At 70.2% G+C, this 56,778-nt stretch carries 50 protein-coding genes (1 of these 50 only partly in view); 33 read left to right on the top strand and 17 right to left on the bottom strand.

Translation table 11 applies throughout. The annotated features are described in order from the left end of the window. Positions 1-167 precede the first annotated feature (167 nt). Positions 168-3,581, top strand: coding sequence for a DEAD/DEAH box helicase (locus tag ACWGLC_RS10840; protein WP_452099920.1), 3,414 nt, complete (start codon positions 168-170; stop codon positions 3,579-3,581). Positions 3,582-3,618: 37 nt separating this feature from the next. Here ACWGLC_RS10840 and ACWGLC_RS10835 read toward each other — a convergent pair whose 3' ends face one another. Then, entirely contained in the window at positions 3,619-4,410 is a 792-nt protein-coding gene (locus ACWGLC_RS10835; RefSeq protein WP_452099919.1) for an ROK family protein, read from the bottom strand. Positions 4,411-4,710: 300 nt separating this feature from the next. Between ACWGLC_RS10835 and ACWGLC_RS10830 the strand changes: the two genes are divergently transcribed. Beyond that, the gene (locus ACWGLC_RS10830; protein WP_452099918.1) at positions 4,711-5,343 is read left to right on the top strand and encodes a hypothetical protein; all 633 of its coding nucleotides are present in this window, start codon (positions 4,711-4,713) and stop codon (positions 5,341-5,343) included. A 30-nt stretch (positions 5,344-5,373) separates the two neighbouring features. Here ACWGLC_RS10830 and ACWGLC_RS10825 read toward each other — a convergent pair whose 3' ends face one another. After that, positions 5,374-6,615, bottom strand: a complete 1,242-nt coding sequence (locus ACWGLC_RS10825) for a polysaccharide deacetylase family protein (RefSeq protein WP_452099917.1) — start codon at positions 6,613-6,615, stop codon at positions 5,374-5,376. 138 nt (positions 6,616-6,753) lie between these two features. Beyond that, on the bottom strand, positions 6,754-7,584 hold the full coding sequence (locus ACWGLC_RS10820; protein WP_452099916.1) for a hypothetical protein: 831 nt from the start codon (positions 7,582-7,584) through the stop codon (positions 6,754-6,756). Between the two features lie 278 nt (positions 7,585-7,862). Here ACWGLC_RS10820 and clpB point away from each other — a divergent pair, with 278 nt between their 5' ends. The 7 genes from clpB to ACWGLC_RS10785 all read left to right on the top strand — a co-directional run bounded on the left by clpB (position 7,863) and on the right by ACWGLC_RS10785 (position 16,841). Further along, positions 7,863-10,415: an ATP-dependent chaperone ClpB gene (gene clpB, locus ACWGLC_RS10815; protein ID WP_452099915.1), complete on the top strand. Its 2,553-nt coding sequence runs from the start codon at positions 7,863-7,865 to the stop codon at positions 10,413-10,415. Positions 10,416-10,566: 151 nt separating this feature from the next. Continuing rightward, positions 10,567-11,451: a sulfurtransferase gene (locus ACWGLC_RS10810; RefSeq protein ID WP_452099914.1), complete on the top strand. Its 885-nt coding sequence runs from the start codon at positions 10,567-10,569 to the stop codon at positions 11,449-11,451. A gap of 60 nt (positions 11,452-11,511) precedes the next feature. Continuing rightward, complete coding sequence (locus ACWGLC_RS10805) at positions 11,512-13,680, top strand: hypothetical protein (protein ID WP_452099913.1); 2,169 nt, start codon at positions 11,512-11,514, stop codon at positions 13,678-13,680. A 142-nt stretch (positions 13,681-13,822) separates the two neighbouring features. Then, the gene (pyrE, locus tag ACWGLC_RS10800; RefSeq protein ID WP_452099912.1) at positions 13,823-14,380 is read left to right on the top strand and encodes an orotate phosphoribosyltransferase; all 558 of its coding nucleotides are present in this window, start codon (positions 13,823-13,825) and stop codon (positions 14,378-14,380) included. 2 nt (positions 14,381-14,382) lie between these two features. Then, positions 14,383-15,141 carry a lysoplasmalogenase family protein gene (locus ACWGLC_RS10795; protein WP_452099911.1) on the top strand — a complete coding sequence of 253 codons (759 nt, stop codon included), beginning with the start codon at positions 14,383-14,385 and terminating at the stop codon, positions 15,139-15,141. Further along, positions 15,138-15,827, top strand: a complete 690-nt coding sequence (locus ACWGLC_RS10790) for a TrmH family RNA methyltransferase (RefSeq protein WP_452099910.1) — start codon at positions 15,138-15,140, stop codon at positions 15,825-15,827. The genes ACWGLC_RS10795 and ACWGLC_RS10790 overlap by 4 nt, the downstream gene beginning before the upstream one ends. An 18-nt stretch (positions 15,828-15,845) precedes the next feature. Further along, positions 15,846-16,841 carry an MsnO8 family LLM class oxidoreductase gene (locus ACWGLC_RS10785; protein ID WP_452099909.1) on the top strand — a complete coding sequence of 332 codons (996 nt, stop codon included), beginning with the start codon at positions 15,846-15,848 and terminating at the stop codon, positions 16,839-16,841. Here the strand turns inward: ACWGLC_RS10785 and ACWGLC_RS10780 are convergent. Continuing rightward, positions 16,827-17,477, bottom strand: a complete 651-nt coding sequence (locus ACWGLC_RS10780) for a DedA family protein (protein WP_452099937.1) — start codon at positions 17,475-17,477, stop codon at positions 16,827-16,829. The two genes, ACWGLC_RS10785 and ACWGLC_RS10780, sit on opposite strands and share 15 nt — an antisense overlap. Before the next feature lie 190 nt (positions 17,478-17,667). On the opposite strand from ACWGLC_RS10780, the gene fbaA reads away from it, so the two are divergent. After that, a complete protein-coding gene (gene fbaA, locus ACWGLC_RS10775) occupies positions 17,668-18,711 on the top strand; it encodes a class II fructose-bisphosphate aldolase (protein ID WP_452099908.1) in 1,044 nt (347 codons plus the stop codon). 240 nt (positions 18,712-18,951) lie between these two features. On the opposite strand, the gene ACWGLC_RS10770 is transcribed toward fbaA, so the two are convergent. Then, positions 18,952-19,539 carry an Rv0361 family membrane protein gene (locus tag ACWGLC_RS10770; RefSeq protein WP_452099907.1) on the bottom strand — a complete coding sequence of 196 codons (588 nt, stop codon included), beginning with the start codon at positions 19,537-19,539 and terminating at the stop codon, positions 18,952-18,954. Between the two features lie 181 nt (positions 19,540-19,720). On the opposite strand from ACWGLC_RS10770, the gene ACWGLC_RS10765 reads away from it, so the two are divergent. Then, positions 19,721-21,112, top strand: a complete 1,392-nt coding sequence (locus ACWGLC_RS10765) for an outer membrane protein assembly factor BamB family protein (RefSeq protein WP_452099906.1) — start codon at positions 19,721-19,723, stop codon at positions 21,110-21,112. A 180-nt stretch (positions 21,113-21,292) separates the two neighbouring features. On the opposite strand, the gene ACWGLC_RS10760 is transcribed toward ACWGLC_RS10765, so the two are convergent. Together ACWGLC_RS10760 and ACWGLC_RS10755 are read right to left on the bottom strand one after the other, a co-directional pair. Beyond that, complete coding sequence (locus ACWGLC_RS10760) at positions 21,293-23,023, bottom strand: alkaline phosphatase D family protein (RefSeq protein WP_452099905.1); 1,731 nt, start codon at positions 23,021-23,023, stop codon at positions 21,293-21,295. A 52-nt stretch (positions 23,024-23,075) separates the two neighbouring features. Further along, entirely contained in the window at positions 23,076-24,530 is a 1,455-nt protein-coding gene (locus ACWGLC_RS10755; protein WP_452099904.1) for an NAD(P)-binding domain-containing protein, read from the bottom strand. Positions 24,531-24,874: 344 nt separating this feature from the next. On the opposite strand from ACWGLC_RS10755, the gene ACWGLC_RS10750 reads away from it, so the two are divergent. Both ACWGLC_RS10750 and ACWGLC_RS10745 read left to right on the top strand, forming a co-directional pair. Next, a complete protein-coding gene (locus ACWGLC_RS10750) occupies positions 24,875-25,291 on the top strand; it encodes a DUF3151 domain-containing protein (protein WP_452099903.1) in 417 nt (138 codons plus the stop codon). Continuing rightward, complete coding sequence (locus ACWGLC_RS10745; RefSeq protein ID WP_452099902.1) at positions 25,248-26,537, top strand: FUSC family protein; 1,290 nt, start codon at positions 25,248-25,250, stop codon at positions 26,535-26,537. Before ACWGLC_RS10750 ends, ACWGLC_RS10745 begins: the two co-directional genes overlap by 44 nt. On the opposite strand, the gene ACWGLC_RS10740 is transcribed toward ACWGLC_RS10745, so the two are convergent. Next, positions 26,482-27,138 (bottom strand): hypothetical protein, encoded by a 657-nt coding sequence (locus tag ACWGLC_RS10740; protein WP_344993639.1) that lies wholly within the window; start codon positions 27,136-27,138, stop codon positions 26,482-26,484. The genes ACWGLC_RS10745 and ACWGLC_RS10740 overlap by 56 nt on opposite strands. Before the next feature lie 131 nt (positions 27,139-27,269). Between ACWGLC_RS10740 and ACWGLC_RS10735 the strand changes: the two genes are divergently transcribed. From ACWGLC_RS10735 to ACWGLC_RS10720, 4 genes are all read left to right on the top strand, one after another. After that, positions 27,270-28,097 carry a LamB/YcsF family protein gene (locus tag ACWGLC_RS10735; RefSeq protein WP_452099901.1) on the top strand — a complete coding sequence of 276 codons (828 nt, stop codon included), beginning with the start codon at positions 27,270-27,272 and terminating at the stop codon, positions 28,095-28,097. A gap of 12 nt (positions 28,098-28,109) precedes the next feature. Continuing rightward, positions 28,110-28,895, top strand: coding sequence for a 5-oxoprolinase subunit B family protein (locus tag ACWGLC_RS10730; protein ID WP_452099900.1), 786 nt, complete (start codon positions 28,110-28,112; stop codon positions 28,893-28,895). After that, positions 28,892-29,794, top strand: a complete 903-nt coding sequence (locus ACWGLC_RS10725) for a 5-oxoprolinase subunit C family protein (protein ID WP_452099899.1) — start codon at positions 28,892-28,894, stop codon at positions 29,792-29,794. Before ACWGLC_RS10730 ends, ACWGLC_RS10725 begins: the two co-directional genes overlap by 4 nt. A gap of 111 nt (positions 29,795-29,905) precedes the next feature. Further along, on the top strand, positions 29,906-31,192 hold the full coding sequence (locus ACWGLC_RS10720) for an adenylosuccinate synthase (protein ID WP_452099898.1): 1,287 nt from the start codon (positions 29,906-29,908) through the stop codon (positions 31,190-31,192). Between the two features lie 82 nt (positions 31,193-31,274). On the opposite strand, the gene ACWGLC_RS10715 is transcribed toward ACWGLC_RS10720, so the two are convergent. From ACWGLC_RS10715 to ACWGLC_RS10705, 3 genes are all read right to left on the bottom strand, one after another. Continuing rightward, positions 31,275-31,562, bottom strand: a complete 288-nt coding sequence (locus ACWGLC_RS10715; RefSeq protein ID WP_452099897.1) for a hypothetical protein — start codon at positions 31,560-31,562, stop codon at positions 31,275-31,277. A 220-nt stretch (positions 31,563-31,782) separates the two neighbouring features. Next, positions 31,783-32,178, bottom strand: coding sequence for a GntR family transcriptional regulator (locus tag ACWGLC_RS10710; RefSeq protein ID WP_230928570.1), 396 nt, complete (start codon positions 32,176-32,178; stop codon positions 31,783-31,785). 2 nt (positions 32,179-32,180) lie between these two features. Then, positions 32,181-33,278: a CaiB/BaiF CoA transferase family protein gene (locus ACWGLC_RS10705; RefSeq protein WP_230928569.1), complete on the bottom strand. Its 1,098-nt coding sequence runs from the start codon at positions 33,276-33,278 to the stop codon at positions 32,181-32,183. Positions 33,279-33,520: 242 nt separating this feature from the next. Here ACWGLC_RS10705 and ACWGLC_RS10700 point away from each other — a divergent pair, with 242 nt between their 5' ends. The 6 genes from ACWGLC_RS10700 (at position 33,521) to ACWGLC_RS10675 (ending at position 39,342) form a co-directional block, all read left to right on the top strand. Next, positions 33,521-34,264, top strand: coding sequence for a hypothetical protein (locus ACWGLC_RS10700; protein ID WP_452099896.1), 744 nt, complete (start codon positions 33,521-33,523; stop codon positions 34,262-34,264). Positions 34,265-34,751: 487 nt separating this feature from the next. Beyond that, positions 34,752-35,297, top strand: a complete 546-nt coding sequence (locus tag ACWGLC_RS10695; protein ID WP_452099895.1) for a hypothetical protein — start codon at positions 34,752-34,754, stop codon at positions 35,295-35,297. 123 nt (positions 35,298-35,420) lie between these two features. Further along, positions 35,421-36,656, top strand: a complete 1,236-nt coding sequence (purT, locus tag ACWGLC_RS10690; protein ID WP_452099894.1) for a formate-dependent phosphoribosylglycinamide formyltransferase — start codon at positions 35,421-35,423, stop codon at positions 36,654-36,656. A gap of 53 nt (positions 36,657-36,709) precedes the next feature. Further along, the gene (locus tag ACWGLC_RS10685; RefSeq protein ID WP_452099893.1) at positions 36,710-37,273 is read left to right on the top strand and encodes a DUF1648 domain-containing protein; all 564 of its coding nucleotides are present in this window, start codon (positions 36,710-36,712) and stop codon (positions 37,271-37,273) included. A 205-nt stretch (positions 37,274-37,478) separates the two neighbouring features. Beyond that, positions 37,479-37,883, top strand: a complete 405-nt coding sequence (locus ACWGLC_RS10680; RefSeq protein WP_452099892.1) for a hypothetical protein — start codon at positions 37,479-37,481, stop codon at positions 37,881-37,883. Then, positions 37,861-39,342 (top strand): alpha/beta hydrolase, encoded by a 1,482-nt coding sequence (locus ACWGLC_RS10675; protein WP_452099891.1) that lies wholly within the window; start codon positions 37,861-37,863, stop codon positions 39,340-39,342. Before ACWGLC_RS10680 ends, ACWGLC_RS10675 begins: the two co-directional genes overlap by 23 nt. Before the next feature lie 77 nt (positions 39,343-39,419). On the opposite strand, the gene ACWGLC_RS10670 is transcribed toward ACWGLC_RS10675, so the two are convergent. Then, positions 39,420-40,859, bottom strand: coding sequence for an FAD-dependent oxidoreductase (locus tag ACWGLC_RS10670; RefSeq protein WP_452099890.1), 1,440 nt, complete (start codon positions 40,857-40,859; stop codon positions 39,420-39,422). Between the two features lie 170 nt (positions 40,860-41,029). On the opposite strand from ACWGLC_RS10670, the gene ACWGLC_RS10665 reads away from it, so the two are divergent. Together ACWGLC_RS10665 and ACWGLC_RS10660 are read left to right on the top strand one after the other, a co-directional pair. Further along, positions 41,030-41,446, top strand: a complete 417-nt coding sequence (locus ACWGLC_RS10665) for a rhodanese-like domain-containing protein (protein ID WP_452099889.1) — start codon at positions 41,030-41,032, stop codon at positions 41,444-41,446. A gap of 71 nt (positions 41,447-41,517) precedes the next feature. Then, positions 41,518-42,723, top strand: coding sequence for an O-succinylhomoserine sulfhydrylase (locus ACWGLC_RS10660; RefSeq protein ID WP_452099888.1), 1,206 nt, complete (start codon positions 41,518-41,520; stop codon positions 42,721-42,723). A 30-nt stretch (positions 42,724-42,753) separates the two neighbouring features. On the opposite strand, the gene ACWGLC_RS10655 is transcribed toward ACWGLC_RS10660, so the two are convergent. The 5 genes from ACWGLC_RS10655 to ACWGLC_RS10635 form a co-directional block, all read right to left on the bottom strand. After that, entirely contained in the window at positions 42,754-43,395 is a 642-nt protein-coding gene (locus ACWGLC_RS10655; RefSeq protein WP_452099887.1) for a hypothetical protein, read from the bottom strand. A gap of 194 nt (positions 43,396-43,589) precedes the next feature. Then, complete coding sequence (locus ACWGLC_RS10650; protein WP_452099886.1) at positions 43,590-45,164, bottom strand: hypothetical protein; 1,575 nt, start codon at positions 45,162-45,164, stop codon at positions 43,590-43,592. Then, positions 45,161-45,724 carry a signal peptidase I gene (locus ACWGLC_RS10645; protein ID WP_452099885.1) on the bottom strand — a complete coding sequence of 188 codons (564 nt, stop codon included), beginning with the start codon at positions 45,722-45,724 and terminating at the stop codon, positions 45,161-45,163. The genes ACWGLC_RS10650 and ACWGLC_RS10645 overlap by 4 nt, the downstream gene beginning before the upstream one ends. Further along, the gene (locus ACWGLC_RS10640) at positions 45,721-46,362 is read right to left on the bottom strand and encodes a SipW-dependent-type signal peptide-containing protein (RefSeq protein ID WP_452099884.1); all 642 of its coding nucleotides are present in this window, start codon (positions 46,360-46,362) and stop codon (positions 45,721-45,723) included. The genes ACWGLC_RS10645 and ACWGLC_RS10640 overlap by 4 nt, the downstream gene beginning before the upstream one ends. 107 nt (positions 46,363-46,469) lie before the next feature. Next, positions 46,470-47,150, bottom strand: coding sequence for a SipW-dependent-type signal peptide-containing protein (locus ACWGLC_RS10635; protein WP_452099883.1), 681 nt, complete (start codon positions 47,148-47,150; stop codon positions 46,470-46,472). A 395-nt stretch (positions 47,151-47,545) separates the two neighbouring features. Between ACWGLC_RS10635 and fgd the strand changes: the two genes are divergently transcribed. The 8 genes from fgd to pta form a co-directional block, all read left to right on the top strand. Beyond that, positions 47,546-48,565: a glucose-6-phosphate dehydrogenase (coenzyme-F420) gene (fgd, locus tag ACWGLC_RS10630; RefSeq protein WP_452099882.1), complete on the top strand. Its 1,020-nt coding sequence runs from the start codon at positions 47,546-47,548 to the stop codon at positions 48,563-48,565. Next, entirely contained in the window at positions 48,562-49,200 is a 639-nt protein-coding gene (locus tag ACWGLC_RS10625) for a suppressor of fused domain protein (protein WP_452099881.1), read from the top strand. Before fgd ends, ACWGLC_RS10625 begins: the two co-directional genes overlap by 4 nt. A gap of 13 nt (positions 49,201-49,213) precedes the next feature. Next, positions 49,214-49,759: a methylated-DNA--[protein]-cysteine S-methyltransferase gene (locus ACWGLC_RS10620; protein ID WP_452099880.1), complete on the top strand. Its 546-nt coding sequence runs from the start codon at positions 49,214-49,216 to the stop codon at positions 49,757-49,759. A 156-nt stretch (positions 49,760-49,915) separates the two neighbouring features. Further along, a complete protein-coding gene (gene egtB / locus ACWGLC_RS10615; RefSeq protein WP_452099879.1) occupies positions 49,916-51,271 on the top strand; it encodes an ergothioneine biosynthesis protein EgtB in 1,356 nt (451 codons plus the stop codon). A gap of 23 nt (positions 51,272-51,294) precedes the next feature. Continuing rightward, on the top strand, positions 51,295-52,257 hold the full coding sequence (gene egtD, locus ACWGLC_RS10610) for an L-histidine N(alpha)-methyltransferase (RefSeq protein ID WP_452099878.1): 963 nt from the start codon (positions 51,295-51,297) through the stop codon (positions 52,255-52,257). A gap of 223 nt (positions 52,258-52,480) precedes the next feature. Beyond that, positions 52,481-53,263 (top strand): hypothetical protein, encoded by a 783-nt coding sequence (locus ACWGLC_RS10605; protein WP_452099877.1) that lies wholly within the window; start codon positions 52,481-52,483, stop codon positions 53,261-53,263. Positions 53,264-53,322: 59 nt separating this feature from the next. Beyond that, the gene (locus ACWGLC_RS10600) at positions 53,323-54,603 is read left to right on the top strand and encodes a DUF222 domain-containing protein (RefSeq protein WP_452099876.1); all 1,281 of its coding nucleotides are present in this window, start codon (positions 53,323-53,325) and stop codon (positions 54,601-54,603) included. A 194-nt stretch (positions 54,604-54,797) separates the two neighbouring features. Next, positions 54,798-56,778, top strand: partial view of a phosphate acetyltransferase gene (pta, locus tag ACWGLC_RS10595; RefSeq protein WP_452099936.1) — the 5' portion only. It continues 377 nt past the right edge of the window; 1,981 of the gene's 2,358 nt are visible here — the first part of the coding sequence; its start codon is at positions 54,798-54,800; its stop codon lies off the right edge, out of view.

Raw genomic sequence — 56,778 nt, 5'->3', positions numbered from 1 at the left:
GTGCGTCGAGCATGGTGGATCACGATCGATCGGGTGTCGACACAGTAGCGCCGCAGTCCGACAGGCCGCAGCCCCCGGCCATCCACAGCCTTGTCCGTCTCCACAGGGACGGGCCCCCGGGCCGAGCGGCGGGCCGCGTTGTCGTCGTCGTCCTCTAGCCTGGCGGCGTGCTCCAGTCCGACGTGTGGGTCCCCGAGTCCGAGATCGAGTCCTTCGTGGGCTCGGCCGCGCTGGGGCGCGCTCGCGGTTACGCGAACGCGGGCAGGCTCCGGCGCGTCACCTACCACTCGGACGACCGTCGGTTCACCGCCGAGGTCCGGGGCAGCGGCTCCCGGTGGTACTCCACGGCCGTCCACCTCACGGCGCCGGACCCGGACGGTTCGGCCCGGCCCACCCGCTCGATCTGCTCGTGTCCGGTCGCGCTGAACTGCAAGCACGCCGCGGCGCTCTTGCTGTTCGTGGGCGAGCAGAGGCGCCACCACGCGGCCATCCCGGAGTGGCGCAGGCTGGCGGAGGAGTCCGTGAAGTCGCTCGAGATGCACCGCGCGCACGTTGTCGAGGCTCCGGTGATCGGACTCCAGTTGTCGCTGGTGGCGGACGATTCCGAGCTCGAGCACGGCTCGGGTGGCATCCAGCCAGGGCTGGGCAACCGGCTCAAGGCGCGGATCGTGGTGCCGGGTAAGGGCGGCCGCTGGAAGTCGGCGGGTGTGGAGTGGGATCGGCTGCGCTACGGCTGGGACGGCGGGATGTCGCACGCGCAGTCCGGGTGGTTCCGGGCCGTCGACGCCCTCGCGCGCAGTCATCGTCAGGCGCGTGTGTGGCTCGATCTGTGCGACGCCGAGGTGCCCGCGCTCTGGCCCCTGTTCGCCACGGCGGCGGAGGCGGACGTGGAGATCGTGCCCGGTGACGGGTTGCTCGACGTCCGGCCCGGCCCGCCGCGCCGCGTGGGATTGACCACCTGGAGTCCGGACGGGTCGGAGCTGGTCGTGGTCGCCGCGGCAGAGGTACCGCGGGACGGTGCCGGCGGCCCGGATGGAGGTGACGACGACGACGACCACGGCGACCTCGATGACCATGACGACGACCGTGACGACGACGAGTTCGGACGCCCCCTGCCCGGCGCTCTCGTGGGTGAGCGCGGGGACATGGTCGCGGTGATCAGCGGCCGGGTGTTGGAGCTCTGCCCGGTGGGGCGGCTGGAGCCCGGGGTGGCCGAGCGGCTGCGCAGGTGGCGCTCACTGAGCATCCCCGACGAGGCGGTCGCCGAGTTCTGTGCGGAGTTCCTGCCCGAGCTGGTCGAGCGCTTCCCGGTGATCGACCGCGTGGGGCGGCTTGAGCTGCCCGAGTTCGACCATGTGGAGTTGGAGCTGACCATCCGCCCCTCCACAGTCCGCGATTCCGGGCCGGGTCGGCGGCGGATCGACTCCGGTCTGGACCTGGTGGCGCAGTGGTACCACGTCATGGTGCTGCGAATGTCCGACGGGACGCACACGCGGCGGAGCAGTCCGTTGACCGAGGCGGACCTGGGGCTCACCGGGCCGCACGAGGCGGACCCGCGCGCGATCGAGTTGATGAACGCGGTCGCGGAGGCCGGGTGGGAATGGCTGGTCGACGTCGGTGGGTTCCGGGTTGGCGGAGCGGACGCCGGGGCGTTGCTCGTTGAGGGCGTGGGCGAGCTCAACGCGCTGGAGGACATCAGCGTGACCGTCTCGGACGAGGTGCCCGAGATCCGACGGGCCGCCGAAGGGCTGCGGGTCTCGGTGGAGACCGAGGAGGACACCTCGGGGATCGACTGGCTGGGCCTGTCGGTGGCGGTGAGTGTGGAGGGGCGGCCGGTGCCGTTCGCCGCGGTCTTCGAGGCGGTGGTCCGGGGGCAAGAGGAATTCGTCACGGCCGACGGCGTGCTGGTGACGGTGGATCTGGAGCGGTTCGGGGAGCTGCGGGTACTGCTGGAGGAGGCGATCGCGGCCTCTGCCGACAAGGCCGGACGGACCCCCGACGGCACCGGGATGCGGATCGGCCTGGGACAGGCGGGACTGCTTGCGGACCTGGCCGAACTGGCCGACGACCTGGCCCCGCCCACGGGCCGTGCCAAGGCACTGCTCGAGCTGGCCTCCGACACGCCCGATCCCGTCCCGGTGCCCGTGATGCTGGAGGCCGAGCTGAGGCCGTATCAGCAGCAGGGGCTCGATTGGCTGGCCATGCTGTGGCGGCACCGGATCGGCGGGATCCTCGCCGATGACATGGGCCTGGGAAAGACCATCCAGTCGTTGGCGCTCATCGCCCACGCCCACGAGTCCTATGCACATTCGGAGGGCGTGGGCTCGACCACGGAGGCGTCCCCGGGGCCGTTCCTCGTGGTGGCACCGTCCTCGGTCGTCCCGAACTGGGAGGCGGAGGCGCGCAAGTTCGTCCCCTCCTTACGGGTCGCCCGCCGGTCGGCGACGGAGGCCAAGTCCGCCACCACGGTCGCCGATGACGCGGCCACGGCAGACATCGTGGTGACCTCCGCGACCGTCCTGCGCCTGGACGCCGAGTCGTACGCGGACGTGCCGTGGGCGGGAGTGTTCCTCGACGAGGCGCAGCAGGCCAAGAACCCGTCGTCCAAGCTCTTCGCCGCGCTCGCCGGGCTGCGGGCGGACTTCCTGCTGGCGGTCACCGGAACGCCCATGGAGAACAACCTCACCGAGCTCTGGGCGGTGGCAGCACTGTCCTGCCGGGGCGTGCTGCCCGATGCCAAGGAGTTCCGGGCGCTCTACCGCACCCCCATCGAGAAGAACGGCGACGCCGAGGCGCTGCAGCGCCTGCGCCGCAGACTGCGGCCGTTCCTGCTCCGCCGTCGGAAGGAGTTGGTGGCCGGGGAGCTGCCACCGCGCTCCGATGCGGTGATGGAGGTCGACCTCTCGGCCGCGCACCGCCGGATCTACGACCGCGAGCTCGCCCGGCAGCGGGCCTCACTGTTGGCGTTGCTGGACGACTTCGACGCCAACCGCATCTCGATACTCGCCGGCCTCACCGTGCTGAGGCGGCTCTGCCTGGACGCGTCGCTGATCGATCCGGACCACGCGCACATCCCGTCCGCCAAGACGGACGAGCTGGTGGCCTCGCTGCGTGAGGTGGTGGCCGAGGGGCATCGTGCGCTGGTGTTCAGTCAGTTCACCACCTACCTCGACACCGTCGTGGACCGGCTGCGGGCCGAGGGGATCACGGTGGCGCACCTCGATGGCAAGACCACCGACCGCGCCGGGGCCGTGGGGCAGTTCACCGAAGGCGGGGCGCAGGTGTTCTGCCTGAGCCTCAAGGCCGGCGGAGTGGGTTTGAACCTCGTGGGCGCCGACTACGTGTTCCTGCTGGACCCGTGGTGGAACCCGGCGACCGAGGCGCAGGCCGTGGACCGGGCTCACCGCATCGGCCAGACCCGCCCGGTGCTGGTCTACCGGATGGTCGCCCGCGACACCATCGAGGAGCGCGTGGTGGAACTCCAGCAGCGCAAGGCCGAACTCTTCGCCTCCGTACTGGACAGTGGCGAGCACTTCTCCGCCGCCCTGACCGCCGACGACCTGCGGGGGCTGCTCGAATAGCGACGCTGCGGGCCGGCGGTGACCGCTCGCGCCGGTCCTAGCGCATCTCCGGCAATGCGAGCCCCGCCGCCACCGCCGCCCCGAACAGGGCGGTGTCGCGGGAGGGCGAGTACACGACCCGGGGCGTCGGCACGGAGATCGGCAGGGTGTTGAGCTGCTCGGCGACGGGGCCGTGCAGCGCCTCGCCCAGGCCCACCACGATCCCGCCGGTGAGCAGCACCGTCTGTGGCCGGAACATCTGCACGGTGTCCACGAGGAACGAGGCAAGTCGGTACGCGTAGAGCTCCGCCGCGTCGTCACCGTGCTCGCGCTCGAGGTCGTAGAGGCCGTGGCCGCCGAGTGCCCACCACGCCTCGGTGTTGGTGTGGTCGTCCACGATCCGCCAGTGCCCCATGTCCCACCCGGTGACACCGCAGGGATGGATGAGCGCGCCGTGGCTGTTGAGGGCGCCGAATGCCAGGGATGCGCCGAGGGAGATCGCGATGCCGCCGTGGCGGACTTTCGGCAGGCGGGTCATGGCCAGGGCGTGGGCGTCCCCATCTCCGATCACCGAGACCGGGGCCTCGATCCGGGCGACGAGTTCCGTGCGTAGGTCGCCCTCGGCCCAGGCCGCTGCCCGCGAGGCCAGGACCCGGCCCCGGTCCGCGTCGACACTGCCGCTGAGGGAGACGCCCACGCCGGCGGGGGCGGGGTCCACGGCGAGGACGGCCGCCGCGAGATCCTCCGCGGTGGCGACATGGGCACTGTGCACCCGTACGACGTGGCCGTCCACGACCGCACCGATCCGCGTTCCGCTGCCGCCCATGTCCACGACGACGCCGTCTCTCATCTGCACACCTCCGTTTGCTGCGCACCATTGTCCTCTCAATTCGGCGCGGGCGTGGGAGTAGATGGATCGGGGGCGTCCATAGTCCCGGACGCGCCCGGACGCGAATGCGGATACGGGGCGAAGGGTCGCGAGGAGTGCGATGATCGAGGTTCCAGGGGCGCGGGCCTGTCGGATCCAGGGCGCCGTGCTCGAGTACTCGTCGAGGAGGCGTGCATGGGTGACAGGCGCGGTGAACCGATTTCGGCCGCTATGGCCGGTGGCCGTGACGAACCTCGCGGACGTGGGCCGTCGAAGGGACCGATGCTCCTGCTCGTCGGCGTATTGGCGGGCGCCCTGATCGCGCTCGTGGTGTTCCTGGTGGTCGATCGTGACTCCGAGGACGGCACTCCGGTCGCAGCGGAACAGCCGGCGGCCGCCGAGACCACCGCGCCGACCGATGACGAGCGTGACGGGGCGGAACAGGACGGCGCCGCCACTGCCGGCGACCCCGTCGCGACCCGCGCGCCGGGTGAGCCGACCGCGCCGGGCGAACCGGCCGCGCCCGGTGAGCCGGCCGCACCAGGTGAGTCTGCCGAACCCGGCCAGCCGACCACATCGCCGCAGCCAGGGGAGAACATGATCGCCCCGGCGGCCGGCAACTACGGTGGCCAACTGGTCCAGCGCGGGCCGGGCCAGTCTGACTACGCGGTCGACGTGCGGATGAGCTTCTCCTCCGCCGGGTCCGGCGTGAGCTACCCGAACTCGGGATGTCGGGGCGCTCTTATCCCGATGGGAGACCAGGGCGGGGCGCGCGTCTACCGGGAAGAGATCTACTCCGGCGCCTGTGACCCCACCGGCACCTGGCTCATCACCCGGGGATCCGATACGGGGATCAGTGCCGAGTACCAGCCGCCCACCGGCGAGTACATGGTCGAGGGGCGGCTGACCAGGTAGGCGCCCTGCCCGCTACCGCCACCGCTGCTACTAGTTGGCGGGCAGGACCGGTGACGGGGTGGCGGCCAGTGGCGCGGGAAGCGGGGCCGCCATTCCCGGGCCGGGCGCCGGAGGTGCGCAGTAGAACTCGACGGGACAGTTGGGCCGTGCCTCGAACAGGTCGTCAAGGGTGACGAAGGTGTACCCGCGGCCGTGCAACGAATCGATGATCCCCGGGACAGCGTCGACCGAGGACCGGTGGATGTCGTGCAGCAGGATCACGTCACCGGGGGCGACCTGACCTTCCACGTGCTGCACGACGGTCGCCGAGTTACGGTACAACCAATCCTGCGGATCGACTTCCCACAGCACTGGACGCATCCCGTGGGTCGGGGTGTAGCCGGGCGTCCACGCACCGTACGGGGGCCGCATGTAGCGGGGTGTGTACCCGAGCACCCGGGACAACTCCTGGTTGGTCCGGGCCAGTTGGTCGGTCACGCCGGCGGGGGAGAGCATGGTCAGGTCGGGATGATCCCAGGTGTGGTTCTCCACGCCCATCCCCAGCCGCTGCATGCGGAGGACGATGTCCTCGTTACCCGCGATGAGCGTGCCCAGCACGAAGAAGTTGGCCGGAACTCCGCGGGATTCGAGGACGTCCAGCAGTGCGGGGGTCGTGTGGCGGTCCGGGCCGTCGTCGAACGTCAGGACCGCGCACTTGAGGACGGTGCAGTCCGGCCGGGGCTCCTCGACGATCGCGGCGATCTCCGGCGGCAGTGGGATGTCGGAGCTGGCCGCCGACGCGATGGTGAAGGTGCTGGGCGCGATACCGGACACCATCGCCGAGCCGACCGTGCACAGCGTCAGCAGACTCGCGGCCAAGGCGACGCGCGTAGCCGGACGACGACGCCCGGTACGCGACTGCCCGGCGACGCCGACGCGCTCGGCGGACGCCTTGTGGGATCCGGGCGGGGAGGGGTGCCCCGATCCGGCCGGGCCGGGGGTGTCTGTACTACCGGAGACGGGCAGCTCGTCGTCGTCGCGATGCTCGTTGACCCCGGCCGCGGCCGCGGCCTCGGCTCGGACGCTGGCAGCCGACGGGAATGATGAGAGCTGGCTGGTCGTGGCGGTCCGGCGCCGGCCCACCAGGGCCGCGATGAGGCCGACGACGACAACCGCGACGACGGCAGCGGGGCCCAGTGGACGGCTCCATAGGGGGCGTCTCGTCGGGGGCCGGAGGGAGAGGGAATGAGGATAATTCTGCTGCTCAGCTCGGTTGAAGCCCGCCTCAGTCATCTCATCCCATCCGTTGTGCTCGCGGCGCCGTTCTCTTGTGTATCGCCGTCGCGATGACCATAGTCGACGGCTCTGACATTCCTGTCGCCACGGCGAGCGATTCCTTATTTCGGGGGGCGGCGACGGTGGCGGTGGCGATCAGCGGCAGCCGACCATGTGGAGGGCGAACTGGTCACCGGGCCCGAGGGCTGTTCTGAAGTCGTCGAGTCGTCTGGTGGTCATGATCTCGTGACGATGGTCGCCTGCGTGACCCACGCCCACGGCGTGCATGAGCTCGTGCAGGGTCAGCCTGCGGCTCCACGGGTCGCCGGGGTACGGGGTGACCTGACCGGGCCGAAGCGTGACCGCGCCCTGCAGTACCAATCCGTGCGGCCAGGCCGCAACCCCTCCGACGCCCGCGATCTCGGGGTCGCTGAACATCGGATGGTCCCCGTGGAAGACGGAGATGGCGTCCTCGGCGTCCCGCTCGCCGTCCGTTCCCGGGCCCGCGTACCGCAGGGGCAGGCCGCTGGCGAAGGCCAGCGTCTCGATCGCCCAGATCAAGTCCCCTTCGCTGCCCGGAGGTGCGTCGAACGAGCGGACGGGGATCTCGTGCTCGCACGGCCAGTGCGTGATGTGGCCGTCCTCGGTGATCTCGACCGAGTAGTCGATTCCGGAGGCCAGGCCGGCCGGGGACGAATAGTCCCCGGGGCGCCGTGGAGACCAGTCCCCGTGGCGGGGCAGGGGCAGGCCCTGGACGGTGGAGTTCGAGGCGCCTGCGTCGTCGAACCCGAAGATCCCCCCGTCCGAACCGGACAGGCGGGCGGCGCCGTCGCCGAACGCGGCGACGGTCCCGCGGTGCTCCTCGGGCACCTTCTCCAGCAGCGTCGGGGACGAGCCGATCACCGCCAGGACGATGGCGATCGGAACGGTGATCGCGAGGAGGTAGACGACGGCGGTTATCGCCGGATGCGGGCGCCAGTAGGTCATCGGCGGACCGGAGTCGCGGCGCGGCAGGGGCGGGTGCGGTGGGCGCGGTGCATGTGGGGGCCTGTCGAGGGGGCGGACGCGGAGGGCGGGCGCCGGGGAGGGGAGGGGAGGCACCTGAAATGAAAACTTACCCAGTCGTGGCGGAGTTCACGCATCATCGGCCCACCTTGAGCGGAATAGACTCAAGGCGAAGTGGGTTGTACAGACTGTCCGGAGCGGCAACGCGCCGGGATTGATTCCAGTACGCTCAACCATACGTCGAAGAAAGGACCGGTCGCATGAGCCAGTTCAACCCCACGACCAAGACCCAGGCGGCTCTGTCGGCCGCAGTCCAATCCGCCTCCGCGGCGGGGAACCCGGACGTTCGTCCGGGCCACCTGCTCGTGGCGCTCCTCGAACAGCAGGACGGCATCGCCGGCCCCCTGCTCCAGGCCTGCGGCATCGACCCGCAGCTGGCACTGAGCCAGGCCAAAGAGCTCGTGGCCGGCTACCCCAAGGCCTCCGGCTCGGGGATGGCCGCACCCAACTTCAACCGCGACGCGCTCGCCGTCATCAGTACCTCGCAGGAGCTCGCGGCAGAGATGGGGGATGCCTACGTCTCCACCGAGCATGTCCTCGTCGGCATCGCCGCCGGGCACACGGGTGGCGACGCGGCCAGGATCCTGAGTGAGCTCGGCGCCACCGCTGACGCGCTCAAGGCCGCGTTCACCTCGGTCCGGGGCAACACCCGCGTGACCACCGAGAACCCCGAGGACCAGTACCAGGCACTCGAGAAGTACTCGACCGATCTCACCGCCCGTGCGCGCGAGGGCAAGATCGACCCGGTCATCGGGCGTGACTCGGAGATCCGCCGGGTCGTGCAGGTGCTCTCGCGGCGGACCAAGAACAACCCCGTGCTCATCGGTGAGCCCGGTGTCGGAAAGACCGCGATCGTGGAGGGGCTGGCCCGGCGCATCGTGGCCGGGGACGTCCCCGAGTCGCTCAAGGGCAAGACGCTGCTCTCGCTCGACCTGGGATCGATGGTCGCCGGCGCCAAGTACCGCGGCGAGTTCGAGGAGCGGCTCAAGGCCGTCCTCGACGAGATCACGGCTTCCGAGGGTCAGATCATCACCTTCATCGACGAGATCCACACCATCGTCGGCGCCGGCGCGACCGGCGAGGGCTCGATGGACGCGGGAAACATGATCAAGCCGATGCTGGCCCGTGGCGAGCTGCGGCTGGTCGGCGCCACCACGCTCGACGAGTACCGCAAGTACATCGAGAAGGACGCGGCCCTCGAGCGCCGGTTCCAGCAGGTCTTCGTCGGGGAGCCGAGTGTCGAGGACACCGTCGGCATCCTGCGCGGGCTCAAGGAGCGGTACGAGGTGCACCACGGTGTGCGCATCACCGACTCCGCGCTGGTGTCCGCGGCGACGCTCTCGGACCGGTACATCACGTCCCGGTTCCTGCCGGACAAGGCGATCGACCTCGTCGACGAGGCAGCCAGCCGTCTGAAGATGGAGATCGACTCCCGCCCGGAGGAGATCGATGCCGTCGAGCGGATCGTGCGGCGACTCGAGATCGAGGAGATGGCGCTGCAGAAGGAGACCGACGCAGCCTCCAAGGACCGGCTCGTCGCGCTGCAGGGCGAGTTGGCCGACTCCAAGGAGAAGCTCGCCGAGCTCACCGCGCGGTGGCAGAACGAGAAGAACGCCATCGAGGGCGTGCAGAAGGTCAAGGAGGAGCTCGACGCGCTGCGTACCGAGTCCGAGAAGGCCGAGCGTGACGGCGACTTCGCCCGGGTGGCCGAGATCCGCTACGGGCGGCTGCCGGAGCTGGAGAAGCAGCTCGCCGACGCGGAGGAATCCGAAGCCGCATCGGGCGCGATGCTCAAGGAGGAGGTCGGCCCCGAGGACGTGGCGGAGGTCGTCTCCACGTGGACCGGCATCCCCGTGGGCAAGATGCTCGAGGGCGAGACCGAGAAGCTCCTGCGCATGGAGGACGAGCTCGGCAAGCGGGTCGTGGGCCAGGGCGAGGCCGTCCAGGCCGTCTCCGACGCCGTCCGACGGGCGCGCGCCGGGGTCGCCGACCCCAATCGGCCGACCGGCTCGTTCCTCTTCCTGGGCCCGACGGGCGTGGGTAAGACGGAGCTCGCCAAGGCGCTCGCGCAGTTCCTGTTCGACGACGAGCGGGCCATGGTCCGGATCGACATGAGCGAGTACTCCGAGAAGCACTCGGTCTCGAGGCTGGTCGGGGCCCCTCCGGGCTACGTCGGCTACGAGGCCGGCGGGCAGCTCACCGAGGCGGTGCGGCGCAGGCCGTACACGATCGTCCTGCTCGACGAGGTCGAGAAGGCACACCCGGACGTCTTCGACATCCTGCTGCAGGTGCTCGACGACGGCCGCCTCACTGACGGGCAGGGCCGCACGGTCGACTTCCGCAACACGATCCTCGTGCTCACCTCCAACCTGGGCGCGGGTGGCACGCGGGAGCAGATGATGGACGCGGTCAAGCGCGCCTTCAAGCCGGAGTTCATCAACCGGCTCGACGACGTGGTGATCTTCGACCCGCTCAGCGAGGAGCAGCTCGAGTCGATCGTCGACATCCAGATCGACGAGCTCGCGGCACGCCTCAAGGCGCGGCGGCTGACCCTCGAGGTCGGCGACGCGGCCAAGGGCTGGCTCGCCCGGCGCGGTTACGACCCCGCCTACGGCGCCCGTCCCTTGCGCAGGCTGGTCCAGCAGGCCATTGGCGACAAGCTCGCCCGGGCGCTGCTGGGCGGCGAGATCCGCGACGGCGACACCGTCACCGTCTCGCTCGCCGAGGACGGGGATTCGCTCAGCCTCGCCTGACGCGAAGCAGCCTCGCCTGAGGCGCAGCGGCCGTGGGCTGACCGCACGTGGGAATCGAGGGGCCCGGCCACCGGGGATGGTGGTCGGGCCCCTCGTGCGTTCACGGCGCCGAACGGCACACCTCATCGTCGTCGCGACTATCCTTGGCCCCGTGACCACAGATCCCGCTTCCGCCACCATCAACCAGGTCAGTCCCCTCCTCGTCACGGCCCGCGAGCTCATCGAGGACGTCGCTACGCTGCCGACTCCGGTGATCATCGACGTGCGGTGGCAGCTGGGCGATCCGCACGGACGCGAGCATTATTTCTCCGGCCATATCCCGGGCGCCCAGTACCTGGACCTGTCGTCCGCCCTCGCGGGCCCGCGAACCACGCGCGAGGGTCGCCACCCGCTGCCGCCTCGCGACGAGTTCCAGGAGGCGATGCGCCGTATCGGGATCAACGACGACAGCCGCGTGGTGATCTACGATGACAGTGGCAACATGTCCGCCGCCCGCGCCTGGTGGCTGCTGCGCTGGGCGGGCAAGGAGGACGTCTCCCTGCTCGATGGTGGCCTGAAGGCCTGGATCGCGGAGGGCGAGGACCTCGCTGTGGGTCCGGGTAACCCGATCGAGTACGGCGATTTCACCTTCAGGTTCGATCACATGCGGACGGTCAACGCCGACACGGCCGCCGAATGGCCTGACCGGGGTGTGCTGATCGACGTGCGCCATCGCGACCGTTACGCGGGCCGCACGGAGCCGATGGATTCGCGCGCGGGCCACATCCCGGGCGCGATCAACATGCCCACGGACGGATTCCTCGACGAGCGCGGGCGGTTCCTGCCGGCGGAGGAGATCCGCCGGATGTTCGCGGACGCGGGTGTGACGGAGGGCAAGGACGCGGTCATCTACTGCGGGTCGGGCATCCGCGCCTGCCACGCGCTGGCGGCTATGGAGGTCGCGGGCCTGGACGTGGGCGGGTTGTACCCGGGCTCGTGGTCGCAGTGGTCGGCGGATCGTTCGCGCCCGATCGCGCTGGGGGAAAACCCGCGCTAAGCCCCGCAGCGCCGCGGCGGGTGTGGGGGCGGGCCGCCGCGGCTGACTACCCTTTGGTGCATGGTCCTGTTCTGGTTCCTTCTGGCCCTCGTGCTGCTCGTGGCGGCGCTCATCATCCTGCGTCTGGACGCGAAGCAGCGTCGTGGCCGTGCCGACGCTCAGCGGCCGGAGGTGGAGCAGGATCGAGCGAGGTCGTCCGGCGAGGAGGACGAAGGCGCCGGCGGTGACGCCGTGGAGAACGACCGGGACGACGACGCCGCCGAGCACTCCACACCGCCCACCGGGGAGGGGGACGCGGACGACGGGCAGGCAGGGGATCCGGGCGAACCGAGGCTCGCTCCGTTCCAGCGTGCAGCCGACGCGGATCCTGTCGCGGGAGCCGCTGCCGACCCTGTCGCCGATGCTGACGCCGAGGCTGTCTCTGCCGCCGATGCTGAGGCCGTCTCTACCGCCGACGCCGACGCCGCCGCTGACGATGAGGCCCTCGCCGCCGCGTCCGTCGCCGTTCCCGCTCCGCTGGACCCGACCGAGCCGACGGTGGAGTCGTCGCCGCGACTTCTCGACCGCGTCCGGGCACTGCTGCCGACACGCAGGGCGACCAGGCGGAGCCCCGAGCAGTTCGAGCCCGAGCCCGTGGATCCGCTCGCCGGCTCGCCGGTGGTGCGCTGGCTGGAGGACCGCGAGTTCGCCCCCACCCCGACGCCGGCCCCCGAGTTCCGGCACGGTGACTTCGCGGGCGGGCTCAGCGCGCTGGGCACCGTCTCCCACGGGGTGTTCCGCGGCCGTCGGGCGATCATGGGCGTGACCGGTGGTCGTACCGTCCTGGCGCTGCGCCGCGACACCGCCTCCGATGTCGTCCTCGACCTCAGCCGCCCGGATGTCGACTCCGAGCCGGGCTTCCACGATGCCGGGGACGTCGGCGGGTTCGAGGCCCGAACGACCGATTACGGGCGCCTGGACCTCGTCGACCGGGACCGCCTGATCGAATCCGTGCGGGATGTGCCGCCGAGCGTGCGCCGGGTCTGGGCGGAGGGCGAGTGGGTGGCGGCCACGATCGACGGAGTCGACGACCCCGCTGGCTGGGACGACGTGGTGATGGCCCTGCACGCGGCCGCCGACGTTCTGGCACCGTTCCCGCCGATCGGCGGCAGGGCCCGCGCGCTGCCGGCGGAGCTGGACCCCGGTGCTCCGGCCTCCGCCGAGGGACCGGATGCCGACCCGACGGTGGGCATGGACGGGGAGGTGGGAACCGGAACCCACGGGATCGCTCCGCTGCCGGACCCGGAGGACCACGTCGTCGTCGACGATCCGGCGGATTCCACTGCCGGCCCTGTCCCGGCAGGCACCACTCCGAGCGACGCGCCGACCTCGACGATCCCCGTCGCCGCGGCGGCCGGGCCCCGGCGGGCCGGCCACCTGCGGCTGGTGCCCGACCGGCCCGCCGCGCGCGACCTGTCGGACGTGCCCGTGGTGGCCGACCGCGGTGATGCGGCCGAGGACATCGGAGCGGCCGGGGTAGCCGAGCCGGTGGATGAGGCAGACGCTGCCGCGGACGTGGAGCCCGCGGTCGAGGAGTCGGACCCGTTCGACGAGATCATGAAGCCGTCGGCGCCGGTGGAGGCACGTGGCGACGTCGCGGCCGACCATCTCGAGCCGAGGCCCCCGCTGTCACGCCCGACGCGCGGCATCGGGCAGGCCTACCCGGAGGACGCAACGGTTCCCCCGCTGGCCGCGAGCGCAGCCAGCGGCGGGGCGGGCATCAAGCCGCTCGGTTCCGAGGACGACGAGGACGAGATCCGTGACGAGGTCGAGCGCTTTGACGCCGCTCGGATCGACGGGCGTTCGGACCTCGACGAGCCCTCGACCGGCCGCCACGGCGGGGCCGACCAGGAGTCGGGTGGGCGTCACGGGGCGGACGATGTGGATCCGTCCGAGGTCACGCAGCGACTGTCGGTGGCGGAGCTCGCGGCCCGGATGGGGATCGACCCGTCCGAGATGAAGACGTCGGGGCGGCGGCGTCGTCGGGCGGAGGCCGGGGACTCCGCGAGCAAGGGGGGCGACGGCGGGGCGACCGACTCAGACGCGGACACCGATTCCGGCACCGATTCCGACGCTGGGGCCAGCCCCGCGGATTCGGACGAGCCCGCTCGGGGCAGGGAGCGGCCCGGAATCGAGCCGGACGTCGAGCAGACCGCTCGCCTGCAGCTCCCGCCAGACATCAAGGACTGACAGACAAGCCCGGGGGCCCACCCGCGCTGGATGCGCGGGCGGGCCCTTCGCGTTGCGGCAGCCGGGTGGCGGACCCGTCGGTGTCTGTCTGAGGGGCCGTCTAGAGTCATCAGCGTCAGCTGCACCGACCTCAAGGAGCCCGATGACCGCCGCCCCCGATGTCGATCCCGACGCGCGCCGCAGGCTCGCCGAGCTGGTGGCCGAGCTCGCCGTCGTCCATGGTCGCGTCACGCTCTCGTCCGGCCGCGAGGCGGACTACTACGTCGATCTTCGTCGCGCGACCCTCCACCACGAAGCGTCGCCGCTGATCGGGCGGCTCCTGCGTGAGTTGACCGCGGACTGGGAGTTCGACGCGGTGGGCGGGTTGACCCTCGGCGCGGACCCGGTCGCCACCGCGATCATGCACGCGCCCGGCCGGCCGATCGACGCGTGTGTGGTGCGCAAGGAGGCCAAGAAGCACGGTATGCAGCGCCGCGTGGAGGGACCGGACATCGTGGGCAAGCGGGTGTTGGTCGTGGAGGACACCACCACCACGGGAAACTCGCCGCTGACCGCTGTGCAGGCCCTGCGTGAGGCGGGCGCCGAGGTCGTGGGGGTGGCCACCGTGGTGGACCGCGCGACGGGAGCCGACGACGTGATCCGCGCCGAGGGCGTGGAGTACCGGGCCTTGCTGGGCCTGGCCGACCTGGGACTGGAGTGACGATGACAACGACGACGAGTGCGTTCGCAGCCACCCTGGGGCAGGCGCTGAAGAAGCGCGTCGATTCCCTGATCGACACCTCGCGTCCGGAGGGGCCCGCGTTCCTCGCGGCCACCGGCGGCACCGAGATCGCCAAGGCCACGCAGTTCGGCGCGTTGGAGAAGCTGTGCAAGCCGCTCATCGTCCCGGCGGCGCTGGCGATCGCGATGCGCGAGGGGCGGCTTTCCGCGGCCGACACGGCGCTGCTGTCGGCCACCGCCGCGGGCTACACCACGGGCGACGTGATCCTCATGCTCGGCGGCGGGCACGCCAGTCGGTCGAAGGGCCGTCTGATCGCGGGCGCCGCGGCGTTCGGCGTCGGGCACCTGGCGATCGGCTCGCTGATGCTGCGCTCAGGGCTGCGCTTCAAACCGCTGCAGGCTGCCGTGCACGGGGTCGTCGCGGGCGGAGCGGGCGCGGTGCTGCTGGCCGAGGGCAAGGAGAACGCTCCGCTCGCCGCATATGGCGGGCTCCTGGCCGCCCTGTCGGCGCTGGCCACCTCGGTCGACCGGTCGCACGGGCCGGCGGCATCGGTGCTGGCGGTGGCCGGGCCGGCCTTCCTGCTGAGCGACGGCCTGATCCTGGCCCGCCGCAAGGCCGAGGGCGGTTCACTGTCGGCCCGCGCGCTGGACGTCGGCGTGATCGACACCTACGCGACAGCCGCGCTGCTCATGCTCACCGGAACCGCCGCGGCGGCCAGGTTCACCGGAAGCGGGCGGTGAACTCGGCCGACGCTGCCGACCCGGCGGGGCAGGACGTTGCCGGGCCGACCGAGTGGGGCGACGGGCAGGTCGGCGTCGGCCCGTGGGAGATCGAGCACCCGGGGCGGCCCCGCCCGACCGGTGATCAGTGGGATCCCGAGCTGCTGGATGCCGGCGACCGCCGCAACGTCGTCGACCGGTACCGGTACTGGCGCCGCGAGGCGATCGTCGCCGACCTCGACACCCACCGGCACCAGTTCCACGTGGCCATCGAGAACTTCGGCCATGACGCCAACATCGGCACGGTCGTCCGCACCGCCAACGCCTTCCTGGCCGCCGAGGTGCACATCATCGGGCGCCGCAGGTGGAACCGCCGAGGAGCCATGGTCACCGACCGCTATCAGCATCTTCGGCATCACGCCGACGTCGCCGAACTCATGACGTGGGCGGAGTCGGAGGGGCTGCCCGTCGTCGCCGTCGACAATCTCCCCGGCGCCGAACCGCTCGAGACCGCGCGGCTGCCACGCGGGTGCGTCCTGCTCTTCGGCCAGGAGGGGCCCGGGGTCAGCGACGACGCGCGCCTGCGGGCCGCCAAGACCGTCTCCATCGCCCAGTTCGGCTCGACCCGCTCGATCAACGCGGGCGTCGCCGCCGGCATCGCGATGCACGCCTGGATCCGTGAACACGCCGGAGCGCCCGGGAACTGACGGCGCTACGGTGGGGCCGTGGCCTCCACCGACCTGCCGGACACGCTCCGGCTCTCACTGCTGGATCGGTCCCGCACCCGCCACGCCGAGCCGCATGCCTCCGCCCTCGAGGCGACGCTACGCCGGGCCGAACACGCTGACTCTCTGGGCTTTCACCGCTTCTGGATGGCCGAGCACCACTCGGTCCCCGGCATCGCCAGCGGCAGCCCGCAGCTCCTGATCGCGGCCGCCGCGGCGCGCACCGGGCGCATCCGCCTGGGCTCCGGCGGCGTGATGCTGCCCCACCACCGCCCGATGATCGTCGCCGAGCAGTTCGCCATGCTCGAGGCCCTGTACCCGGGCCGGATCGACCTGGGCGTCGGGCGGTCCCTGGGATTCACCGCGCCGGTGCGCGCGGCGCTCGGTGTCGAGGAGTACGACGACGACGCCTTCACCCACGACATCAGCTCGGTTCTGGACTTCCTGCACGGGCGCGGCCCCGTCACCGCGCTGCCCGTCATCGAGGATCCGCCGCCGGTCTTCGTACTCGCGACGGGCCGTGGCCTGGAGATCGCGGCACGGGCGGGGCTGCCCGTCGTGGTGGGCGGGCCCCGGCTGCTCGCCGACCCGACGCCGCTGGAGCGCTACCGCGCGGATTTCCGGCGGGGCGGTGCCACATCGGAGCCCTACGTGGTGGTGAGCCTGGAGGTCGCGGTCGCCGAGTCGACCACCGCCGCGCGCGAGCTGCTGGCCTCGGAGGCCTGGGCGATGGCCGAGTCCCGCGAAACCGGGGCGTTCGGGCCGTTGCGCTCGCCGGCCGAGGTGATGGGCCGGAAGTTCCGGCCGCAGCAGCTGCGCCGGATGGACGAGTGGATCGCCGGAACCCTCTACGGCGACGCCGAGCGGGTCGCCGCCCAATTGGCCGCGATGGTCGAGCGTACGAGCGCCGACGAGGTCATGGCCTCCACGTCGATGTACGACCGTGAGGCGCTCGCGCGATCCGACGCGGCTCTGGCGGGCCTACTCGCCGGGTAGGTCAGAGGCCGGGGCCGCGGGCCCGTTGCGGATCCGGTCGATCAGCTTGGGGCCGGCCGTGATGATCATCGGCAGCACGGACACCAGCACGATCCCGATGAGGATCAGGTCGATGTGGTCCTTGATGAATGTGAACTGCCCCAGCCACGCACCCAGTGCGGTGACGCCCGCTGCCCAGAGCACCGCGCCCACGACGTTGTAGGTGACGAACACGCGGTAGCGCATCCCGGCCATGCCCGCGACCAGCGGAGCGTACGTACGGACGATCGGCACGAAGCGGCACAGGATGATCGTCGCCGGACCCCATTTCTCGAAGAACTCGTGGGCCTCGGTGATGTACGCCTGCTTGAAGATCCGCCCGTCCGGCCGGTTCTGGAGATGGTGCCCCCACCGGTTGCCGATGAAGTAGCCGACCTGGTCGCCGAGGAACGCGGCGATCGGTGCCGTCACCAGAACGACCCACAGCGGGGCGAAGGGACTGTCCTGCTGGGTGAGCAGGCCCGCGGTGAAGAGCAGCGAGTCGCCGGGCAGGAACGGGAACAGCAGGCCGGACTCGATGAACACCACGGCGAGCAGGGCCGGCAGGATCGCATTGCCGAACGGGCCGTCGCCGGAAAGCCAGAATTCCGGGTCCATGAAGCCGGGGCCCAGGGCCACCACGTGCTGTGCCTGTTCGGCCAGGATCTGGGTATTCACCCTACGAGGGTATGCCTGTACACCTGGGAATCCGCTGAAGGAGCGGGGGCACTACCGGCCCTGGGCCCGCTACCTCCCGATACCTCGTAGGATGGGGCCAATCACAGCGCCGACATCTGGAGGATCGTCAATGCCTATCGCCACCCCGGAGCAGTACAAGGACATGCTCGACCGGGCCCGCACGGAGGGGTTCGCCTACCCGGCGATCAACTGCACCTCCTCGGAGACCATCAACGCAGCCATCAAGGGCTTCGCCGATGCCGGCTCGGATGGCATCATCCAGTTCTCCACCGGTGGTTCCGAGTTCGGCTCCGGCCTGAACGTCAAGGACATGGTGACCGGTGCCGTCGCGCTCGCTGAGTTCGCGCACGTCATCGCGGAGAAGTACGACATCCTGGTCGCGCTGCACACGGACCACTGCCCCGAGGACAAGCTGGACACCTTCGTCCGCCCCCTCATCGAGATCTCCCAGGAGCGTGTCGACCGCGGCGAGAACCCGCTGTTCCAGTCGCACATGTGGGACGGCTCGGCCACCCCGCTCGACCGGAACCTCGAGATCGCCAAGGAACTCCTCGAGAAGACGGCCAACGCCAAGCAGATCCTCGAGATCGAGATCGGCGTCGTCGGCGGCGAGGAGGACGGTGTCGAGAACGAGATCAACGAGAAGCTCTACACCACTCGCGAGGACTTCCAGGCGACCCTCGACGCGCTCGGCGCCGGCAACACCGGTCAGCGCTACCTGCTCGCGGCGACATTCGGCAACGTCCACGGCGTGTACAAGCCGGGCAACGTCAAGCTCAAGCCCGAGGTCCTCAAGATGGGCCAGGACGTGGCCGTCGAGAAGCTCGGCCTCAACGCCGGCGACCTGCCGTTCGACTTCGTCTTCCATGGCGGCTCGGGCTCGGCCAAGAGCGAGATCGAGGAGGCGCTGAGCTACGGCGTCATCAAGATGAACGTGGACACCGACACCCAGTACGCGTTCACCCGCCCGATCGCCGCGCACATGTTCGGCAACTACGACGGTGTGCTGAAGGTCGACGGCGAGGTGGGCAACAAGAAGGTCTACGACCCCCGCTCGTACCTCAAGAAGGCTGAGCAGGCCATGTCCGAGCGCGTCGTCGAGGCGTGCAACGACCTCAAGTCGGCCGGCAAGTCCAAGGGCGTCAAGGCCTGATCTGACCTCCCTGACGGCGAGAGCCCCGCGACCTCATCGAGGTTTCGGGGCTCTTCGCTTGCCGGCTGGCCATGCGCCGGGGCCGGGTGGCCGCAATATCGGCCATGTGGTCGCACGCCGCCTATCTGATGTCGCGCTGCCTGTCAGATCTGGCAGGTGGCGCGACATCGGATAGGCGGCGCGGCGTCTACGCGACATCTCATGGGCGGCGAGCGGTCGCACGGGTGAGTCAGGGAGCGATCAGCCGGGCTGGCCCTCCTGCGGGACGGCGCCCATGCCGACGCCGGGCTCGCAGAGTTTCCACGCCCCGTCTTCGTTACGCATCTGGATCTGCTCGTTCGTCGTCTCGCCGTCCTCGCCGCCGGACTCGACAGTCGCGCTGGCCTCGGTCCCGTTGCCGTCGACCTCGACGCCGGTGACCTGCAGGTCGGCCGGGAACGATCCCGCGATGGACTCCCGCAGCATCGAGTCCAGGTCCGTGCCGGTCTGTTCGCCCGAGGCGGTGATCTGATCCACCAGTTCCTGAGGGACGCGGTTCTCCGCACACATGTGGCTGTTGAACTCGGCGAACGACTCGGCCGCGCTCATGTCGTCGAGCGTCTGCGCGACCTCGCGCTCGACCCTGCCCGCCGAAGACATGGGGCCCATCGTGAACAGCCAGCCCAGCACGGCGACCAGGACGACCACCGCGAGGAAAACGCCCGCCCAGACCAGCGAGCCCCGACGGGCGGGCCGCGCCGCTTCTCCGCAATCGCCCGCTCCGCGGCCGCCTGCACCGGGACCTCGGGACGGGTCCCCGGCGGGTGGTTGCTGGCTCGTCGTCGTCATCCACTACTCCCGGTACGGCTCGCGCGCCCCGGTCGGAGCGCATCGACCCGCCACGGTAGCGGAACCACCTGTGAGCCCGGCAGCAGCGTCCGTCTCCGATGCGGACAAGCGACCGGGGCGTGGCGGCACAGAGAGCGGACTGCCAGGTCTGTCTCAGGAAACAGCAAGTTACCCTTCCGGTATGCCTTCAACGCGACTCGATCCACGCCGTGTCATGACCAGCTTTCTGCTCGCCTCGGCGGTCGTCCTCGCCGGCATCGGATCAGCCCACGCGGACCCCGCCGACTGGACCCAATACCGGCACACCTCCACGAACAACCCCCGCGTGGTCTCCGGCGTGAATGAAATATTCAGCGGGACGATCCCCACCGCGAACGAGGTGCGGGCGACCCCCGTGGTCGCCGACGGCAAGGTCTTCGTGGGTAATCACGACAGCGGCGAGTTGCAGGCGTTCGACCTGACGACCGGTCAGCTGCTCTGGCAGGCGCAGGCCCCGAACTGGGTGCATTCGGAGATGATCCACGCCGACGGATGGGTGTTCGTCGGATTCGGGAACCGCTTCTTCCAGGACGGCTCGGAGGGGTACCGCGGTACCGGCGAGAGCGGAGTCCTGGGACTTGACCCCGACACGGGCGAGATCCTGTGGCGCCACGACACACCCGGCGAGGTGATGCCGACGCCGGTGGCCGTGGGCGGCGCGGTCTGGGCCGTGACCGGGGACCGGCGACTGTACAAGCTGGATCCGGGCACGGGAGAGGCGCTCGACGTGGTCGAGACCGGCCATATCGCCAGCATGTCCTCTCCGTCCGAGCGGGACGGCGTCCTGTTCTTCGGCGGTGGGGCCCCGGCTCCGTACACTTTTTTCGCCTACGACACGGGGGTCGACGACTTCGCGTGGCAACGGGAGTTCCCCGAGTTCAACCGCGGGCTCGACGACGTGCCGCCGGCGGTCGACGCGGGCGTCGTGGTGACCACCGCCAATCGTGCCCTCATCCCGGGGCCGGCGGGCTTTCGTGAGGAGCACTCCATCGTGGCGATGGACACGCGGTCAGGCGAGATCATGTGGCGCGACGTGCTCGGTGTGGGACCGGCGCCGACCAACAACCGGTCGGGTGCGCCGATGATCCACGACGGGGTCGTGTACGTGGGCAGCCCGACCACGGGTGCTGCCTACGCCTACGACCTGCACACCGGCGTGAGGATCTGGCGCAATCCGATCGGGACGATCAAGGCGGCCCCGGTGGCAGTGGGCGACGACGTCTACTTCTCGACGACCGCCGGCGATGTCTATCGTCTGGACACGGCGACGGGAGCGACCACCGGGGTCCTGGAACTCGACGGCGCACTGGCACCCGCCGGGCCGATCGTCGTGGACGAGACACTGGTCGTGCCCAGCCAGAGCCGCAACGTCTACTTCGTGCCGCTGGCCGAGTTCCCGGACGGCCCGGCGGCGGGGGGTTCGCTGGCGAGCCTCGGCGACCCTGCGGCGCCGCTCGGCTCGGCCGGTGAGGCCCTGGGTGCGGCCGCGGGGTCGCTCGGCGCCGACGCGGGGTCGCTCGATCCGGCGTACTGACGCGCGACCGGAGATCCGCCGCTCGGAGATCGATCTGTCGCCGGAGGTCCGCAAGCAAATCGAGATCCGAGCGGCAGATCGGGCGGGAGCCGTGAATCCGAGGAGCGGATCGGGCAGGGGCAGCGAATCCCAGCGGCGGATCGTGGCCGGTGACGAAGCCGGCCACGGATCCGCCTGACCTCAGGGCAGCGGGCCGGCGGGCGCCACCTGGTTGGTGCCGTGCGCGGTCCGCCAGCTGTGCACGGGGTAGGCCCCGCTGTCGGCGCGCGTGTGATCGTGCAGCGCCCAGTAGTCGGCGTGCGCGTAGTCCTGCGTGAACTCGACCACCGTGTAACCGTGCCGGTCCAGGTCCACCCAGCGGATGTGGTGATTCGCGCCCATCAGCGCGCCCTGCGCGGCCGCGGACAGGCCGTTGCCCTCGGGCAGCCCCAGGATGTCGTCGACGTTGTTGCTGGTGATCGACGGGGTCACGAACTCCACCGCATCGGTGCCGGCGCCCGGGTAGTCCGCGGCGTCGGTGGGCACCTCGTTGACCCACGAGCTGTGGATGTCGCCGGTGAGGAACACGAAGTTGCGGTTACCGGTCGCGCGGATCACCTCGAACAGGCGGCGGCGCTCACCGGCGTACCCGTCCCACTGGTCGGAGTTGTAGGTGATGCCCTCGCGCGGCATGCTCAGCAACTCGGTCATGGCGCTCATGGTGCGGTTGTCGAGCGGCGGGATCAGCACCGGCGCGACCATCACGGAATTGCCGATCACGTTCCAGCGGGCGGTCGACGAGCCCAGGCCGCGGGCCAGCCAGTCGAACTGCTCGGCGCCGGTCATGGTGCCGGTCTGGTCGACCGCGCGGCCGTCGAACCGGCCGGGCGACTCGGTGCGGTACGAGCGCAGGTCGAGCATGTTCAGCTCGGCGAGCGCGCCCCAGCGTAGGCGGCGGTAGAGGAAGCCGCCGTCGCGCAGCGAGTCGGGCCGGATCGGCATCCACTCGAAGTAGGCCTGCGAGCCGGCGGCCTTGCGGTCGGCCCACGAGCCCTCGTGCGGCTGGTGGTTCTCGGCGCCGTGCTCCCAGGCGTCGTTGGCGAGCTCGTGGTCGTCCCAGGTGCAGATCCACGGCACGTGCGCGTGCAGCGACTGCAGGTCCGGGTCGGTGTGGTACTGCGCCATGCGGATGCGGTAGTCGGCGAGGGTGACGATCTCGTGCGGCGGGTCGTGGGGGCGGACGGCGCCGAACTTGGCCGTGTACCCGCCGCGCTCGTACTCGTAGATGTAGTCGCCGAGCTCGATCACCACGTCGAGGTCGCCACGCTGCGTGAGGTGGCGGTACCCGGCGAAGTAGCCGGCCTCCCAGTTGGAGCAGGAGACCACGCCGGTGCGCCAGCGGCCGGAGGCGGGCATGGCGCCGTCGGCGGGGGCGGTGCGGGTGCGGCCGACGGGCGAGGTCTGGCCCAGGGCGCGGAAGCGGTAGTGGTACCAGCTGTCGGGGGCCAGGCCGGTGGCGTCGAACTTGACCGTGTGGTCGCGCCCGGCGTCGGTGGTGACGCTGCCCGAGGCGGTGATGGTGACGAACGAGGGGTCGGGGGAGACCTCCCATTCGACGACGACGGCGTCGCCGATCCCCGACCCGGGGGCGGCCTCGGCGGACGGCGTCACGCGCGTCCACAGGATGACGCGGTCCGCCATGGGGTCGCCCGACGCGACGCCGTGCTGGAAGGCCGCCACCGCGCCGCCCGCGGGGGCCCCGGCGCCGACCGGAACGGCCGCGCCGGCGGTGGCGGCCTGACCGGCGAACGCCCCGGTGCCGACAGCGGCGCCGGCCAGCGCCCCGGCCCGGAGAACGGTCCGCCGGTTGAGCCCGGTGGCGGCCCGGCCGGACGGGGTGGACGACGACGCGGGGGAGGACGGCACAGTCATGCGTCCAGTTTGCCGCTCGCTCAGGTATTCCGGGGCGAACTCCGCCTAGTCGTCACCGAACGTTCACGCGGGCGTGGCCGTCGACGCCGTTGACGGAGATCTCCTCGCTGATCACCACGGTCTCGGAAGGCTGGTCAGAGTCGGTGGGCGCGGCCGACTCCGCCGGCGTGGACAGGTAGCGCTCGAGGGAGTCGTCGAGCTCCTCCAGCCACGGGGTGTGGTGCGTGGTGGCCATGGTGCCGGTCATGACCGAGCGGTGGTTCTTGTCGCGGTAGGTGAGGATGTTCTTCACCTTGTCCTCCTTCCAGTCCAGGAAGATCTGCACGACCTCGTCGATGTCGAACATCGGGTAGTCCGTGGCCTCGATGAGGTCCCGGATGTAGTCACCCTGGAAGCGCACGTCGTCGGCATCGCCGTCCAGCTCCTGGAAGCGCTTACGCCACGAGCGCATATGGGCGGCACGCTGCTCGGCGGCGGGCAGCGTGGCCCGGCCGAGGATGAGGTCGCGGACGTACCAGGCCTGCGCGTCGAACATGTTGAACGTGAACCACTGGTCCTGGGCGCCCAGGTAGTACAGCTTCGGGTTCTTCTGCCAGACCACGCCGCGGTAGAGGCCGGCGGGGTAGATGTTGTTCGGTGACTGCAGCGCCAGCTCGGCCGGCAGGAACGGGTACTTGTGCAGGTACCCGGTGCACAGGATCACGGCGTCGAACTCGCGGGTCTCGCCGTTCGAGAAGTGGACGGTCTGACCCTCGAACCGGTCGAGGAGCGGGAGCTCCTCGATACCGTCTGGCCAGTCGTAGCCCATGGGGCTGGTGCGGTAGGACATCGTCACGGAGGCGGCGCCCATCTTGTGTGCCTGCACGCCGATGTCCTCGGCCGAGTACGAGGCGCCGATCAGCAGAACGCGCTTGCCGTCGAGGGCCTCCGCGCCACGGAAGTCGTGGGCGTGCCGCACCGAGCCGGGGAAGGTCTCGATCCCCTCGAAGTCGGGGACGTTCGGGAAGCTGAAGTGGCCGCTGGCCACGATCACCCGGTCGAACTCGGAGCTGGTGGTCTTGCCCGAGCGCAGGTTCTCCACCGTCACGGTGAAGGTGTCCTGGTCGCGGTCGTAGTCCACCCAACGGACCGCGGTCGAGAACTGCACCTTGTTCTTGACCTTGGACCTGCGGACGCGGCCGTCGATGTAGTCCCACAGCACCTCGCGCGGCGGGTACGAGGAAATGGGCCGGCCGAAGTGTTGGTCGAAGGTGTACTCGGCGAACTCCAGGGCCTCCTTGGGGCCGTTGGACCACAGGTTGCGGTACATCGAGGAGTGCACCGGCTCGCCGTAGCGGTCCGTGCCGGAACGCCAGTCGTAGTTCCACTGCCCGCCCCAGTCGTCCTGCTTCTCGTAGGCGACGATCTCGGGGATCTTCGCCCCGGCGCGCTGGGCGGACTCGAATGCCCGCAGTGCGGCGATCCCGCTCGGTCCGGCTCCGATAATCGCAATACGCTGTCTTGACACAGATTTCCTTCCGGCCCACGTGCGGCCTGTCCGTTTCTCCGACTGGCCCCGGCGGAGGCAATACCCGGCGCGATCGACTCATATGATCCGCGCTCCGAGGCCTCGACACCGACACCACGATCCCGCTCAGGAGCGGCGACCCGGGAGGGGCGCCAGCAACGAGCGCGCGGCGCCCTTTCGGAACGCCGCATGTCCTTCATGATAGCAAAACTGCACTTCACAAGCGTTCGCTTCAGCCTTCTCCTGCGTATGTGACGTCTCAACCAGCAGCGATGTGGTCTGGGGCGGGTGGTCCCTGCACGCACGCGGCCAGTCGCTCGGCGGAATCATGGACAATGGAACGCATGACCCAGTTCGGAGACCTTCTCGGCCCCCCGCCCACCCGTCTGACCGGCGACCCGGAGGCGGAGGACGCCCTCGCCGCGGGCGAGGAACCCCGCACGGTGGCGGCCTCGCACCCGTCGGCGTCGGTCGCATGGGCGGAGCTGGCCGAGCGCGCGCTGGACGCCGATGACGCGGTGTCGGCGTACGCGTTCGCCCGCACCGGCTACCATCGCGGCCTCGACCAGCTGCGCCGCCACGGCTGGAAGGGCTTCGGCCCGGTGCCGTATGACCATGAGCCCAACCGGGGCTTTCTGCGCGCCGTCGCCGCACTGGCCCGTGCCGCGCAGACCATCGGCGAGGAGGACGAGTACATCCGTTGTCTGGACCTGATCAATGAGTCAGACCCGCACGCCGCCGCGCCTCTCGGCCTGGCGTGACCGACTCGACGCCCGCGCGCTGGGCGTCTACGCCGCGCTGCCGGTTCCGCTGAGGACGCGGAGCCGGCGTCTGGCGTACGCATTCCTGCCGATCCTGCAGTGCGGTATCGCCGCTGGCCTGGCCTGGTTCATCGCCAACGACCTCCTGCACCACCCGCGACCGTTCTTCGCGCCCATCGCCGCGGCCATCGCGCTGGGCATCGGCATGGGCCGGCGGGTGCGCCGCGGCATCGAACTCGTGATCGGAGTAGTGGTGGGCGTCGGTCTGGGCGACCTGCTCATCGCGCACATCGGCTCGGGGCCGTGGCAGATCACGGTCGTGGTGGTGCTGGCGATGTCGGCGGCGGTGTTCCTCGACCGGGGCGCCCTGGTGGGGACCCAGGCGGCGTCGTCGGCGATCCTCGTGGCCACGCTTCTGCCGCCGGGCAGTACCGGCGGTTACGATCGGATGGTCGATGCGTCCGTCGGCGGCGCCGTGGCGCTGCTCCTCATGGCGTTGATGCCGGTCCACCCCCTCAAGCGGGTCCGCCGCGAGGCTGCATCGCTGCTGGGCGTGGCGTCCTCGGTACTCGGGGAGGTGGCGGACGGGTTGGAGACCCGCGATTCGGACCGGATCCGACGCGCGCTGCAGGACGCGCGCGACACCCAGCCGGCGATCGACGCGATCGAGGAGCAGCTCGCCGGGGCGCGCGAGCTCGTGAAGATCTCGCCGTTCTACCGGCGGCGCAGGCCCGAGGAGGTCACGCTCGCGGCGGTCCTCAACCCGCTGGACAACGGCATCCGCAACATCCGTGTGCTCGCGCGACGGGCGATCGTCGCCGTGGACGACCAGGTGGACGTGCCGCCCGCGCTGGTCGCGCTGCTCAGGTCGCTCTCCGACGCGGTGGAGCTGCTGGCGCGGCGGGTGGCGAACGACCCTGACGCGCCCAAGGACGCGCAGGTCCACCGCGAGCTGCGGGCCGTGGCCTCGCGCGCCAAGCGTGAGCTGCTGTTCGACCCGGGCCTGACAGAGACCGTGATGCTGGCACAGGTCCGCTCGGTCCTGGTGGACATGATGCAGGTGGCGGGGTTGAGCAAGATCTCGGCCGTGGCCACCCTGCCGCCGACCGTGCGGACCCCGTCGGTGGAGCCGGAGTTGCTCGAGGAGTGGCCCGATTCGCCGGACCGGCCGACGTCGGTGCTGCCCCCGTTCAAGGCAACACGAGCCTCAATGGCTCGATATGACGGTAGAAGGTCGTCCTCTTGACCGGCCGCCGCGCGGTGATGCCGTCGCGGGTGATCAGTGCGCCGGGCGTGCCCACCTGGACGGCGCGCGCCTGGAACCACTGCCGACGCCGGAACCTGCGCGGCCGGTCCGCGGTGGCGCGAACTCCCGGCATGTCGCGGGAGACGCGGACCGTGAGGGCGTCGACCTTGCCGGTGAAGACCCTGTCGTCGTCGGCGTAGGCCTCGCCCACCAGCACGTCGTCGCCGGTACCGGTCACGGTGGCCTCGCCCACCAGCACCGCCCCGGTCTCGTCGCGCACCAACGGCACCTCGTGCGCCCGGCCCTGCACGCCCAGCTTCGCGGCCGCCGAGCCCGTCGGCAGTCCGTAGGCGCGCGTGGCCGGGGTGGCGTCCTCGGCGATGTAGGCGATCTCCACATCGAGATTCTCGGTGCGCATGAGGCGCGTGAGCAGCGCGGACAGGCCGGCGTCGGTGCCACACACCAGGAGGCGGCGCCGGGTTCCGACCTCTGCCAGCGCCCGGTTGATCTCGTCCTTGTTGGGCACTTCGCTCACCTCGATGCGCGAGTGCTCACCCAGGACCGTCGGGACCGGCGTCGAGCCGCAGCGGATGACGATCATGACTTCCATCATGACCGTCCCGGGCCGCGGGGGCGAACCAGGGGCTGTCGCCGGCGGGGCGGGGCCCGCGAGGGGGTCGAACCACGGCCGGAGCGCCGGACCGGAGTCGACATGTGGGGCAGGATGGAGGAATGCGCAGGATCGACCTCAACTGCGACCTCGGTGAGGCCCGCCGGGGGACGCCGCGCTGGGCCGCGTCGCTCGCACCTGGCGCCGGCCCCGACCCGGACGATGCCGCGCTGCTCGACGTGGTGACCTCGGCCAACGTCGCCTGCGGATTCCACGCCGGGAACCGGCCCACCATGAATGCCACCGCCGTGGCCGCCGCGCAGCGGGGCGTCGCGCTGGGCGCGCACCCCTCGTACCGGGACGGGGCCAACTTCGGGCGGGTGGCGCAGGACCTGTCGCGTGAGGAGGTCGCCCGCCTGGTGCAGTTCCAGCTGGAGGAGCTCGACATGGCCGCCCGCCGCCACGGCACGCGGGTGTGCTACCTCAAGCCCCACGGCGCCCTCTACAACCGTATTGTCCACGACGCGGAGCAGGCGGCCGGCGTGGTGGACGCCGTGCTGCGCTACGCCGAGCTGGCCCGGGAGGAGCCGCTGCCGGTGCTCGGACTGCCGGGGTCGGTGGTGCTCGACCACGCGTCGGCCGCCGGGGTGCGGGCGGTGGCGGAGGCGTTCGCCGACCGCGGGTACCGGCCTGACGGCACATTGGTGCCACGCGGCGAGCCGGGCGCGGTCCTGAGCGACCCGGACCAGGTCGCCGCGCGCGTGGTGGCCATGGCGAGCGGCCAGGAGATCACGGCCGCGGGCGGGGCGCACGTGGTGATCGACGCGGCGTCGGTGTGCGTGCACGGCGACACCCCCGGTGCGCTCGACGTGGCCCGCCGGGTGCGGGGCGACCTGGAGGCCGCCGGCGTGGAGGTGGCGCCGTTCGTGGAGCCGCCCGGGGCCGGGTAGGTCCGGTCCGCCATGACGACGACGAGGATCCGCCCCTGCGGAGAGGCGGCGCTGTTGCTGGAGTGCGCGGATCTCGCGGCTGCGGTCGGGTGGGCCGAGGAGATCGGGGCCGCGCGTCTCGGGGCGGCGGACGTGGTGGCGGCCGCTCGCTCGGTGCTGGTGACCGCCCGCGGTGCCGCCGATCTGCCGCGGCTGCGGCAGGCGCTGGAGGCCCTGCTCGCAGCCGGCCCCACGGCGCGCTCCGACCCCGGGGCTGAGGCTGGGTCGGTCGCTCGGTCAGACACTGGGGCTGGTGCTGCAGCGGGCACGGTGACGCTGGATGTCCGCTACGACGGCCCCGACCTGGCCGACGTCGCCGAGCTGGCCGGCGTCCCTGTCGAGGCGTTCGTCCGGATGCACACCTCGATCACGTGGAAGGCCGCGTTCGGTGGGTTCGCGCCGGGCTTCTTCTACCTCGTCGACGCGCGAGAACTCGGAGCCGGCGAACTCGATACCGGCGCTGACCCGGGCCCCGGGCCGATGCCGACGATCCCGCGGCTGGATTCGCCCCGGCCGAAGGTGCCGGCGGGATCGGTGGCCGTGGCCGACCGGTTCTGCGCCGTCTACCCCGGCGCTTCACCCGGCGGGTGGCGACTGCTCGGCACCACCGACGCGCCACTGTGGGACATCGATCGTCCGCAGCCCGCACTGCTCGCGCCCGGCACGCTCGTGCGGTTCCGTGACATCGGTGCAGACGGCGCCGGCAGCGCCGGCAGCGCCGGCAGCGCCGACATCGGCAGCGCCGGAGGGGCCAGATGAGTCTGCTGGTGCTCCGGGCCGGGCCGTCGGCGCTTGTGCAGGACCTGGGCCGGCCCGGGCACGCCGACATCGGGGTGACCTCCTCGGGGGCCGCCGATCGCGCCGCCGCGGCCACCGCGCTGCGGGCAGTCGGCACCGACCCCGCGGCCGCCGTCCTCGAGGTGCTGCTCGGCGGGCTGACCATACTGACCGATGTCCCGGCGGTGGTGGCGGTGACGGGGGCGGTGGGCGTTGTCGTCGTCGTCTCCCCGGGCGGGTCCCGCCGCACCGCCGCCACGGGCGAGGTCCTCCGACTCGAGGCCGGAGCGACCCTGGAGATCGGGCGGCCCGACGCCGGACTTCGCGCCTACCTGGCCGCGCGCGGCGGCATCGACGTGACGCCCGTGCTGGGCAGCCGCTCGCGCGACACCCTCGCCGCACTGGGGCCGCCACCCGTCGTCGCGGGGGACCGGCTCGGCGTGGGCGACCTCGTGGCGGGGCCGTGGGCCGAGGGCTGGCACCCCGCGGTGGGTGGCGGCGTCGGCCCCACCAGCGGTGACGTGGGCGTCGAGCTGGACGTGATCCCCGGGCCGCGCGACGACCTGTTCCCCGACGAGGCGTGGGACGTGCTCGCTCGCACCGGGCACGTCAGCGGGCACGCCGACCGGGTGGGCGTGCGCATCGACCCCGCCCGCCCCGTCCCGCGGCTCTCCCGCGCGGAGATCCCCAGCGAGGGCATGGTGCGCGGCGCGGTACAGATACCGGCCGACGGTGCGCCCGTGGTGTTCGGCCCCGACCACCCGGTGACCGGCGGGTACCCCGTCATCGGTGTGCTCACCGCGCGGTCCGCGGACGCGATCTCGCAGCTTCTACCGGGAACGCCGGTGCGATTCCGCAGGCTGCGGGGCGTCGCCGACTAGGGTGTTCACGGCGGTACGGACTATTCTGGGGCGTTGGTGTGCGCGGATTCGCTGTCAGGTGTCTGACGCCGGTGCACCGTGACGACGACTCATTCGAGGTGAATGCGAACCATGCCAGCGATCGTTCTGATCGGCGCCCAGTGGGGCGACGAGGGCAAGGGTAAGGCCACCGACATCCTGGGCGGCCACGTGGACTACGTGGTCAAGCCCAACGGCGGGAACAACGCCGGCCACACCGTCGTGGTGGGCGGTGAGAAGTACGAGCTCAAGCTCCTGCCCGCGGGCATCCTCTCGCCCACCGCCGTGCCGGTGATCGGCAACGGCGTGGTGGTGAACCTGGAGGCGCTCTTCGAGGAGATCGAGGGACTGCAGGCGCGCGGCGCCGACACCTCCCGCCTGCGGATCTCCGCCGACGCGCACCTCGTGGCGCCGTACCACCAGCAGCTCGACAAGGTCACCGAGCGGTTCCTCGGCAAGAAGGCCATCGGCACCACCGGGCGCGGCATCGGCCCCACCTACGCCGACAAGGTCTCGCGCGTGGGGATCCGCGTCCAGGACGTGTTCGACGAGTCGATCCTGCGGCAGAAGATCGAGGGCGCGCTGCACCTCAAGAACCAGATCCTGGTCAAGATCTACAACCGTCGCGCGGTCGAGGTCGAGGAGATGGTCGAGTACTTCCTCGGTTACGCCGACCGGCTGCGGCCGATGGTCGCCGACACCACGCTCATGCTCAACCAGGCGCTCGAGCGCGGCGAGTCCGTGCTCATGGAGGGTGGCCAGGCCACCATGCTCGACGTGGACCACGGCACCTACCCGTTCGTGACGTCGTCCAACCCGACCGCCGGTGGCGCCTGCGTGGGTTCGGGCATCGGGCCCACCAAGATCACCCACTCGCTGGGCATCGTCAAGGCGTACACCACCCGCGTGGGCGCCGGGCCGTTCCCCACCGAGCTCTTCGACAAGTGGGGCGAGTACCTGCAGGTCACCGGCGGTGAGGTGGGCGTCAACACCGGCCGCACCCGCCGCTGTGGCTGGTACGACGCCGTGATCGCCCGGTACGCCGCGCGCGTCAACGGCTTCACCGACTACTTCCTGACGAAGCTGGACGTACTCACCGGCATTGGCGAGATCCCGATCTGCGTGGCCTACGACGTGGACGGCGTGCGGCACGACGAGATGCCCATGTCGCAGACCGACTTCCACCACGCCGAGCCGATCTACGAGACCATGCCGGGCTGGGAAGAGGACATCACCGGAGCCCGCGTCTTCGAGGATCTGCCGCCTGAGGCCCGTGATTACGTGCTGCGGCTCGAGGAGCTGGCCGGCTGCCACATGTCGTACATCGGCGTGGGGCCCGGCCGCGACCAGAACGTGGTGCGGCGCGACATCCTGGTCTGAGGCTGTTCGCTGCGCGAGCTCACGAGCGCCCCGCGCCCTTCTCCTGAAGGGTGCGGGGCGCTGGTCTCGCTGCGGGGGGCGCTTAGACCGGGAGCCCGGGGATGGGCGGTAGTTCGATAGCGCCGCCACCGATGCCCGCGCCGACCGCCAACGCGATCGAGACGCCGATGCCGGCGATGAGGATCAGCCCCACCTGTACAGTCTCGTTCTCCAGGGACCCGCTCGCTGAGGACTCGGCGCCGGTCGTGTCGTAGTGAACGATTGCCGAATCCACGGTGGCGGCGGGGGCGGCATGGGCGGGGGCGACTGCCACGGTGGCGGCGGTCAGCGCCAGAGCGGCGGCGAAGGAACCGGTGCGGGACTTGTTCATGTACGTCCTATCGGGTGTGTTGACAGGGGCATTACCGAGAATGCCGCACTTCACGGCCTCGCGGCTCGCTGCTGGACAAGGGGGGCGGCCCGGTCGAGTCGGTCGGGCCGGTTGATCGAGTCGGCCGAGTCGATCGGGCCCGGTTGCCGCGAGGGATTCGCACCCTCTCTGGTCGGTCGATGCCTGCAGGATCGCGACCAATCGAAGGAGGCGAGACTGATCAGTCGACGTGGCTATAGGCGACACGAACCGCCGTGATCGCCTCGTTCAACGTGAAACCAGAGCCGACGGCCCGTTCGGCGAACTCCTCGGCGGCACGGGTCAGAACTGCGCTCGTCAGATCGGGAGCCGTGACGAAGGTTCCCGAGCGGCCGCGGCCCTCCAACATTCCCGCCTCTTCGAGTTCGCTGTAGACCTTGGCTGCCGTCCTTGCCGCGATCCCGACCTCAGTCGCCATGGTGCGGATCGCCGGCATGCGGGTCCCGGGGGTCAGCGTTCCACGGCGGATGGCCTCGACGATCTGCCCCTTGAGCTGGCGAAACGGTGGCTCGGTCGAGTGTGGGTCCAGTGCCAGAATGATCCCGTCAACCTGCGAGCCGACCCCCGCTTCGCTCATGATCAGACCCAGACCTGGTCGATGTCGGTCACCTCGCGCGGCGGCGCGGCCGGGACCGGGGCGGCAGGGGTGCGCGAGAATCGCGGCGCGGGCGCCGGGCCCATGTCGCCGTTGACGTCGACGAAGGTCTCGCGCGCCACGTTGTGGGGGTGGTCCAGCGATTCCGTGTAGGTCAGAACCGGAGTGGTGCAGGCGTCGGTGCCGTAGAACTGCTCGGCCCACTCGTCGCGAGTCTTCTCCGCGAACGTGCCGGCGATGATCTCTCGCAACTCGTCCCAGCGGTCCACGTCGAACTGGCCGGGGACCTCGTCGCCGTCGATGCCGAGAATGCGGGTGAACTCGGCGTAGAACTGGGGCTCAAGCGCGCCGACGGCCATGAACTTGCCGTCCGAGCAGGTGTAGACGTCGTAGAACGGGTATCCCGTGTCGAGCATGTTCGTTCCGGCGACGTCCGACCACTGATCGCGGCCGCGCATGGCCCACTGGAACTGGCCCAGCACCGAAGCGCCGTCGGTCATAGCGGCGTCGATGACCTGGCCGATTCCGGAGGTCGAGCGCTCGATGATCGCCGCGAGGATGCCCTGGATGAGGAACATCGACCCGCCACCGAAATCGCCCACGAGGTTCAGTGGGGGCACGGGGCGCTCGCCCTTGCGGGCGGTCGCGTTGAGGTGGCCGGTGAGCGAGATGTAGTTGAGGTCGTGACCAGCCGTGTGGGCGAGCGGCCCGAACTGTCCCCAGCCGGTCATGCGCGCGTACACCAGCCGCGGGTTGAGTTCGAGGCACTCGTCGGGGCCCAGGCCCATGCGCTCGGTGACCCCGGGGCGGAAGCCTTCGACCAGCACGTCTGCCTTGGCGATCAGGCCGCGCACCTGCGCCAGGCCCTCGTCGCTCTTGAGGTTTGCCTCCACAACAGTCCGGCCGCGACGGGTGATGTGCGCCCAGCCGTCGACCTGGGTGGCCAGTTCGCCCGGACGCATGACGGTCACTACGTCGGCGCCCAGGTCGGCCATCATCATGCAGGCGTGCGGGCCGGGGCCGATGCCGTTGAGTTCGACGACACGGATGCCGGCGAGTGGGCCGGTAGATGCAGTGGTCACAGGTGTGCCCTTTCGTGTGGCTTTCCCCACACGCTATCGCCTCCGAAGCGCGGGCGGTTCGCGTAGGTCACCCGGCGCCGCGGCGGTGCTGATGGGGCCCCAGGGACGGGTGACGATAAACGCCGGGGAAGGCACGCGAAGTTATTGGTAGCGATGCTGACTTGTTCGGGTCCGGTGAGTTAATCCGTGTGACACTGTGCACAGGCGGCGGTCCGATCGCCTGAAGGGCCGCTCCGCGACCGGTGTGGTTCGCCCTCTTTGTTAGGAACCCCTCCATGTCCTCATTCAAGAGAATTCTCGTCGGCACATCGGTCTTGGCACTCGCATCAGGCGCAATCCTCGCGGGGGCCGGCAGTTCCGCGGCCCAAGGCTCGTCCGAGGTTGCCGCGGGGCTCGAGCTCGAGGCAGCGGCGCTCAAGGGTCCCGTGAAGGTTACTCAGAATTCTGATGGTGGCCCGACCGTGGCCTATTCCAATGCCACCGGAGCTGGCGAGAAGTGCGTGGGCGCCGCGATGCCGTACCGGTCCGTTCTCCAGGTCGGCCTCGATCTCACCGGGGATGAGCCGCCAGCAGACCTGATCCCGAAGGTTCGCGAGATCCAAGAGATGGGTGGCGTCTCGGGATTGAGTGCCGGTCTCGGCGGCGGCCCGGTCGCCTATGAGGTCAATGAGTACGACGGGATCCCTGAAGCGATCTCGATGCTGGTTTCGGGCAGGGGCGGCTTGGGCGTGGATGGCGGAGCTACCGCGACGTGGACGGCGCCCTCTCCCGAGACGCCCGCAATTGCCGCCGTGTTCTGTATCCCCGATTCCGTCACGGACACTGAGGAGCGCTCCGCGTCGATCGTCCTGCGAATCGGGGTCGATCCGCAGGGCGTCGTCGACCAGGTCAATGGGATCCTCCCGGGAGGCTCGGTCACAGCCGGGTCGGTGTCGGACGGCAGTCTCGAGATGGGAACGAACCTGCTGGGTTCGCTTGGGAGTTGACACCCGCTGGGACTTCTCACTGCGAAGCACGTTCTTAAGTTATCGGCGCGTGCATTCACCAGTAACATTACAAAAAACTAAGAATGTTCAATTTGGGAGTGTAACCAAAAGGTGTGATGTGTAACACTTTCGGCGGTTGCCACTTCGGCGCCACACCCTTTTGGCGCGGAGAGCGAGACGCTGCGCCCTTCCTGTTAGGAATCCTATGCAGTTTCGTGCACGTGCATTCACCGCGGTCGCCGCGGCAGCACTTCTCGCCGGGTCGTCAGGAGGCGGGATCGCTCTCGCTGACACCGACGATTCCGGTTCGGGTTCGGGATCCGGCTCATCAGGTTCCCTGTCCAGCAGCGGTCTAGGTCTCGGAGACACGATCGGTGATCTGGCGATCGCTGCCGAGGCACTCAATGGCCCAGTCACGGTCACGCCTAACAGCGGCGGCGGTGTCACGGTCACCTATACCAACGAGGGAACGGAAAATGACCGGTGCGTGGGCTTCGTGACGCCGTACTCCACGATCGTCGACGGAGACATCGACGTTGACTTCGACAAGACGCAGCTATCCGAGGGCATCAAGGTCATCACTGCGATCGAAGCCGGGCCTGACGTGTCAATCCTGCTCGGTGACGAGGACGGAAGCCCGATCGTGCGGGCCGATGACCCGGCCGTTCCGGACGATATCGAACAAGAGGTCCTCGACCTCTTGTTTGACTTCTACCCAGATAACCCTGCGGCCGAAGCCGTCACGCTGACCCCGGGCAAGTCGGTGTCGTGGAGCACCTCCGTGCCGGAAACCCCCGCTGCCGCAGGAATTGTCTGTACGAGAGGTGCTGTGGATTTCAGTACACGTCCCAACATCTACTTCGGCATCGACAAGCAGGTCGTCGCCGACCAGATCAACGACAAGATCCCCGGCGGCTCGCTCGACGTGGTCTCGGCCGGCTCGATCTCGGGTGGCAGTGTCGGTTTCGGTGCAGGCGCGCTCGGCTCGCTGGCCCCCAGTGACGAGGAGTCACCGATCACGCCCGCCGAGTGACCCTCTCCGGGTGAGCGCCACCGTGGTGCATTGACCGGACGAGGCAGCGACCCCGGGAGGCCCCCGTCACACGACGGGTGGACCGGCCGGGGTCGTCTGCTGTCATCTACTAGCCTGTGTGCCATGACCAGCGCGCATGATCCCCTGGCTCCGCCCGTCACGGACCGCTTCGGCACCCCCGGTGCGCCGGAGGCCACACGCGTGATGCTGCTCGGCTCCGGCGAGTTGGGCAAGGAGGTGGCGATCGCACTCCAGCGCTTGGGCGTGGAGGTGATCGCCGTGGACCGCTATGACGGTGCGCCCGCCCACCAGGTCGCACACGGCTCGCACACCATCGACATGACGAACGCCGACGAGGTTCGCCGGGTGGTGGAGCTGGAGCGGCCTCAGGTGATCCTGCCCGAGATCGAGGCCATCGCCACCACAGCGCTCGAGGAGATCGAGCGCGAAGGTCTGGCGCGAGTCGTGCCCACCGCGCGGGCGGTCAGGCTGACCATGGATCGCGAAGGCATCCGCCGCCTCGCCGCCGAGGAGCTGGGCCTGCCCACCAGTCGGTACGCCTTCGCCTCGTCGCTCGAGGAGCTACGCGAGGCCTGCGACACGACCGGGTATCCGTGCCTTGTGAAGCCGACGATGTCGTCGTCGGGCAAGGGACAGTCCTCCCTCGACGGTCCCGACGACGTCGAGGCGGCATGGAACTACGCGCAGTCCGGCGCCCGTGTCGCGGGGGCGCGCGTGATCGTGGAGTCGTTCGTCGACTTCGAGTACGAGATCACCCTGCTCACCGTACGCAGCGTGGACTCGGAGACCGGTCGGATCCGCACCGATTTCTGCGAGCCGATCGGCCACACCCAGGAGCGTGGGGACTACGTGGAGTCGTGGCAGCCGCAGGCCATGACCCAGGACGCCTACGACTCGGCGCGCTCGGTCGCGGCGCGGATCACGGGCGCGCTCGGCGGGGTCGGCGTGTTCGGTGTCGAGCTCTTCGTCAAGGGCGTCGACGTGTACTTCTCCGAGGTCAGCCCCCGACCTCACGACACCGGTCTGGTCACGCTACGCAGCCAGGTGCTCAGCGAGTTCGAGATGCACGCCCGCGCAGTGCTGGGCCTGCCGGTCGTCACGACCATGTCCAGCCCGGGCGCGTCCGCAGTGATCTACGGCGGGATGGACGCCGAGGGTGTGGGCTTCACGGGTGTGGCCGCGGCGATGGCTGTGCCGGAAGCCGACCTCCGCCTGTTCGGCAAGCCCTCGACCAGCGAGTTCCGCCGCATGGGAGTGGCTGTGGCCACCGCCGAGAACATCGAGACCGCCCTCGAGCGCGCCCGCAAGGCCGCGTCGCACGTGCGGGTGGTGAAGTAGGTGCCGCGCGCGGTACTGATCGTGGCGACGAGTGTGCCCGAGGGGCCCGATATATGACGACGACGAGTTCGCCGATCGACGACGCCCGCGACCTGCCGCGTGAGCCCACTGCACCGTGGATCCGTGTGCTGGCGATCGTCACGGTGGCGGTCTGGCTGGCGGTGGTGATCTGGCAGTTCATGGTCCTGCCCGACCGGGTCCCCACCCACTTCGACGGCTCCGGCCGGGCAGACGGCTGGTCCAGCAAGAACGGTGCGCTCGCGTTCTCGGTGTTGATCCCCTTGCTGTGCGTGATCCCGCTGCCGTCGCTGGCCCGACTGGTGCTGCGTTGGCCGCAGGCCATCAACGCGCCCAATCGGGACTGGTGGATTACATCCGGCCCACGACTACGCAGGTTCGAGCGGTTGATGCGGGAGGACCTGTGGCTGATCACGGTTCTCACGCTGGCTCTGCTGGTGGCGATCGACGTGGGGATCACGATGACCGCCCGGGCGGAGTCGGATTCCATGGCGAACGGGGTGTTGTACGGCTCGCTCGCGGTGTTCGGCGTAGGACTGTTCGCGGTGTTGGCCCGCATGTACGCCGGTGGCCGCTACGCCGAACAGGATGTGCTCTGAGCAGGCGTTGAGCGGCTTTAGGCGAGCCGATCGGGCGCGTGTGCGTGCCCTGTTGCGCGGTTGCGCCGACCTCCCGCGGTGTCTCCTGTGAATGGTCGTCCACCCCATCCACAGCACCCCGTCGGGAGCGCTGTCCGGCCGCTGCCCGCACCTAGCGTGATGCCCTGAGCGGCCCGGGCGTGCGGGCCGGAGGGGAGCGGGGCAGATGGCGGAGCAGGATTCAGCGGCGGACCCAGGGGAGGAGTCGCGACCGGGCCGTGGGCTGGGGCCGGACCACGGCGGCGCGGGGTTGCTGGCGTTCCAGCGGGCAGCGGTCCTCGGCCAGGCGGACCGGGTCCGCGAGGCCGGGGAGGCCGGCGCGACGCGCTCGGCGGAACTGGTCGGGGCACTCGAGGAGGCCTCGGCGGCCGCGTCCGGGATGGCTGCGTCGGTGCCGGGCGGCCTGATCTGCGGGCCCGCGCTGGCGGAGTGTGCGGCACTGCTGGCGCGGAGGGCGCGAGACAGCGCGGAAGAGACCGACCGGATCGCCGGGGCGATGACCCGCGGGGCCGGGCTGCTGGCGGAAGTGGACGAGGAGGTGGCGCGCCGTGTCTCCCGCGCCGCGGGCTGAGGCGCTGGTCACGGCCATCGACCACGCCGAGGCGCGCTCCGCCGCCGTGGGGCGCGCGGTGTCGGACGCGGCCGAGGACCTGGACGCGGTCGCCGGCCGGCTGGGCGCGGGCCCCGAGCGCGGCGGGTGGTTCGGCCGCGCGGGGCGCCGCGCGCGGGCGAGTGTGGCCGATGCCGCCGCCGAGTCGCGGACGATCGCCGGCGCGTGTCTCTTCCTGTCAGATGTACTGCGCGTGGAAGGTGCCGGGTTGGCGCGGGCGGTGATGAGTTGGGACGACGACGAGCTCGCCCGTCCGGGCGCTGGCGATCACACGGCCGTGGTCGACGCTGATCATGCCCTCGTGCAGCGGCTTCGCGAGGCGGCGGACGTGCTGGCCGGTGCCACGGACCCGGATGCCCGGCCATGCCTTGACCTCTCCGGGACGACCGGCGACGACCCGCGTGCGATCGCCGCCCTGTGGCACTCGCTCGGGCCCGCCGACCGCGAGCGGCTGGCCCGCGACAACCCGGAGTTGGGGTCGTTGGCGGGGTTGTCATCGGCCGCGCGTGATGCCCTCAATCGGACTCGTTTGCGACGGCTGCTCGACGCCCTCGACCGCGGCGGGGCAGACGCCGGGCTCGCGGACGCGGGGCCGGGGCTCGCTGCGCTGTCCGAGTACCTCGACGCCGACCCTCGTCGGCATCTGCTCACCCTGCACGCCGATGGTCGGGCGGTGGTGGCGAGCGAGAATCCCGATGTCGCGGACCGGGTGGTGACGCTGGTGCCCGGCACGGGATCATCGCTCGAGACACTCGGGCGAACCGGCGAGCGCGCGGCAGCTATGTGTGAGGCGGCGGACGAGGTCCGCTCGCCGAAATCTCGGAACGCAGAGCCCGTCGATGCGGCGCCGGTCGACGCGGAGACCACGGCGTGCGTGTCGGTGGCGTGGCAGGGCTACCACGCGCCGGACACCATCGCCGAGGCGGGTCGATCCCTGGCATCCGCACGAGCGCACGACGAGGACCTGCGTACGTATGCCGCTGGTCTGGATGCGGTCGAGGCGATGGACGGCGACGACGCCCCGCACACGGCCGTGGGATACAGCTACGGATCAGCGACGCTCGGGGCGGCGGCCTCGGATCCGCGAGGGCTGGCGGCCGACCTGATGATCCACGTCGGTAGCCCTGGCGCTTCTGTTGAATCGATCGAGCAGCAGTGGGTGGACGAGGGCGGCGCATCACGGCGGGCACACGACCGGGAGGTCGCGGGCGTGGCGAGCAGGTGGGATGCAGTGCCGTGGTGGTCGATCACCGGGGTGCTGGGCGAGCGGCCCGGAAGCGGGGACTTCGGCGGGTTCGCCGTGGACGTCACCGAGCCCGGGGCCGGGCCTCGGTCGGTGGGCACCACCCATTCGACGTACTTCGATCGCGGGACGGTGTCGCTGGAGGAACTGGGCAGGCTCATCGCTGACACCGAGTAGCCGCCCCGTCCGCACACCGCCCCCCCATGCCAGCGGTGCGAAGCCCGTGGCGCGGGGATCGTGCGCCAGTCACGGAGTCAGCGGTCGGTGTGCGAGCGGAAGCCCACCTCGAGCATCTCGTCCCGGCCGGAGAGTTTGGTGCGTTCCCGGCCCGCGGTCTCGCCCAGGTCCCGCTCGCCGGCATCTATAGCCGCCCAGGCGATACCGTCGACCACCTTCACGCACCGCGAGTCCAGCAGATCGCGTACGGCCTGCGGGTCGGGCGACTCGGGGTCAGGCAACAGCCCGGCGTCGAGGTCGCTGAGGAGCTCGGTCACCGATTCCGAGGCGCAGGAACGGTTGGTGCCGATCACCCCGGAGGGGCCGCGCTTGATCCAACCGGCGGTGAACAGTCCGGGGATCGGCTGCCCGCCGGGTCCGTCGAGCACCCGCCCCGCGGCGTTGGGGATGGTGGCGGTGGCGTCGTCGAACGGGATTCCCTCGAGCGCTGCGGACCGGTAGCCGACGGCACTGTAGACCGCGTCGACGAGCAGCTCCTCGGTCTCGCCGGTCATCCGAAGGCCGGCCCCGTCCGCCTCGGTGCGTTCCAGGCGTAGACCGGTCACCCGGCCGTCGGCGCCGAGGATCTCCACCGGGGAGCGGTTGAAGCGGAATCGAACGACCTTCTGCCCGCGGGCTACCGCGGCGGCTTCGGCCTCGTCGGCGTCGGCGTGACCGGCCTCGATCTGCGCGGTGGCCCACTTCTCCAGAACGGCGTAGATCTGACCCGCCCGGCGATCGGACTCCCGATGCTCGCGGGCCACCTCGTCGTCGTCATCAAGGTCGGACGGTTCAACCACCACGGCGACCCCCTCCACCTTCTCCATCTCCCGCAGCTCGAGGGTGGTGAACTTGGCCCAGGCGGGGCCGCGTCGGCCGATCACCGACACGGTGCGTGCGGCGGTGGTGCCGAAGCCGGTGCGGACATGCTCGGGGATGTCGGTGGCCTCGAGTTGTTCCGGCGTGCGCACCAGCATCCGCGCGATGTCTAGCGCCACGTTGCCCACCCCCACGACGGCCGCGCGCTCGGCGGACAGATCCCATTCCGGATGCGCGTCGGGATGACCGTCGTACCAGGTAACGAACTCGGCGGCACCGTACGAGCCGGCCAGGTCCTCGCCGGGGATCCCCATCGTGCGATCCGCCAGTGCGCCGGTCGCGAAGATCGCGGCGTGGTGGTGGCGGCGTAGGTCCTCGACGGTGATGTCGGTGCCGAAATGCACATTGCCGAGGAAGCGGATGCGCGGATCCTGCCCGATCTTCCAGAGGTTGTTGGCGATTCCCTTGATCCTCGGGTGGTCGGGGGCGACCCCGTGGCGCAGCAGCCCGAACGGCACGGGCAGCGAGTCGAACAGGTCCACGACGATCTCGCGATCGTGCTTATCCGCCCAGGTCAGCAGGGCGTCGCAGGCGAACACCCCGGCCGGTCCGGAACCGACCACGGCGATACGGAGAGGAGAAGATGAGGGCCACGTCATAGTCCGATGCTCTCACGCATCAGGCGGTCAGGTCGGGCGTCCGGCTGGATGCGGATCCTGCGATCTGACAGGTGTCGGATAGGGAGCCGTTGGAGGCAGCGGCCCCGGCGCGGTGGCCACGGAGACCTCGCCCCGAGCGGTCCATGGTCGGAGGAGCATAATGGCCTCCTATGAGCGACTACGCCGGAGATCTCGCCCCCAGCCAGGCCTGGGAGCTGCTCGCCTCGGATCCGGACGCCACGCTCGTCGACGTCCGCACCAGTGCCGAATGGCAGTGGGTGGGCGCCGCCGACCTGTCCGAGCTGGGCAAGCGCGCGGTGGGGATCGAGTGGATGACCTCCGCCGGGCAGCCCAATGCGCGGTTCGTCGAGCAACTGGCCGAGGCCGGTTTGTCGCCCGAGGCGCCGGTGCTGTTCCTGTGCCGCAGCGGGGGCCGGTCGGCCGCCGCCGCGGCCGTGGCAACCGCCGCCGGATACACCAGCGCCTACAACGTGGCCGAGGGCTTCGAGGGCGGCCCGGACGCACAGGGGCACCGCGGGACCGTGAACGGATGGAAGGTCGCGGGCCTGGCCTGGCGCCAGTCCTGACCGACCGTCGCGGGCCCAAGAGTTACGACGACGACATCACCCACTACGACAACACTGAGAGATAGCAGCGAATGAAGAACAACGAGCTCCCCGACGGACTCCACCCCGACACCCTGGGCGTGCGGGCCGGTCAGATGCGTACCGGCTTCGAGGAGACCACGGAGCCGATGTTCCTCAACTCGGGCTACGTCTACGACTCGGCCGAGGCCGCGGAGGCGTCGTTCAACGGTACGACTGAACGGTTCGTGTATTCGCGCTACGGTAACCCGACCGTCGCCATGTTCGAGGAGCGGCTGCGCCAGATCGAGGGCGCCGAGGACTGCTTCGCGACGTCGTCGGGCATGTCCGCGGTGTTCGTGGCGCTGGCCGCGCTGTGCGGTAAGGGTTCGCGCCTGGTGGCGTCGCGGGCGCTGTTCGGCTCGTGTTTCGTGATCTGCGACGACATCCTGCCGCGCTGGGGCGTGGAGACCGTGTTCGTGGACGGTGCCGACCTCGACCAATGGCGCGAGGCCCTCAGCGAGCCGACCGACGCCGTGTTCTTCGAGACCCCCTCCAACCCGATGCAGGAGCTGGTGGACGTGCGCGCGGTGTGCGAGCTCGCGCATGCGGCCGGCGCGAAGGTCGTGGTGGACAACGTCTTTGCCACCGCCCTGCACCAGAAGCCGCTCGAGCTGGGCGCCGACGTGGTGGTCTACTCCACCACCAAGCACATCGACGGGCAGGGCCGCGTGCTCGGCGGTGCGGTGCTGGGCACCGAGGAGTTCGTGTCCGGGCCGGTCAAGCACCTCATGCGCCATGCCGGGTTCGGGATGAACGCCTTCAACGCCTGGGTACTGCTCAAGGGCCTGGAAACCATGGGGCTGCGCGTGGAGCGCATGTCGGCCAACGCGGTGGAGGTGGCGCGGTTCCTCGAGGCACATGACGCGGTGGACTTCGTGACGTACTCGATGCTCGAGTCGCACCCCCAGCACGAGCTGGCCAGGGCCCAGATGTCGGGCGGCGGGTCAGTGGTGACGTTCGGGCTGAAGTACGACGACGACGAGGACGGCGGCAAGCGGCGCTGCTTCGACCTGCTCAACGCTCTGCGCGTGATCGACATCTCCAACAATCTGGGCGATGCCAAGACGCTGGTGACGCACCCGGCCACCACGACCCATGCGTCGATGGAGCCGGAGGCCCGCGCCGCGGTGGGCATCGGCCAGAACGTGATCCGACTCTCGGTGGGCCTCGAGCACGCGGGCGATCTGATCGACGACCTGGCGCGCGGGCTGGGCTGAGCTGCTGGCCCGTCGGGCCTGCGCTGAGTCCTACGAGTCGGCGTCGCCGCGGGTGATGTCGATGGGCCAGGCCAGCGTCAGCAACGAGTCGGTCACCGGCGCGTCGGCGTTCAGACTCAACTCGAGGCACACGGTTACCGGCGCGCCGGGTGTGGTGCGGGTGGCCGCCGGCAGCACCAGCGGCACGTCCGCGGTGGGGGCGTCGACGGGAACGGCTTCGGTCGGGTCGCCGGCCAGGAGGCCGGAGACCACGCCGGGCCGACCAGGGGTGAAGGTGGGCTCGGCGCAGGCGCCGCTGGTCGAGGACACCGCGCGGATGCGGACGTGGGCGGCGGTGTCCGGATTGCCGTCGACCAGAGCGCCGGAGCCGATCTCGACGAGCGCGTCGGACTTGGAGTCGACGCTCGTGCGCAGGGTGAGCGGCTGGTAGGCCGAGCGGTTGCGCAGCGCCGCGGTGTCGACGCGAACCGGGAAGTGACCGCCGGCGGAAGAGATGGGCGCGGTCCAGGTGGTGCCGAAGTCGGTGGAGGCCTGGACGGACCAGGCGGAGGCGCGGAGTTCGGAGTCCCGCAGCTCGGCCTCGTGGTCCTGGGCGATCATCGAGGCGCCGAGCGCACAGGCGGAGGCGGCGCCGAGGGCGACCAGGGTGCTGGCCGCGTGTCGGATACGCATGGTGCCTCCGAAGCGTGCAGTGGTGCTGTTGTGCTGGTGTTGCTGGGCGCCGGTCAGGGGAGGGGATCCCCGGCCTCAGTGGCGTCCGATTCACTTAGGGTATTGCGCTCCGTGCTCATTTTGTTACATATCACCCCGGCGAGTGGGGCATCTCACGGGGCGGCGCGGCGTGTCGTGTGGATCGCTTGGCCGGGTCAGCGGATATAGACAACTGTTCCGGTCTTCTGGTTGATGGCGGCCCAACGCCAGCCGTCCTCGTCCGGGTCGTCGGATGCGAAGGTCTTCCAGGTGGTGCCGGGGTCGCCGCCGCTGAGCCAGATCTCGAGCGCGGTGGCTCCCTGCCGTGCGTCGGTGGGGATGGTGTCGCCTTCGATGACGACGACGAGGTTTTCTTCTCTCACCGTGATCGTCTCGACGTCTTCGAGTCGGGCAGTGGGCGACAGGGTGCTGGGATCGTCGGGGATCGTAACCCCAGGGGCGGTCGTAGTGGGCCGGGCCGCCGTGGTCCGGCCGGTCGAGGACCGCGTGGGTGCGGTATCCGACGGGGTGGGCTGAGACGTGGTGCCGCCCGGTCTTGAAGGGGACCGGGAAGAGGTGTTCGTGCGCGGTTTCGCGGGCGAGGATGGCGCGGAGGTGACGGTGGCGGTGTTCCGAGTGATACGGGAGGCGCTCGACCGGGTGGCGCCATTTCCGGTAGGGGTGGTCGTGCCGGTGCTCGTCTGCGGGGCAGTTGTTTCTGCGTCGTTCGGTGGTCCCGTGGGCGGCGTAGGGGTCGCGGACCCGTCCGGATCGGGAGCGTTCGCCTGCGCAGCGGCATCATGAAGGGTGCCGGTCTCGGCTTCCTGGGCCTCGGTCGCGAGCGCCTTGTCCATGACGAAGTTCATGGTGCTTCGGAGGCCGGCGGGGGCGGGGACGACTCCTCCGCCGAGCCCCTGGGAAAGTCCACACTCGGCGCGGGCGAGAATGATGTTAAGTTCCCAGATCGTCGTATCGGTGAGCAATGTCCGGGCCGTGAGTTCCAGACGGACTTCGGCACGCGAATAGCCGTTCTCGGCGCGCTGGGTGTTGTACACGGTGGCCTCGTACTTGGCGAGTCTGGTGACGCTTGCGGTTGACCGTGCGTTCCTAGCGGGGATGGGCACGATCTTGCGGTAAGGCGGCAGCAAGGACCCGGTGGTGAGTTGGATCGGTCCACCGAATGTCACGTCGGCTGTGCCCGGCTGTCCGGGCGTGCAGGAAGCTCGGGCCACTATGGGGTCGTTCGCGTCGTAGACGGCAAGGGGGCCGACGTCGAGCCCGAGAAGGCTCAGTGCTGCGATGCTCATCGAGTTGAATTGAGCCTCCGCATACGCCGGAGTGGGAGGGGACCCTATTGAGTCTGGGGAGTCGCAGATCACCTCCCCGACGCGAGCACAGGATTGTGAGGTCGCGTCGAACGAAATCACACCAAGCAGGCCAAGCGTTGCGTAGGTTTCAGGGCCCGGAGACAGGCGCCGGTGTCCTGCGATGTTGTTGACGTTGAGCTGGAGTCCTGGAATGTCGGGCTCGAGCCCCGAAGGACGGTCAAGGGTGCCGTTGGACGACACGGCCCGCGCATAATTCACGCCTGCGTGCTCACTGGCGTGCAGAGATGCATTGACGTGCATTGTGTCGTTCCAGCTGGCCTCCGTTAGTGGCACCGGCCAGCCGGTTGCGAAAGCAGTTGCCAGCGCCGTGAACCCGCCCAGCAGGGCGAGCACTGACCTTGTGGCGCCGCGTCGCCGGGTCATGATTTCTTCCTCAGAGTGCGGGGCTGAGGCGTGCGCGGCCAGAAAGCCCAGACCACGAGCAGGGCGGCCGCCACGGTGATGCCGGCCATATAGATCGGCCGGCTCACCGTTGCCACCACCGGAGCGAGGCCGGGCATAGACCACAGAACCTTTCGCACCACGGTCACCTCGTACGGGTGCGCATCGGGCGAGGCGTTGGCATCGCCCTGCATCTCGACCGAATAGGTGCCCCCGCTGGTCCGGGTGGCGGAGATGACCCGGTGCGTCACGGGAAGTTGCCCCTCACCGCGAGCGATGGTCGTGATGTCGCCCACGCGGATGTCGGATGCGGGGATCTCTCGCACGATCGCCAGTGAGCCTGCCGGGATGGCCGGGGACATGGACCCGGTCTTGAACATGATGAGGCTGATGTTGAAGGCGAACGCGGCGATGGTGGCGGCAATACAGACTACGCCGAGTACGGCGAGGATCGAGAGTAGACCGTCCTCGATTCGTGCGCGCAGGCTGGAGTTGGGAGCGCGATGCGCACCGGGCACTCGAGGAGTGGCGACAGTGTTCACGGCAGCGGCTCTCCCAGAAGTGTCCACACGAGTGGACCGGTGCTGCCGCCCCTAACCTCCGGGCCGACTTGGCCCGGGAGGGTGATGGCCACGCAAATGCCCCTCGGATCCTCGACCCCCGGCAGGGCCACGAGGTTCGCTCCCGTGCCCGCCCGCAAGGGCACACGGTCAAACCCGCTGATCGCCGTGGCCGATTGCACGCCGGACTGGTTGCAGGACGCAGGCGCGACCTGGTAGATCGTCATCTCGAGTGCATTGAAGAATGATGTGTCAGAACTCGGGCCCCTCGGTGCGTCGGGCGGCGTCTCGAGGCTGATCTGCGCACCGGCCTCACCGTCGGTGAGTTTGAGGTTGACAGGGGCAAACACGGTATCACCGGGAATCATGCCGACTGGGGCCACGGTGAAACCCAGCGTGGCGCCCGGCGAATCCGAGTACTCCCGCCACGCGGTGCCGGCGGAGTCGACGGCCGCCTGGATGTTGAACTTGGCAGCGGTGAACGTGGCAGCAACCCACACATCGTCAGTCCATGCGGCCAGGGTTGTGGCCGTTCCCAGACCGAGTAGCGCACCGCTAGCCAGCAGCGCCTTGCGCGTGCGGCGCTGCCCCCGGGGATCGGAGGGAACGCGGTGGGTCATCGAGTACTCCAGCTAGCAGGTTAAACAAGCGGCGCAGGAAATCAAACGTGGCGGTCTCTCCGCCAGCGGGGAACTCAGATTCGGTCCCCGCTGGTGGCCCGCTATATTTAGTTCTGCTCGCCGAGGAAGTCCCACGTAATGACGGTGTCGACGTCGGTCGAAGTGTTGTTGTTGATTACGTCACGCGACGCCTGCGAATCCTCTAAGGACACCGCAATGCACAATTTGACTTCGTCTGCGGCGGCAGCGCTCACGGTCGGCGCGGAGCCGGCCAGGACGGCGTCGGCCTCTGCCGTCGAGACACTGGTGCCGGTCGCCCAGCGAGTACCGTCGTTTCCGGTCCCGTCCGAGGTGCATGTGGTGGCGTCCTGATCGATCGTGTAACTCAGGTACGGGGCGAGAAGGCCCGTGTCGGTGAATGCGGACACGCTGGTCAAAGTTCCGTTGAGCGTTGTCTCACTCGTGGTCCGGATGGAGAACGGGGCGTAGATCGTTTCGCCCGGGGCCATGTTGGCGGCAAATGAGAGCACGGCGGCGCCGGCGGCGGTGCCGTAGGGTGCCCAGTTCTTGCTGTCTATAGCGGTGTCGAGGGTATCGGTGGCGCCCTGGAGGGCGAAGTTGCCGCCCGTTCCGAACGTTCCCTGAGCAAACACATCATCAGACCACGCGGCCAGGGTCACCGCGGCGCCGAGGCCCAGGACCACGCCGCCGGCGAGGATGGCCTTGCGCTTGCGCTTACGGTCCTGCTGCCGCTGTAGGTCCGCAGGCATGGGAGTGGAGGCGTCCATAGGGCGCTGCCTTTCCGAGGGGGACCGCTGAGGCGATCCCGAGGGGGGAGGGAAGTTGTACCGGCCACTGCGCAGCCGAGCTGATCGACGGTGGGCCGTGAGGGTGTGACCCACGAGAATGATGACAGAAAACTTCTATGATGGGAAATAGTTCATCAACTCGAACGTGCTGCCTGTCTGTGCTTCTCGGTGCAGGAGAGTCGCTCACGGTCGGCGCGGAGTACATATTGCGCTGTCCACCTCTCAGGTTCGACACATGTCCGCCATGCTCACCGCACGTGAGGGGAGGCCACTCCAAGATCTCCCGCGGTGTCGGACGCCGCTGGCATACTCGCCACCGTGCCCGCGCGAGCCGGCGGCAACGCCGCTCACGCATACCCCCGAAGGAGCCATCGATGCCCACCACCCCGCCCCTGAAGCTCGGTTACAAGGCCTCCGCTGAGCAGTTCGGTCCGCGCGATCTGGTGGAGTTCGCGGTTCTGGCTGAGCAGGCGGGGATGGATTCGGCGACGGTGTCGGATCATTTCCAGCCGTGGCGTCACGATGGTGGTCATGCGCCGTTTTCGTTGTCGTGGTTGACCGCGGTCGGTGAGCGCACCGAGCGGCTTCAGTTGGGCACGTCGGTGCTCACGCCGACGTTTCGCTACAACCCGGCGGTGCTGGCGCAGGCGTTCGCGACCATGGCGTGCCTGTACCCGGGCCGGGTCTTCCTCGGTGTGGGAACGGGTGAGGCGCTCAATGAGATCGCCACCGGTCACCAGGGTGAGTGGCCGGCGTTCAAGGAGCGTTTCGCACGGCTGCGTGAGTCGGTCCGGCTCATGCGTGAGTTGTGGACGGGGGAGACCACCAGCTTCGAGGGTGACTTCTACTCGACCAAGGACGCCTTCCTCTACGACGTACCGGAGGGTGGTGTGCCGGTGTACGTCGCGGCGGGTGGTCCGGTGGTGGCCAAGTACGCCGGCCGCGTGGGGGACGGGTTCATCTGCACCTCCGGCAAGGGGATGGAGCTGTACACCGACAAGTTGCTGCCGGCCGTGGAAGAGGGCGCCGCGATCAATGAGCGCGATTCGGCGGCGATTGATCGGATGATCGAGATCAAGATCTCCTACGACCCCGACCCGGCCGCGGCGTTGGAGAACTGCCGGTTCTGGGCGCCGCTGTCGCTGACCCCGGAGCAGAAGCACTCGGTGGACTCGCCGCGCGAGATGGAGCGCCTGGCCGACGAGTTGCCCATCGAGCAGGTCGCCAAGCGCTGGATCGTGGCCTCTGACCCGGACGACGCGGCCGAGCAGGTCAAGCAGTACGTCGACGCCGGTCTGAACCACCTGGTCTTCCACGCTCCCGGCCACGACCAGAAACGCTTCCTGGACCTGTTCAAGACCGATCTCGAACCGCGATTGAGGAACCTGGCATGAGCGAAGAGAACGAACTACCCGGCCCGGTGTCGGCCGACCTCGCCGGTCTCGAGGGCATCCTCGGCGGCAAGGCCTCCGTCCGCGTCCTGCGCTATCCGCACGAGACCGAGCCGGATGAGGAGGGGCACACCACCGAGTGGCACTGCGACATCGTCGTCGTCGACGACATGCCCGCCCCAGGCTTCTCCACCTACGCCACCATCGGCGCGCGCGAGCTCCCCACCAACGTCACCACGCCCGAGGGGCGACAGATCCGCAGTGAGTTCGTCACCGTCGGTCGCACCGAGCACCGCGCCATGGCCGACGTGCTCGACGCCTGCGCGCTCGCCGTGGCCACCGGCTCCATCCACGTCGCCCCCGGCGCGGTGATCCCCAATGCCGTGGGTCTCGTCGACTCCGGGCGACGCTGCGAGCACCTCGTCCTGTCCCCGCCGTTCCTGTGGCCCGACCTCGAGGTGGTGGACGAGTCCGGCGGCGCCGACGGCACCGGGCCGCTCCTCACCCGGCTACAGGCCGTGCCCATCACCACCGCCGAGATGTTCGCGATCGTGAAGGAGGGTGCCGACGCCCTGTTCGAGAAACTCGACACCGCGGACGCCGACGTCACCAACCCCGACCGGCCCAGCGTCGTCTGAAGAGGCGACGGGCATGAGCGCCGCGCTGGTGCGCGTCCTCGACACCCTCGCCGGGCGCCTCGTGGTGGAGGCCACCGCGCGGGGCATCGCGCGGATCGACCGCGTCGGGTCGGACGTGGTGGTGGGGGACGACGACGACAACGCCGGCCGACCCTCCACCGACCCGGCGGCGGACCATCTCGCCCGCCTGGCCGAGCACCTCGACGGCTACCTCGCCGGGACCCGGCGCGATATCGATGTCCCGCTGGACCTCGAGGCCGCCGGGGTTCACGACGAGTTCTCCCGCGAGGTGTACCGGGAGATCCAGCACATCCCGTACGGCGAAACCAGCACGTATGGGCAGATCAGCGTGGACGCCGGGCGCCCGCGGAATGCGCGTCGCGTCGGGCGGTTGTGCAGCCTTGTGCCCGCGCAGTTCCTCATCCCCGTGCACCGCGTCATCCGCGCCGACGGCGGGCTCGGCGCCTGCCCCGAGCACCGGTTGCAACTCCTCGAACACGAACGGCGCAACCTCCACGCGGGCCGGCCCGTCGCGTTCCCGCGGGGCTATAGCGACTAGCGGGGTGGCCAAGAGCAATGCTGTGCCTACGGGACTCCCGGCGAATCTGATGCTCTGCCGGGGTGGACCCGTTAGCGGTGTGACACCCGCCGCGGTGTGGTTACGGTGGCCCCAACGCACGGGCCCGCCCGCCGTCCACAACGCACAGGGGAGCACATGACCGTCGGATCAGTGACCACCGCGCCGCGCACGCAGAGCGCCGCCGACAGATTCCTGCAGGTCCGAGGCCTGACCGACCTGCTCGCCTCGCGGCTGAGCGCGGAAGACCAGGTGCCGCAGTCCATGACCGCGGCCAGCCCCGCCGCCTGGCACCGCGCCCACACCACCTGGTTCTTCGAGGAGTTCGTACTCGGCCGCGTGCCCGGCTACGAGTCGCCCGAACCGATCTTCCGGTTCCTGTTCAACTCGTACTACGAGGCCGTCGGCCCGCGGCAGCCCCGGCCCGAGCGTGGGCTCATCACCCGCCCGTCGGTGGCCGAGATCGGCGACTTCCGGGCGCGCATCGACGAAGCCGTCGTGGACGCCCTCGAGGCCGGTCGTATCGACGAGCGCGGGCTCGAACTGCTCGAACTGGGGTGCCACCACGAGCAGCAGCACCAGGAGCTGTTGCTCATGGACATCAAGCACCTGTTCTCCCACAACCCGGCCGATCCCGTTTATGTGGCCCGGGACGTCGACCCCGCAACCGCGACGCCGGGGGAGACGGACTGGCTCGTCGTCGTCGAGGGCGTCGCCCAGATCGGTGCCGAGGGCGACGGCACCACCCGCGTCGACACCCATCCTCACGGCGGCACCCATCCCGCCAGCGCCGCCGCTGCCGGCGGCTTCTCCTACGACAACGAACGGCCCCGTCACCGGGTGTGGATCCCCGGCGGCGAGGTCGCCACCAGGCAGGTCACCGTCGGCGAGTGGAAGCAGTTCATGGCCGACGGCGGGTACTCCCGCCCCGAACTGTGGCTCTCCGACGGCTGGGCCACCGTGCAGGCCGAGGGCTGGGACGCGCCCGGCTACTGGCGGCGCGAGGCCGAGGACGGTTTGGACCGGCCGCCCGGGGCCGCCGGCCAGGTCGACACCGAGTGGACCACCTTCACCCTCAGTGGACGGCGGCCGGTCGTCGACGCCGAGCCGGTGGTGCACGTGTCGTTCTACGAGGCCGACGCCTACGCGCGCTGGGCCGGGGCGCGGCTGCCCACCGAGTTCGAATGGGAGACCGCTACCGTCGGCTGGGAGGTGCGCGACGAGCTCGACCCGGCGCGCTGCCACCCGCGACCCGTGACCGAGCGCACGATCGGCGGCGTGTGGGAGTGGACGTCCAGCGCCTACCTGCCGTATCCGGGGTTCGTCACCGAGGAGGGCGCGGCCGGCGAGTACAACGGCAAGTTCATGTCCGACCAGCACGTCCTGCGCGGCGGGAGCGCGCTGACCCCGGCCGGCCACACGCGCCACACCTACCGCAACTTCTTCCCCGCCGCGTCGCGCTGGGCTGCGGCCGGCCTGAGGCTCGCGCGGTGACGCGGGCGCGTGAGGCCGGGAGGATGACGACGACGAAGCCCGTCGCCGACCCCGCGGACACCGCGGCCCTGGAGGCTGATCTGCTCGCGGGGTTCTTCGACGATCCGCCGACCGTGCCGCCGCGCTGGTTCTATGACGAGAAGGGCAGCGTGCTCTTCGATCGGATCACCCGGCTGGAGGAGTACTACCCCACGCGGGCGGAGGCGGAGATCCTGCGCGAGCGGGCGGCCGAGATCGTCAGCGACACCACCACCCTCGTCGAGCTGGGGGCCGGTACGTGCGAGAAGACGCGCGTGCTGCTGGACGTGCTGGCCGGCCGGGAGGGCGGCGCGACGTACGTGCCCGTGGACATCAGCACCGAGATGCTCGAGGACTCGGCGCGGTCGCTCGCCGCCGACTACCCGGGTCTGAGGGTCGAGCCGGTGGTCGGGGACTTCCTCGCGCTCGACGGGCCGTTGCCGGGGGAGCCGGGTGGGAGGCTGGTGCTGTTCCTCGGCGGGACCGTCGGCAACTTCACCGAGGCCGAGCGCGCCGAGTTCTTCGCCATGCTGCGCGGCGTCATGGATCCGGGCGATCGGTTTGCGGTGGGCTTCGACCTGGTCAAGAAGCCGGAGAGATTGGTCGACGCGTATGACGACGCCGACGGCCTCACCGCCGAGTTCAACCTCAACATGCTCGACGTGATCGCCGCGACCGTGCCCTGCGAGGGGCTCGATCCCCGCGACTTCCGCCACGAGGCCGTGTGGAACGAGCGCGAGAGTCGGATCGAGATGTGGCTGCGGGCCGTCCGCGACGTGCGGATCGAGTTCCCCGGTCTCGGGCTCGCGCGGACACTGGCGGTCGGGGAGGGCATCCGTACCGAGATCGCGCGGAAGTTCGGGGCGAACGGTCTGGTCGAGGAACTCTCCGGGCACGGTTTCGGTCGCCCGAGTGTCTGGACCGACCCCGCGGGCGACTTCGGGGTGGGCGTGGTCGTCGTCGACTAGGTGCCGGCTTCGCGCACACTCGCACTGAACTGCGGTTCTCCCCGCGGCGGCGAGGTGGTGTCGTACCCGCGGCGTAGGTTGTGGGCGTTCGGATCGCTGTGACCTCAGGCGGTTCCGGCATGTCATGCTGGGCGTCGACACCTCGTCGCCCGCACCGCTGTCGGCGCTGTGTCGCCGGCCCCGTCGTGCCACCTGCGGCGACGGCTGTCGAAGGGGGTACTCCATGACGTCACCGGACCAACCTGATCCCGGCGAGCCGGATCGCCCCGATAGCCCAGATCGCTTTGATCGAGCCGATCGCTCCGATCGCTCCGATCGACCCGATCGACCCGATCGGCTTGATGGCCTCGGCCGTACCTCCCCCGGGCACAACCTGCACACGACCTACGGCCATCCCGGGCCGGGCGAGGCGCCGGGGCTGGCGCGCGAGCTTCTCGCTGAGGCGCAGCAGGTCGAGGAGGTGATCGAGGACGTCGGGCGGGACGTCCTGGCCATCGCCCAGAGGATCAGTAGGGCCACCGACCGGCGTAGAGCGGCGCTGTACGCACCGGCGCTCCTGGCGGGCCGGGACGTGCTGGACTCGTTCCTGGAGGACCTGACGGCCATCGCCGACTGCGTCGAGGCGCTGTCCACCGCGCTCGGGCCGCCGACCGATCACGATGAGCCGGACGCCGCGGACGCCCGCATCGCGCTGAGCGCCGTCCGCTGCATCGTGAAGACGGCCGGCGACCAGGGGCGCGAGCATGCGCACATCGGCCGGCTCGCGACCGAGCGGGTCAGCGATTTCGCCGAGTTCGAGATGCTCTACCAGCAGATGATGCGAGACCTGGGGCGGCGGGACCTCGCGGCGGTCGACGCGCGGATGCCGCGGTTCGCGGAGGTGGAACGGAATCTGGTGACGGAGCGGGCCTCGGCGATGTTCGTGGACGTGCGGCGCCGGCGGGAGGAGCTGGGCGTAGTCGGGCGTGAAGACCGGGGCGACGACGACAACGACTTCATCATCTGACCTGCACTGATCGCGCTGGCGATGAGGTCGTGTCGTACGTGTGTTCTAGGTTGTGGGGCATGACACAGGGAGTGCGGGACACCAGCGGGCCGGGCGCCGTCATGGCCCCGTTGGACGACGTACTCGCGTTCCTGGAGGCCTCCATCGAGACGCTGTGTGCCGTGGACTGGGCGGGCTACGACGCCGACCAGTTGGCGGATGCGGTGACGCGGACCGAGATCGTGGCCAGGCGGCTCGAGTCGGCGGGGTCGCGGGCCACGGCCGAGTTGGCCGGGTTGCACCAGCAGAAGGGGCGCAGCCCGGGCGGAATGGCCGCGCTGCTCGCCGCGAAGCTGGGGCTCGCTCGGGGGACGGTGCACGGCCGGATCGAGGCCGGAGGTCGGCAGGCCACGCCGGCCGGACGGGCGGCCGCGCGTGGAGTGATCTCGTGCGAGCACGAACGGATCATCGCCAAGGCGGTCGCCGGGCTGCCCGGGAAGATGGGCGGCGCGGCCAAGACCAGGTTCGCCGAGGAGCTCACGCACTTCGCGCGCACCGCTGCGCCTGCTGATCTACGGGCCGAGGCCGCCCGCCGGCTCGCGGAGCTGTGCCCCGATCGCGGAAAGGACCGCGAGAAGCACCAGGAGCGTCAGCGCTCGGCGCGGCTGGGTGCGGTGCGGTCGGACGGCACCAGCATGCTGACCATGACCCTCACCCCGCGGGGCCGGGCCCTGGTGGAGCGGGCGCTGTGCGACTTCGGCGGGCCCGGCGGGGCGGTGGGCTGCGAGCCGGGCTCGGACGAACGGGCTCCCGAGCAGCGTGCCCACGACGCGCTTGTGCATCAGTGGGCCCTGGGCTCGACCGTCGACCCGGCCCGGCCCAAGGGCATCGCGACGATTGTGATCCGGCTGACGCCCGAGCAACTCGAGGATCCCCACGCGCTCGTCCGCACCGACTCCGGCACCCAGCTCAGCGTGCGCCAGGCCGTCTCGATGGCCGGCGGCATGCCGTGGTTCGTCTCCGTGCTGCGTGACGGCCGCGAGGAGCTGCATCGCATCGACGTGGACGCCCACCCCGGGCGCAGGCTGGCATCGGCCATCCAGAGGTTGGTCCTCTACGCCGCCCACGGAGGGTGCACCTTCCCGGGTTGCACGGTCCCGGCGAGGCGAAGCCAGTTCCACCACGTGCTCGAATGGTCCAAAGGTGGGCCGACGACCATCGCCAACGGTGCACTCGGATGTCATGTCCACCACGGCTTCGTCGGCGATAGTCCGTCCAGTTGGAAAACCATCGCGAACCCGGACAGGCCCGGCCGCTGTACCTGGCTGCCACCAGGCACCGATCGACTCACCGCCGCCTGATCCGCGACTCCGCGGCGCGCACACCTGGTGATTCCCCGTTCGTCGGGTGTGCTTGTGTGGTAGTCCGAACGGTACAAGGTGTGGGAGTTCGCGAGCGCTGACACAATGCCCTCGTGCCCGAATCCAGCAAGTCCGATTCCCGCCCGACCGCATCGACCGACGCCGACGCGCCCGACCAGGACGCCGCGGCACTCATGATCCCCGCCCAGTCGAGCGCGGCGCCGCTCTCGTCGTCGGCGGTGTTCGTCGCCGCTCCCGAGGGTGACACCGGTAAGTCCACCGTCGCGCTGGGGCTGCTGCGCATCCTCGCCGGCACCGTGCAGCGCGTCGGTGTCTTCCGCCCTGTCACCGTCGCGCCCCGCGCCAACGGTGAGGAGCCGACCCGGGACCGGATTCTCGAGATGCTGCTCCAGCACACCACCGTCGATCTCAACTACGAGGACGGCATCGGCGTCACCAACGCGCGCGTCCACGAGGACCGCGACGCGGCGCTCACCGAGATCGTCGACCGATATCAGGTGGTGGCCCGCGAATGTGACGTCGTGGTGATCCTCGGAACCGACTACACGGGAGTGCCCAGTCCCGCCGAGTTCGATTTCAACGCGACACTCGCGGTGAATCTCGGCGCCCCCGTCCTGCTGGTCCTCCGCGCTTCGGGTCGCGAGCCGGAGGAGATCGCCACCAACGCCCGCCTCACGCTCGATCAGCTCCGGGCCGACCATGCCCACCCGATCGGCGTGGTCGCCAATCGGTGCGATGTCGACGATCTCGAGGCGATCCAGTCCGAGCTCGACTCTCTCGACGTGCCCGCCTGGACTCTTCCGAACCTGCCCTTCCTCACGGCGCCCACGATGGGTGAGCTCATGGAGGCGGTGGGCGGCTCGCTGTACTCGGGCGATCCCGCGCTGCTGGACCGCGAGGTCATGGCGGTGATGGTCGGAGGAATGACCGGCGACCGGATTCTCGAGCGTCTCGTCGACGGCATGGTGGTGATCGTCCCGGCCGACCGCACGGATGCGGTGCTGGCGATCATGGGCGCGCACGCGGCCGAGGGCTTCCCCGCGCTGGCGGGGATGATCTGGAACGGCGGGCTCCGGCCGAACGAGGCCATGGATCGGCTGGTCCACGGCATGCGGTCGACGCTGCCCATCGTCTGCACCGAACACGGCACCTACGACACCGCGCGCCTCGCCGCGGACACCCAGGGCCGCGTCTACTCCGGTTCGGGCCGCAAGGTCGAGACGGCGCTGAGTCTGATGGAAAAGCACGTCGACACCGAGGAGTTGCTCGCCCGCCTGCGCGTCGACACCCCCGACGTGATGACGCCGCAGATGTTCGAGCACCAGCTCCTGGAGCGTGCGCGTGCCGATCGTCGTCACATCGTCCTTCCCGAGGGCGACGACGACCGCATCCTCCACGCGGCCGGTCGTCTGCTCCGTCGTGACGTGGCCGATCTGACGATCCTCGGAGATGTGGACGCCATCCGGCGCCGCGCCGACGAGTTGGGCATCAACCTGTCGGGCGCGCAGCTCCTCGACCCGCGCACGAGCGAGCACGCCGAGAAGTTCGCGGTCGAGTACGCCGAGCTGCGCAAGCACAAGGGCATGACGATGGACGTGGCCCGCGACCGCATTCTCGACATCTCCTACTTCGCCACGATGATGGTCCACACCGGGCTCGCCGACGGCATGGTCTCGGGCGCCGCCCACACCACCGCGCACACCATCCGTCCGGCGCTGGAGATCATCCGCACCCGCCCGGGCGTCAAGACCGTGTCGAGCGTGTTCCTCATGTGCCTGTCGGATCACGTGCTGGCCTTCGGCGACTGCGCGGTCGTGCCCGATCCGACGGCCGAGCAGCTCGCCGACATCGCGCTGTCGTCGGCGGAGACGGCGTCCCGGTTCGGGATCGATCCCCGGGTCGCGCTGCTCTCGTACTCCACCGGTGATTCCGGCAGCGGTGCCGACGTGGACAAGGTCCGTGACGCCACCGCCATCGTGCGCTCGCGTATCGCGGAGGCCGCGGCCGACGGTGACTCCGCGGCCGACGGCGAACCAGCCACCGACTCGGACCCCGGCTCCGAACCCGCCACCGACCCGGACGCCAGCTCCGACCCCGCCACCGACCCGGACGCCAGCTCCGACCCCGCCGCTGCCGCGATCGCCGCGGCGGGCG

This window comes from Dietzia sp. NPDC055877, from assembly GCF_053615975.1.
Note: the sequence above shows the minus strand (reverse complement) of the source record. Positions and strands in the feature narration are given on the sequence as shown.

Bases quoted from the DNA above. Each gene is read 5' to 3' on its own strand.
- ACWGLC_RS10715 (WP_452099897.1), bottom strand. From the start codon at position 31,562: ATGAACAAGTCCCGCACCGGTTCCTTCGCCGCCGCTCTGGCGCTGACC.
- ACWGLC_RS10745 (WP_452099902.1), top strand. From the start codon at position 25,248: ATGAGTCAGACCCGCACGCCGCCGCGCCTCTCGGCCTGGCGTGACCGA.
- ACWGLC_RS10640 (WP_452099884.1), bottom strand. From the start codon at position 46,362: ATGACCCACCGCGTTCCCTCCGATCCCCGGGGGCAGCGCCGCACGCGC.
- ACWGLC_RS10680 (WP_452099892.1), top strand. From the start codon at position 37,479: ATGGCGGAGCAGGATTCAGCGGCGGACCCAGGGGAGGAGTCGCGACCG.
- purT (WP_452099894.1), top strand. From the start codon at position 35,421: ATGACCAGCGCGCATGATCCCCTGGCTCCGCCCGTCACGGACCGCTTC.
- egtB (WP_452099879.1), top strand. From the start codon at position 49,916: ATGACCGTCGGATCAGTGACCACCGCGCCGCGCACGCAGAGCGCCGCC.
- ACWGLC_RS10735 (WP_452099901.1), top strand. From the start codon at position 27,270: ATGCGCAGGATCGACCTCAACTGCGACCTCGGTGAGGCCCGCCGGGGG.
- ACWGLC_RS10650 (WP_452099886.1), bottom strand. From the start codon at position 45,164: ATGACCCGGCGACGCGGCGCCACAAGGTCAGTGCTCGCCCTGCTGGGC.
- ACWGLC_RS10710 (WP_230928570.1), bottom strand. From the start codon at position 32,178: ATGAGCGAAGCGGGGGTCGGCTCGCAGGTTGACGGGATCATTCTGGCA.
- egtD (WP_452099878.1), top strand. From the start codon at position 51,295: ATGACGACGACGAAGCCCGTCGCCGACCCCGCGGACACCGCGGCCCTG.
- pyrE (WP_452099912.1), top strand. From the start codon at position 13,823: ATGACCGCCGCCCCCGATGTCGATCCCGACGCGCGCCGCAGGCTCGCC.
- ACWGLC_RS10805 (WP_452099913.1), top strand. From the start codon at position 11,512: ATGGTCCTGTTCTGGTTCCTTCTGGCCCTCGTGCTGCTCGTGGCGGCG.
- ACWGLC_RS10660 (WP_452099888.1), top strand. From the start codon at position 41,518: ATGAAGAACAACGAGCTCCCCGACGGACTCCACCCCGACACCCTGGGC.
- ACWGLC_RS10760 (WP_452099905.1), bottom strand. From the start codon at position 23,023: ATGACTGTGCCGTCCTCCCCCGCGTCGTCGTCCACCCCGTCCGGCCGG.
- ACWGLC_RS10730 (WP_452099900.1), top strand. From the start codon at position 28,110: ATGACGACGACGAGGATCCGCCCCTGCGGAGAGGCGGCGCTGTTGCTG.
- ACWGLC_RS10625 (WP_452099881.1), top strand. From the start codon at position 48,562: ATGAGCGAAGAGAACGAACTACCCGGCCCGGTGTCGGCCGACCTCGCC.
- ACWGLC_RS10750 (WP_452099903.1), top strand. From the start codon at position 24,875: ATGACCCAGTTCGGAGACCTTCTCGGCCCCCCGCCCACCCGTCTGACC.
- ACWGLC_RS10605 (WP_452099877.1), top strand. From the start codon at position 52,481: ATGACGTCACCGGACCAACCTGATCCCGGCGAGCCGGATCGCCCCGAT.
- ACWGLC_RS10655 (WP_452099887.1), bottom strand. From the start codon at position 43,395: ATGCGTATCCGACACGCGGCCAGCACCCTGGTCGCCCTCGGCGCCGCC.
- ACWGLC_RS10740 (WP_344993639.1), bottom strand. From the start codon at position 27,138: ATGATCGTCATCCGCTGCGGCTCGACGCCGGTCCCGACGGTCCTGGGT.
- ACWGLC_RS10620 (WP_452099880.1), top strand. From the start codon at position 49,214: ATGAGCGCCGCGCTGGTGCGCGTCCTCGACACCCTCGCCGGGCGCCTC.
- ACWGLC_RS10635 (WP_452099883.1), bottom strand. From the start codon at position 47,150: ATGGACGCCTCCACTCCCATGCCTGCGGACCTACAGCGGCAGCAGGAC.
- ACWGLC_RS10720 (WP_452099898.1), top strand. From the start codon at position 29,906: ATGCCAGCGATCGTTCTGATCGGCGCCCAGTGGGGCGACGAGGGCAAG.
- ACWGLC_RS10835 (WP_452099919.1), bottom strand. From the start codon at position 4,410: ATGAGAGACGGCGTCGTCGTGGACATGGGCGGCAGCGGAACGCGGATC.
- ACWGLC_RS10685 (WP_452099893.1), top strand. From the start codon at position 36,710: ATGACGACGACGAGTTCGCCGATCGACGACGCCCGCGACCTGCCGCGT.
- ACWGLC_RS10765 (WP_452099906.1), top strand. From the start codon at position 19,721: ATGCCTTCAACGCGACTCGATCCACGCCGTGTCATGACCAGCTTTCTG.
- ACWGLC_RS10600 (WP_452099876.1), top strand. From the start codon at position 53,323: ATGACACAGGGAGTGCGGGACACCAGCGGGCCGGGCGCCGTCATGGCC.
- ACWGLC_RS10820 (WP_452099916.1), bottom strand. From the start codon at position 7,584: ATGACCTACTGGCGCCCGCATCCGGCGATAACCGCCGTCGTCTACCTC.
- ACWGLC_RS10665 (WP_452099889.1), top strand. From the start codon at position 41,030: ATGAGCGACTACGCCGGAGATCTCGCCCCCAGCCAGGCCTGGGAGCTG.
- ACWGLC_RS10780 (WP_452099937.1), bottom strand. From the start codon at position 17,477: ATGGACCCGGAATTCTGGCTTTCCGGCGACGGCCCGTTCGGCAATGCG.
- ACWGLC_RS10770 (WP_452099907.1), bottom strand. From the start codon at position 19,539: ATGACGACGACGAGCCAGCAACCACCCGCCGGGGACCCGTCCCGAGGT.
- ACWGLC_RS10830 (WP_452099918.1), top strand. From the start codon at position 4,711: ATGCTCCTGCTCGTCGGCGTATTGGCGGGCGCCCTGATCGCGCTCGTG.
- clpB (WP_452099915.1), top strand. From the start codon at position 7,863: ATGAGCCAGTTCAACCCCACGACCAAGACCCAGGCGGCTCTGTCGGCC.
- ACWGLC_RS10670 (WP_452099890.1), bottom strand. From the start codon at position 40,859: ATGACGTGGCCCTCATCTTCTCCTCTCCGTATCGCCGTGGTCGGTTCC.
- ACWGLC_RS10825 (WP_452099917.1), bottom strand. From the start codon at position 6,615: ATGACTGAGGCGGGCTTCAACCGAGCTGAGCAGCAGAATTATCCTCAT.
- fbaA (WP_452099908.1), top strand. From the start codon at position 17,668: ATGCCTATCGCCACCCCGGAGCAGTACAAGGACATGCTCGACCGGGCC.
- ACWGLC_RS10725 (WP_452099899.1), top strand. From the start codon at position 28,892: ATGAGTCTGCTGGTGCTCCGGGCCGGGCCGTCGGCGCTTGTGCAGGAC.
- fgd (WP_452099882.1), top strand. From the start codon at position 47,546: ATGCCCACCACCCCGCCCCTGAAGCTCGGTTACAAGGCCTCCGCTGAG.
- ACWGLC_RS10795 (WP_452099911.1), top strand. From the start codon at position 14,383: ATGACAACGACGACGAGTGCGTTCGCAGCCACCCTGGGGCAGGCGCTG.